Annotated in this window: 32 protein-coding genes and 1 pseudogene (1 of these 33 running past the window's edge); 17 read left to right on the top strand and 16 right to left on the bottom strand. The window is 71.7% G+C overall.

Features of this window, described 5'->3' with window-relative positions; genetic code table 11:
• Positions 1–653, bottom strand: partial view of a response regulator transcription factor gene (locus tag O7617_RS00165; protein ID WP_282260676.1) — the 5' portion only. Its footprint begins 13 nt before the window's first position; only the first 653 of its 666 coding nucleotides appear in the window; the start codon lies at positions 651–653; its stop codon lies beyond the left edge, outside the window.
• Positions 654–787: 134 nt separating this feature from the next.
• On the opposite strand from O7617_RS00165, the gene O7617_RS00160 reads away from it, so the two are divergent.
• Both O7617_RS00160 and O7617_RS00155 read left to right on the top strand, forming a co-directional pair.
• A complete protein-coding gene (locus O7617_RS00160) occupies positions 788–3,424 on the top strand; it encodes a hypothetical protein (protein ID WP_282260675.1) in 2,637 nt (878 codons plus the stop codon).
• Between the two features lie 261 nt (positions 3,425–3,685).
• Positions 3,686–4,174: a sigma-70 family RNA polymerase sigma factor gene (locus O7617_RS00155; protein ID WP_282260674.1), complete on the top strand. Its 489-nt coding sequence runs from the start codon at positions 3,686–3,688 to the stop codon at positions 4,172–4,174.
• Here O7617_RS00155 and O7617_RS00150 read toward each other — a convergent pair.
• The 4 genes from O7617_RS00150 to O7617_RS00135 form a co-directional block, all read right to left on the bottom strand.
• Positions 4,171–4,677, bottom strand: a complete 507-nt coding sequence (locus O7617_RS00150; protein WP_282260673.1) for a hypothetical protein — start codon at positions 4,675–4,677, stop codon at positions 4,171–4,173. The two genes, O7617_RS00155 and O7617_RS00150, sit on opposite strands and share 4 nt — an antisense overlap.
• A gap of 133 nt (positions 4,678–4,810) precedes the next feature.
• Positions 4,811–5,482, bottom strand: a complete 672-nt coding sequence (locus O7617_RS00145; protein WP_282260672.1) for a response regulator transcription factor — start codon at positions 5,480–5,482, stop codon at positions 4,811–4,813.
• Positions 5,479–6,669, bottom strand: a complete 1,191-nt coding sequence (locus O7617_RS00140; RefSeq protein ID WP_282260670.1) for a histidine kinase — start codon at positions 6,667–6,669, stop codon at positions 5,479–5,481. Before O7617_RS00140 ends, O7617_RS00145 begins: the two co-directional genes overlap by 4 nt.
• A 1-nt stretch (position 6,670) precedes the next feature.
• Positions 6,671–7,498, bottom strand: a complete 828-nt coding sequence (locus tag O7617_RS00135) for a hypothetical protein (RefSeq protein ID WP_282260668.1) — start codon at positions 7,496–7,498, stop codon at positions 6,671–6,673.
• A 208-nt stretch (positions 7,499–7,706) separates the two neighbouring features.
• On the opposite strand from O7617_RS00135, the gene O7617_RS00130 reads away from it, so the two are divergent.
• The 3 genes from O7617_RS00130 to O7617_RS00120 all read left to right on the top strand — a co-directional run bounded on the left by O7617_RS00130 (position 7,707) and on the right by O7617_RS00120 (position 18,722).
• Entirely contained in the window at positions 7,707–9,251 is a 1,545-nt protein-coding gene (locus O7617_RS00130; protein ID WP_282260666.1) for a S8 family serine peptidase, read from the top strand.
• 8 nt (positions 9,252–9,259) lie between these two features.
• A complete protein-coding gene (locus tag O7617_RS00125; protein WP_282260665.1) occupies positions 9,260–16,567 on the top strand; it encodes a hypothetical protein in 7,308 nt (2,435 codons plus the stop codon).
• Positions 16,568–16,739: 172 nt separating this feature from the next.
• A complete protein-coding gene (locus O7617_RS00120; protein ID WP_282260664.1) occupies positions 16,740–18,722 on the top strand; it encodes a hypothetical protein in 1,983 nt (660 codons plus the stop codon).
• Between the two features lie 57 nt (positions 18,723–18,779).
• On the opposite strand, the gene O7617_RS00115 is transcribed toward O7617_RS00120, so the two are convergent.
• From O7617_RS00115 to O7617_RS00100, 4 genes are all read right to left on the bottom strand, one after another.
• On the bottom strand, positions 18,780–19,103 hold the full coding sequence (locus O7617_RS00115; RefSeq protein WP_282260662.1) for a WXG100 family type VII secretion target: 324 nt from the start codon (positions 19,101–19,103) through the stop codon (positions 18,780–18,782).
• A gap of 25 nt (positions 19,104–19,128) precedes the next feature.
• Positions 19,129–19,455, bottom strand: coding sequence for a WXG100 family type VII secretion target (locus O7617_RS00110; protein ID WP_282260660.1), 327 nt, complete (start codon positions 19,453–19,455; stop codon positions 19,129–19,131).
• Positions 19,456–19,612: 157 nt separating this feature from the next.
• Positions 19,613–22,012: a hypothetical protein gene (locus tag O7617_RS00105; protein WP_282260658.1), complete on the bottom strand. Its 2,400-nt coding sequence runs from the start codon at positions 22,010–22,012 to the stop codon at positions 19,613–19,615.
• A gap of 2 nt (positions 22,013–22,014) precedes the next feature.
• Positions 22,015–22,674: a hypothetical protein gene (locus tag O7617_RS00100; protein ID WP_282260657.1), complete on the bottom strand. Its 660-nt coding sequence runs from the start codon at positions 22,672–22,674 to the stop codon at positions 22,015–22,017.
• A gap of 56 nt (positions 22,675–22,730) precedes the next feature.
• Here O7617_RS00100 and O7617_RS00095 point away from each other — a divergent pair, with 56 nt between their 5' ends.
• The 9 genes from O7617_RS00095 to O7617_RS00055 all read left to right on the top strand — a co-directional run bounded on the left by O7617_RS00095 (position 22,731) and on the right by O7617_RS00055 (position 49,287).
• Positions 22,731–23,540 (top strand): hypothetical protein, encoded by an 810-nt coding sequence (locus O7617_RS00095; RefSeq protein WP_282260656.1) that lies wholly within the window; start codon positions 22,731–22,733, stop codon positions 23,538–23,540.
• Between the two features lie 3 nt (positions 23,541–23,543).
• On the top strand, positions 23,544–36,773 hold the full coding sequence (locus O7617_RS00090) for a hypothetical protein (RefSeq protein WP_282260655.1): 13,230 nt from the start codon (positions 23,544–23,546) through the stop codon (positions 36,771–36,773).
• Between the two features lie 87 nt (positions 36,774–36,860).
• Positions 36,861–37,184, top strand: a complete 324-nt coding sequence (locus O7617_RS00085; RefSeq protein WP_282260654.1) for a YbaB/EbfC family nucleoid-associated protein — start codon at positions 36,861–36,863, stop codon at positions 37,182–37,184.
• Positions 37,185–37,339: 155 nt separating this feature from the next.
• The gene (locus O7617_RS00080) at positions 37,340–40,084 is read left to right on the top strand and encodes a right-handed parallel beta-helix repeat-containing protein (RefSeq protein WP_282260653.1); all 2,745 of its coding nucleotides are present in this window, start codon (positions 37,340–37,342) and stop codon (positions 40,082–40,084) included.
• Positions 40,081–44,136, top strand: coding sequence for a type VII secretion protein EccCa (gene eccCa, locus O7617_RS00075; RefSeq protein ID WP_282260652.1), 4,056 nt, complete (start codon positions 40,081–40,083; stop codon positions 44,134–44,136). Before O7617_RS00080 ends, eccCa begins: the two co-directional genes overlap by 4 nt.
• Positions 44,133–45,506, top strand: a complete 1,374-nt coding sequence (locus O7617_RS00070) for an EsaB/YukD family protein (RefSeq protein ID WP_282260651.1) — start codon at positions 44,133–44,135, stop codon at positions 45,504–45,506. The genes eccCa and O7617_RS00070 overlap by 4 nt, the downstream gene beginning before the upstream one ends.
• A 114-nt stretch (positions 45,507–45,620) precedes the next feature.
• Positions 45,621–47,267 (top strand): RICIN domain-containing protein, encoded by a 1,647-nt coding sequence (locus O7617_RS00065; protein WP_282260650.1) that lies wholly within the window; start codon positions 45,621–45,623, stop codon positions 47,265–47,267.
• A gap of 26 nt (positions 47,268–47,293) precedes the next feature.
• A complete protein-coding gene (locus O7617_RS00060) occupies positions 47,294–47,959 on the top strand; it encodes a response regulator transcription factor (RefSeq protein ID WP_282260648.1) in 666 nt (221 codons plus the stop codon).
• Between the two features lie 71 nt (positions 47,960–48,030).
• Entirely contained in the window at positions 48,031–49,287 is a 1,257-nt protein-coding gene (locus O7617_RS00055) for a HAMP domain-containing sensor histidine kinase (protein WP_282260647.1), read from the top strand.
• Here O7617_RS00055 and O7617_RS00050 read toward each other — a convergent pair.
• On the bottom strand, positions 49,282–49,743 hold the full coding sequence (locus O7617_RS00050) for a hypothetical protein (protein ID WP_282264937.1): 462 nt from the start codon (positions 49,741–49,743) through the stop codon (positions 49,282–49,284). The genes O7617_RS00055 and O7617_RS00050 overlap by 6 nt on opposite strands.
• A gap of 60 nt (positions 49,744–49,803) precedes the next feature.
• Between O7617_RS00050 and O7617_RS00045 the strand changes: the two genes are divergently transcribed.
• Both O7617_RS00045 and O7617_RS00040 read left to right on the top strand, forming a co-directional pair.
• Complete coding sequence (locus O7617_RS00045) at positions 49,804–50,940, top strand: branched-chain amino acid ABC transporter substrate-binding protein (RefSeq protein WP_282260645.1); 1,137 nt, start codon at positions 49,804–49,806, stop codon at positions 50,938–50,940.
• Positions 50,941–50,975: 35 nt separating this feature from the next.
• Complete coding sequence (locus O7617_RS00040) at positions 50,976–51,656, top strand: hypothetical protein (RefSeq protein ID WP_282260644.1); 681 nt, start codon at positions 50,976–50,978, stop codon at positions 51,654–51,656.
• Positions 51,657–52,000: 344 nt separating this feature from the next.
• Here the strand turns inward: O7617_RS00040 and O7617_RS00035 are convergent, their stop codons facing one another.
• Positions 52,001–52,687: a TMEM175 family protein gene (locus tag O7617_RS00035; RefSeq protein ID WP_282260642.1), complete on the bottom strand. Its 687-nt coding sequence runs from the start codon at positions 52,685–52,687 to the stop codon at positions 52,001–52,003.
• Positions 52,688–53,071: 384 nt separating this feature from the next.
• Here O7617_RS00035 and O7617_RS00030 point away from each other — a divergent pair, with 384 nt between their 5' ends.
• Positions 53,072–53,680 (top strand): CGNR zinc finger domain-containing protein, encoded by a 609-nt coding sequence (locus O7617_RS00030; RefSeq protein ID WP_282260641.1) that lies wholly within the window; start codon positions 53,072–53,074, stop codon positions 53,678–53,680.
• 85 nt (positions 53,681–53,765) lie between these two features.
• Here the strand turns inward: O7617_RS00030 and O7617_RS00025 are convergent, their stop codons facing one another.
• From O7617_RS00025 to O7617_RS00005, 5 genes and pseudogenes are all read right to left on the bottom strand, one after another.
• Positions 53,766–54,218: a DUF3237 domain-containing protein gene (locus O7617_RS00025; RefSeq protein ID WP_282260639.1), complete on the bottom strand. Its 453-nt coding sequence runs from the start codon at positions 54,216–54,218 to the stop codon at positions 53,766–53,768.
• A 180-nt stretch (positions 54,219–54,398) separates the two neighbouring features.
• A complete protein-coding gene (locus tag O7617_RS00020) occupies positions 54,399–55,400 on the bottom strand; it encodes an NAD(P)-dependent alcohol dehydrogenase (RefSeq protein WP_282260637.1) in 1,002 nt (333 codons plus the stop codon).
• The gene (locus tag O7617_RS00015; protein ID WP_282260636.1) at positions 55,397–56,392 is read right to left on the bottom strand and encodes a zinc-dependent alcohol dehydrogenase family protein; all 996 of its coding nucleotides are present in this window, start codon (positions 56,390–56,392) and stop codon (positions 55,397–55,399) included. Before O7617_RS00015 ends, O7617_RS00020 begins: the two co-directional genes overlap by 4 nt.
• A gap of 95 nt (positions 56,393–56,487) precedes the next feature.
• Positions 56,488–57,261 (bottom strand): SDR family oxidoreductase, encoded by a 774-nt coding sequence (locus tag O7617_RS00010; protein ID WP_282260635.1) that lies wholly within the window; start codon positions 57,259–57,261, stop codon positions 56,488–56,490.
• Positions 57,262–57,393: 132 nt separating this feature from the next.
• Positions 57,394–57,671, bottom strand: a pseudogene (locus tag O7617_RS00005) (hypothetical protein); the annotation flags it as partial.

Raw genomic sequence — 57,671 nt, 5'->3', positions numbered from 1 at the left:
TACCGCCGCCGCTGCTCCGGAGCCAGGTGCCCCAGCTCGATGGCGACCCGCGTCAGCTCGGCCTTGTTGCTCACGTTCAGCTTGGCGCGCAGTCGTTTCGCGTACGTGTCGATGGTGGCCGGTGACAGCCCCATCCGTGTCGCGATCTGAGTGTGGGTGAGGCCGAGGGCGATCCAGCGCAGCGTCTCCACCTCACGCGGGGCCAGCCCGCCGTCGTCGCCGTCGGTTGCCCCCGACACCTCGGCCAGGAAACGCTCGGACAGGTCCTGCGCCACCGCCACACCGCCCTCGGCCACCGTACGCAGGGTGTGCGTGACGGAGCGCTGGTCGGAGTGGCGGGTGATCAACCCGCGCGCGCCGGCCCGGATCGCGGCCAGCGCGGTGGGCGGCTGGTCCCACGTGGACGACACGAGCGGCCACCCGATCACGGCCAGCTTGGCGACGATCTCCAGGACCGGGCGGTACGGGCCGGGTGGCAGGTCGATGACGATGACCTGCGCCTCACCCGTCGGCTGGGCCTGGTCCAGTCCCTCCATCGTCGCCACCGAGACGCCGAGCGTCACCCCGGGGCAGTCCCGCACCACCTGCTCCAGGCCGGCCCGTGCCATCGGGTGCTCGCACACGATCGCGACCGTTACCAGACTCTCGTCCACGACGACCTCCCTTGCCCACGACGACGAGCACCCCGGTCGCGGTGTTCAATCCGGTTCCGGATCGATGAGAAGAGGAGGCCTGTTCATCCGTCGAATCAGGTGTGCAGACTGCCAGCGGCCCGACCGGGGCGGGCGTGACGGCCGGACGGCCGCCCGCGCTCGTGGCGAACGCGTCCCGGCCCGCTCACCGGCGGCTGGACGGCCTCTTCGACCTGGAGCTCGTGCCCGGTCCGGACGGTGATCTGCGAACGCTCAGAGGCGCCGAACCGCTGGACGCCGGTGATCTGGCCGAGCTGGTCCGGCGTACCGGAGGGGCGGGGGACGACGTCCGGATCCTGCTGGCCGGCGGCGGCCGGCACCGGGCGATCTTCGACGAGCTGGCCGCCCTGCTCGGCCGGGACGTGCTGATCACCCCGGCCGGGAGCGAACCGAGCTGGTCGGCCGGGCACTCGGCGGAACCCACGTTCGTCGATGCCGTCACCGGCCGCCGGGCGGACTGGCAGGTGGTGCAGCCGCCGTCGATGGCCACCGAGCTGCCCGGCTGGTACGACACGAGCGACGGAACGGTGCGCGAGCGTACGGGCCCGGTCCGCCTGCCGCTCCCGGGCGGCGTCATGCTGGCGTCCCGGGCAGATTTCGTGGCCCGCCGGGCGGCCGCGGCGACGCTGCTCGCCGGGCACGCGGAGCTGACCACCATCGGTGCCGTGGTGCGGTCCGGCGGGTTCGTGATCGGCGACTACACCGGCCGGCACGAGGTGGCCGACGGTCGTCGCCTGGCCGCCGCACTGGCCGAGCTGCCGCTTTACGGCACCGAGGTCCGCATGTGGGTCACCTGGCCGTCGGACCGGACGGAGCAGGGTCGGCTGGACCACAACCTGCGCAGGTTCGCCGAGACGACCGGCGCCATCGTCTGGGCGCCGGCCCCGGACGCCACCACCGAGGTGCTGGACAGCTGCCGTGACCTGAGCGCGACCGGCCGGGACGGCGGCCCGTCGTCCTGGCGCAGTTACGTCCCCTCGCTGGCGGGTCCACCGCGCTTCGTGTCCGATGCCGACGGTCGTCTGTCGCCGGCCGGCGAGGTGCTGACGATCTCCACCGACGGAGTGCCGCTGATCAGCGTGGAGCCCGGCCGGTGGCGCGGGACCACCGATCGGTACGCCGCGCTGAAGCGGCGTGACGGCCTCTTCCCCGTGGACCTGACGGTGGTGCCGGACGGCCGCTGGGCGGTCCAGTACGGCGGCTCGGGGCCGCACGTCGTGGGCCCCCGCGAGTTGCAGGTGGTGCTGCGGTCGGTCGGCTGGCAGGGCGAGGACCTGATGCTGCTGGCCACCTACCCGACGACGGCAGCCGCTCGTCTGCACCACCACGGACGCCGCCTCTCCGAGGAGTTGCGGGCCGAGGTCTGGGTGCTCCCCCCGGAAGCCGACTTCACGGTGACCGGCGGCGCGCCCCAGGCGGTCGACGGCCGAGGGCGCCCGCGTGCCTGGGAGAAGCTGACCTCGGGAGACGACGCCCGGTGGCGTTCGGTAGACGGCATCCTGGTGCCCGCCCCGACCGGCGTCACCCGTCCCGCGCCAGCCGTCACCCGACCCACGCCAACCGTCACCAGGCCCGCGCCGGCCGTCTCCCGGCGAGCGGTGCCGGAGGCCACGGCCGTTCCGCTGCCGCAGGCCGAACCGGATCCGCCTCTCGCCGCCACCAGCCGCGACGACTGGGCGCGGGCGACCGGTCACCGCGCATCGAGCGGCGCGGCGACGCTTCCGGCAAACGGGCATGGCGCACCGAGCGGCGCGGCGACGGATCCGGCGACCGGTGACCGCGCTCCGAGCGGCCCGGCGACGGCTTCGGTAACCGCTGACCGCCAGGAACCCGAAACGTCCAGCCCGCCCCCGCGTCCGCTGCCGCCGGCCGGGGCGACGCCGCGGTTGCACTCCGCGCGCCTGCGTCTCCGGCACGGCATCTACTGGCTCAGCGACCGCCCCCGGGTCAACGCCGACCCGGTCGACCTCTACGTGGTCGCCAGGACCAGCCCGGAGCGGGTCGTCGAGGACGGGCTGCCCACTCCGGACCTGTTCGCGGTCGGCTTGCTGCGTCCACCCGCCGCCGAGTCGCTGCGACCGGGGGAGAGCCTCGTCCGGGTGCGGGTCGACCCGGCAGGTGCCGTGGACCTGTCGTCGATCGACGTCCACGTTCCGCCGACGCTCCAGCTACTGCTCAACGTCCGGGAGTCATACCTGCTGCCCGGGGGACTGCTCGACCGTACCCGGGTGGTGGCGGGCTACCTGCCCGATCCGGACGGCGGTTACCGGCCGGAGACGCCGTTCGACGGCCAACAGCCGTTGCGGTTGCGCTGCTCCGGCGCCCGGCACGGGGTGGAGGGGCTACCGGCCGACGTGCCGCGGTGGCCGCGGGCGGCCGACGGCACCGCGTACGCCCTGATTCCGGGCCCCCGGGTGGCCGCCGACGGCGACACCCTGGCGATCCTGGCGGCCAAGCCGCGGGCGAAGGCCGGGCACCGGCTGCTGCGGCTGCGGGTCCCGAGGCGGCAGGCCATCGACGTACGTGCGGCCGCCGCTCAGCTCGCACAGTTGCAGTCGGTGCGGTCGACGGCGGCGACGCTGGACCAGAAGGGGATCGGGTTGGTTCTGCACAGCCGCGACTTCCACAAGGTGACGGTGCTCCAGACGCTCGCGCCCGGCCGGTCGGGCTGGAAGGTGGTCGAGGGTCTCGGCGGGGTGACGCTCGCCGACTTCCTCGCCCGCGTCGAATGAGAACCGCGTCGAATAAGACCGTGTCTGACCACAGCCGTTCATAACAGTTCAGCGTTACCGCCCGGTATTCGCGCGATCCGGGGCTCGACCTGGGCCCTTCTGGGCCTTTCGGCTCAGGTACCAGGGTCCACGTGATCGTTAGCGTCCTCACCGATCCAGGCGAGGAGGCCACTCATGGTTGGGCACGCATGCGCCACTGTCGACCGGAGGCTCGAAGACGATCCGGCCGAACGATCTGACCGGTCCACTGACGAGCGCCGGATGCGGGAGATTTTTACGGCCAACGTCCGGCCGCTGCGCCGGTTCCTGCTCCGGCAGACCCGCGGGGACGCCGAGGCGGCCGAGGAACTGTTGCAGGAGACCATGCTGCGGGCCTGGCGCAAGATGTCCGAGCTGCCGGACAACGAGATCTCGGTTCGTCGTTGGCTGTTCACGGTGGCCCGCAACCTGGCCATCGACGCCGCCCGGGCTCGGCAGTCACGGCCAGTCGAGGTCTGCGGCGAGGACGTCACCTGGGTGCCGGCTCCCGAGGACACGTTCGACAGCCTTGTCGAACGGGCCGTGTTGCGGGATGTACTGCTCCAGCTCACCCCGGAACACCGGACGGTCCTGGTGGCGCTCTACTACCGGGACGCCTCCGTGGCCGAGGCCGCCGAGGCCATCGGGATCCCCGAGGGCACCGTACGCTCGCGGTCCTTCTACGCGCTGCGCACCGTACGGGAGATCATCGGCGAGAACGTCACCGGTTAGCGGAGTTCCGAGCCGCGCATCGCGGCGGCGGCGGCCGAGGCAGCGACCGGACAGAGCCAGGCCAGTCCGTCACCGACCGCTCGCACCGCGCCCAACAGGTCGACGGGCTCGAAGTGGTTCCACGTCAGGTAGGCCGAGGCCGGGCCGCTCAGGATCGCGCCGAGCCTGCTGATGTCGGTCTCGCCGGTGAGCAGCACGACCCGGGCATGCCGGGCCAACAGCGCCCAGTTGGGCATCCGGTCATCGATCACCACTATCGCCGGACGCAGTCGATCGACCGCGTCGCTGGCGGCGATCTCGGTGCCGGCAACCGCCACCACGGTGAACCCGGCGCAGCGGTCGAGCAGGCGATACAGGACGTCCCGGCCGCTCTGTTCCGGATGCGCGACGAGGACGTCCAGAGGGCGTTTGGCCGGCGCGAGCGGGCCGGCCGGAACGGGAGGGGACGTCGGACCCCGGTCGCGGCGCGGTCCGTCGGCCGGGTCAACCGACGCAAAGGCCATGGTCAATGCATGCCGTTCGGTTTCGGGTGGTGGCGCGCTGCGAACGCATCGGCCGCGGTGGAGGTTTCCGCCGCTGTTTACACGACGGAATTGTGGGCCGCGGGGTTCAACGGCGTCCGGCTTCTGTCGGGAATCAGCGGGCCGGGTTCTCCTGCCCCGACCACCGCAGCACGGCCTCGGTCCGGTTCCGCACTCCGAGCTTGGCGAAGGCATGGTTGAGGTGGTTCTTCACGGTCTTCTCGCTGATCATCAGGCGGCGGCCGATGGCGCCGTTCGAATGCCCCGAGCACAGAAGGTCCAGCACATCCTGCTCCCGGCGGGTGAGCCCGAAGCCCTCGCGCGATCGGCGTAACTGGTCGGCCCGCTCACTCTCCGCTCGTTCGCCGGCCGCCAGCTCGCGCAGCGCCGATATGGTCACCGCCGCGATGGCCGGGGAGAGCCAGCCGTGACCGGCGGCCACCGAGTGCACCGCGCGGAGCAACTCGGGTGGATCGAACTCGCCGTGTACGAGATAGCCGCGGGCGCCGCCGCGCAGCATGCTGGCGATCAGGTGCGGGTCCGAGTCGCTGGTCAGCACCAGCACTGACGAGTGCTCGGCCAGCAGGGCGACGACGCTCAGGCCGTCCGCGATCGGCATCCGGTGATCCAGCAGTGTCACGCTCGGGCGGAGCCGCTGTGCGAGGGTCAGTGCCAAGCGGCCGTCCGAGGCCTCGCCGACCACCCGTACGTCGTCGGCCGTCGCGAGGAACGTCCGGATCGCCATGCGCACGATGGGGTTGTCGTCCACGATCAGCACATCGATCATCGGTCGACCACCTCCGGCTCCATGCGGGAGGCGCTCGGCGTGGTCGCCGTGACGGTGGTGCCGCCACCGGCGGACGCTGTCACCGTGAGTCGGCCGCCGATGGTCCGTGCCCGCTCGGACATGCCGACCACCCCGAAGCTACTGCGCATGGCGAGCTGTGACAGGTCGTGCGGCAGGACGAAGCCGACGCCGTCGTCGTGAACGCTCAGCCGGATCCAGCCGCCCTCTTCGATCAGCTCGACGCGCACCCGGCTCGCCCCCGCGTGCTGGGCGATGTTGCGCAGCGCCTCGGACAGGATCTGGGTCAGCTCGTAGCGGGCCGCCAGCGTCGGCTCGACCCGGGTCAGCTCGAGCGACACCGGCACCCGGCTGGTCGCCGTCCAGTCGGCGCAGACGTTTTGCACGGTGTCCACGAACGGCTGGTCGGGTACGTCCCGACGCAGGGCGGCGAGCAGTTCCCTGGCCTCCCGCTGTGCGGTCTCGGCACCGGTCACCACGGTGGCAGCCAGTTGCTCGGCCAGGTCGGGGTGGCGGCGGAGCGACGACGGCAAGGCGACAGCGGCGAACGAGATCCCGCGCAGCGTCTTGGCCACCGAGTCGTGCAGGTCGCGTGCGAGGCGGGCGCGTTCCGAGGTGGCGGCGGACCGCTGTGCCGCCTGGGCGACCTCGACGGACAGTTCGATGTAGCGGGTCAGGCCGGTGGTCAGCGCGCCGGCGGCCAGGCCGGCGACGATGTCGGCGACCGGGATGGCGATGAGGAAGGGTGCCAGCACCGAGCGGGCGTCCGGCTCGAGGGACCGCGACATCTGGGTGACCATGCCCAGCCCGAGTGCGGCCTGGGCCAGACACAGGAGCAGCCCGTCGACGCCGAGCAGGGCACCGGCGATCATGCAGGTGCCCAGGGCGTAACAGAAGAAGGCCAATCCTGGGCCGCCGACGACCAGTACCGGCAACGTCATGATCACTTCGGCGGTGAGCACTGTCAGCCGGCGGCGCAGGATGTCCGGACGACGGCTGATCACGTAGAGCTGCGCCAGCGTGGCCACGGTGACCAGACCCAACGCGAGAGCCGGACGGTGGGGCTCCCCGACCAGTCGGATGCTGGCCAGGATGGTGGCGATCAGGACGACCAGGCGACCGATCAGCACCGCGCGGATCACCGCTCCGGCGGCGGCGAGTCGGGCCATGTCAGGAGATCGCCACTGCGTCGATGTCGGGGGCGTTGCCGGCGGCGGCATGGAGGCCGATGTCGACCGGACCGGCCGGGAGCGTGGCCCGCACGGTCACGCTACTCGCGGTGCTCCAGCTGGTGCCGCTCACCGTCTGGGTCGGGATGGGCGAGCCGCCGCTGACAGAGATGTCCAGCTTCCGGGAGCCGACCACACCGTAGAAAACCGTCACGTCGTACGTTCCGGCCGTCGGGATCGTGACGCGTAGGTCGACCCGGCCGAGGTACCTGACCCGCGCGCCGCCCCGGCAGGCGGCGCAGGCGGTCACCGACGCGCCCCCACTCAGCGAGCCGGTCTCCGCCTCCACGGTGATGCCGCTGAACCTCTCCGCCGTCCCGCCCGGGGCCGGGTCGGGTCGGCTCGGCCTGGTGGTGGGCGGCCGGGCGGTGGCAGTGGCCACCGTGTCGGACGCCGACGCGGTGCCGCCGCGGTCGTCCGCCGTGCCGGACGGCCCGGGGCTCGGCGCCCGCGCGTTTGGAGACGACGTTGTCGCCGACGGCAGCGCCGCAGGAGGCGGAACCACCGACGGCGCGACCGACGATGGCATCGCCGCCGGCCGATCGGCGTCGGGTGCGGCCGTGGAGAGCAGCGCGGGCATCACGACGGCGGCCACCGCGGTCGTGCCCACCAGCGCCAACAAGCCGAGCCAGTGGCGAAAGCCGAATCGGGTCACCGGATCGGGCGGGCTGCCCAGGAGCCGTCGAACCGGATCGTCGGCGGGCCGCGAGGGAGCGAGGGCGGGCGTGGTGGGCTCGCCGTCGACACCCGGAGCGGAGTTGCTGTGCACCGCTCGGACTCCTTGGGGGCAATGCCGAAGCGCGGACGGCCACACGGTACCCAAGCCGAACAAGGTCCGCAAACAGTACGACCGCCGATATGGGAGCGCTCTCGTGGCTTTCGCTACGCGGCGATCGACTGAGGAGCTGAACGAAACCAGCCCTGGCTTCGTCGTCCACTGCGGAACGACCGAACGGGCCGGTGAAGGGGACACGTACATGACCATCAGGCGCCGGATTCGCTCGGCCGCGACAGTGGCCGGGATCACTGCCGTGGTGGCGGCGTTGGCGGTGTCACCGGCGCACGCCGACGACTCCTTTGTGAAGTACTACACCGTCACCACGTCCTATCAGGGCTCCCCGGAGAATCTCTCCGAGATCGCCACCCGTTTCCTCGGCTCGCAGGCGCGATCGGTCGAGATCTTCAACCTGAACATCGGTCGCGAGCAGGCCGACGGCAAGGTGCTGAGTGACCCCGCCAAGCTGAACCCCGGCTGGCGGATGGTGCTGCCCTGGGACGCGGTAGGTGCCGGCGTCCAGTACGGCGTCCTGCCGACGACGATGCCGACGCCCGCGCCCAGCGGATCATCGAACGGCGGATCCTCCGGTAACCCGAAACCACCGGCGAACCAGGGCCAGGGCGGTAAACCGGCGGTGAGCCCCAGCGCACCACCCCCGGCCACGAAGCCGGCCGGGTCGGGCTGCGCGACCGGCACTCCGGCCGGCAAGGCCCCCGACTGGGCCCGGCAGACGGTGAACGCCTCCACCGCCTGGACCCGTAGCAAGGGTGAGGGCGAGCTGGTGGCCGTGATCGACTCCGGCGTGGACGGCAGCCTGACACCGCTCGCCGGCCACGTGACCGAGGGCGTCGACGTGGTATCCGGCAACGGCCGGGGCGACATCGACTGCCTGGGCACCGGCACCGGGATGGCCGCCATCATCGTGGCCCAACCGGGTGAGGACGGTGCGCTGGGTGGCGTCGCGCCGGACGCCATCGTCATGCCGATCCGGGTGGTGACCACCGCGGCCAACGCGCATGCCGAGGACGAGGCGACAGCGATATCGGTGGCGACCGCGTCCGGTGCCACGGTGATCGCTCTCGGCTCCTACGTCGACACCGCCGACGCCACGGTCGTCGCCGCGATCAAGGAGGCGGTCGACCACGACGTCGTGGTGGTCTGCGCCGCCCCCGCCGAAGGAGTACCGGCCTCAGCCGGGACCACGCTGCCGCCCGAGGGCACGCTGCGGGTGGGCGGCGTCGGTGAGGACGGCCAGCCGATCGCGTCGTACCGGCCCGGGTCGGTGGACGTGCACGCGCCCGGCGGCCGGGTGCGAACGCTCGGGATGACCGGCGACGGCGTGGTGCAGGCCACCGGCACCCAGTACGCCGTGGCCTTCGTTGCGGGTGAGGCGGCGCTGATCCGATCGGCGTACCCGAACCTGCCGGCCGGCGAGGTGACCAAGCGTGTCGCGCAGACCGTGCAGGCCGGGACCGGCGGGGTCAAGATGATGGACCCGGCGGCTGCGGTCACCGCCGCGCTGGTGGCCAGTGACGTCGGCGGCCCCGACCGGGGGTCGTCGGTCACCTCCGGGACCGGGCGGGTCGTCCTGCTGCTGGTCATCGGCCTCGTGCTGCTCGGCGCGCTGGTGCTGATGGTGGTCCGGATGCGCCGGCTGCTGCGCGCCAACACCGCTAGCGCCGACGACGAGAAGACTGCGCCGCCGCCGTGGCCTGTTCCCCAGGAAGCGCCCGCCGCCAAGTGACATAGGCGATGACGGCCCCCGGGCGTGACGGGTGTCCGGACATCAAGGTCATCCCGTTGCCGGCCGGCGGCCTGGTGCTGACCGGTCGGTCGATGACCCAGGTCGAGCACCCGGCCGAGTTGCAGCGGGCGATCGACCTGCCGACGCCGGCCGATGCCCGGCTGGTCGTGCTGCTCGAGGAGGAGCCGTTCTCGCCCCTGGCCCAGCGGTTCCTCGACGGACAGGCGTTCCGGCAGCAGTTGGTCCTGGTGCCGGGCGCGCTGTCGGACGGGCCGGTGGCCGAGTCGCTGGCCACCGACCCGGCGCCCGCTCTGCGATACGCCGAGGTCTTCAGGCTCCAGGCGCAGGTGCCGATCGGCCGGATTCCCGGCCCGCCCGACGGTATACCGGACGGCCGGTTCGTGCCGATCGACGATCAGGGCCGGGAGACCGGCTGGACCGACGCCACCGCGGTACGGGTGCTGCCGGCTGCTCACGTCGCTGCCCGCGAAGCGATCCGGGTGGCGGTGGACATCGCCGGGGGCGCCGAGCCGGATCCCGCCCGCCGGCTGCGCGATCTGCTCGACCGGTTGGCCGGGCGGCCGGTGCCGCAGCCGGCGCTCGCCGCCGCCGTGCACCTGGTCCGGCACGGCCCGCCGGACGGCGTCGACCCTGCCGGGCTGACCGCCACCGCCATGCCGGTCACGACCGAGAGCCTGCTGCGGCTGACCGGGGGAGAACCGGACCCGGTTGCGCCCTCCGATTCCGGGGCGGCGCAGCCCGACCGGGCACACCTGCCCGGCCTGTACGCCGACATGCCGGAGCTGCTCGACGAGGTCGACTCGATCACCGACCTCGACGACCTGGTGCAGGGGCTGACCACGAGCGTCCGCGAGGCCGTCAACCGGCGGATGAATGCCACCTGGCGGCACGCACTGCCGGGTGCGCTGCTGACCGATCCCGATCTCTCCGAGCTCACCACCGCACTGCGGGACGACCCACTGTCGTTCTTCCCGGACGGGCGCAGCTTCGACGTCCGCGACGGCACCCTGCACTGGCACCGCGTCACGATCAGACCGGACCGGGACGACGCGAACGCCGAGCGGGTGCCGCAGGAGGAGGACCACGCCAAGTACGACACCCGACTGGACGCCGCCCTGGGCGAGAGATCGGTCGCCACGGTGGGCGTCAGCGGCTCGATCGGCGCCGGTGCCCTGGTGCCCGGCCGGCTCGGCCCCGGGGGTGGTGTGGCTGTCGAGAGCGTGCTGTCCCGACCCATCGAGTCGATCGAGGCGAGTTCCAAGCTGACCAGTTCGCACAACATCCGCAGCGGCGGCTACTCGCACCTGGTCAGTGCGCCGACCACGTTCCGGGTGTCGGTCACCGACGTCCGCGGACCGGTGACGGCGCCGGACGCCACGCCGGGGACCCCGGTGACGGCCACCGTGCACTACCGCGCGGTCGACGACATCGCCGCCGTCACGCCGGGACAGCAGCAGGAGTTCGAGATCGGCGCCCACCTGACGTCGCTGCTGGTGGAGAAGTTCACGCCGTGGCGCATCCTGCGGGCCGGTTTCGCAGACGAGGTCGCCGACGACGGGACCGGCCTGACCGGCTGGCACGACGTCCAGGAGGAGCTGGTCAACCGGCTCGGCCCCACCAGGACCGTCCGGCCTGGCACGATGGGCGCGAACAACGTCCGCAACCTGCTCGACCGCCGCTCGATCCTGAGCCTGCTGATCCCGTCCCTGGACGGCGGCGCGCACCCACCGACCGTCCGCAGCCGCCACGGCGCCCACGCGCTCAGCCTCGAGCTGACCGCGACCGTACCGGCGGGCATGCCGATCGGTGACATCGAAAAGGCCTCCTTCCGTACGCAGCCGGGCCTGTCCGCGACGCGCAAGGTCACCCACACCAGCCGGGTCGGCGGTGGCGTGTCCGTGGTGCCGCTGCGCTGGGGCCTGATCGGCGGGTACGTCCAGTTCCGCGTCTTCGGCGGCCTGGTCCGGTCCATGGCCGCCTCCGCCTCGTCGAGCAGCCAGTCCCGCTCCGGCACCGAGTTCAAGGACATCCCGGACACACTTGTCGCGCTGCGGTTCGACGTCACGCTGACCCCGGCCCTGCGCGAGCTGCCGATGACCCGGATGGGCTCGACCGGGGCGGTCGGCCCGATCACGCTGCGCCTGGTCGTGCTCGGCCACCTGCCGACGGCCGACCTGCGGCACCTGGACCCGAGGGCGGCCGGCGCCGGAGCCGAGCAGCCGGCCGGCGCTGGCCCGCACGTCCCGCCGTACGCGTTCACCGGCGGCCGGTCGACGACCCGGGGGCTCAGCCAATTCCTCCAGTTCTCCCTGGATGTGCAGGAATTCCTGCGCCGCTTCGAGGGCGGCTTCCTGCCCCGCTTCGAGGAGCCGACCCGGATCCGCCACATGTACAGCAGCCGCGCCGCCCTGGAGCGGCAGCACAACCAGTCCATGCTGGACCGTGTGCTCACCCCGGCAGGTCGGCGGCAGGGCCAGGGGAGCGGCCTGAAGGCCGGCCAGATCATCGAACTGACCCGGACGAAGAAGTGGGGCAGCCGACACATCGTCATCCACGTACGGGAGGGCTACACCGGGACGTTCACCTACCGGGGCGTCGAGAAGGGGGTCGCGGTCCGCTCCGTACGGGTCGACGGCCAACAGTACAAGGTCGATGCGGGACGTCAGGTCCGGATCATCGGCGCGTTCGAGGGCGGCGCGATCCTACGGTTTCTCGGATCGGTGACGGCCGCGCTGTCGCTGGGCGGATCCGCCGAGGGACGGTTCCGGCTCGGCCGGCGGGGCGGGGCGAGTCGCGCCGGGCAGGAGATCCGCCTCCATGGCGGCACCCCGGACTCGGCCGCCTTCGGCAACAACCTCGAACTGACCGCCGACGTTTACGCGTACAGCCGGCATGTGGCCTGGGACAGGCACGCGCGCCTGCGTATCGGCCGGGTCTACCGGCAGCGGTTGCCGCGGCCGTCGACAGGCGTCGCCAGCCGGGTCGTCACCGCCGAGCGGACGGCCGGGCCGAGCGGCCGGCCGATGACCCGCTTCCGGATGGTCGAGACGAAACCGGTGACGGTGCTGTTCGACAGGTCGAGCGTACTCGCCGAGGCGATCGACGCCCCGGCCGTGTTCGAACCGCGGCCGGACCCGCTGGGCGTGCACCGGCGGACACGGTTGCCGCTCGGGACGTTGCGCGACTGGGTGGACGGTCTCCCGCCGGCCGACGCGGGGAGCGGCCCGGTGCGGATCACCGACTGGTTGTCGGTGGAGGCGTTCCCGGCCGGCGCACACCTGATCGACCTCGCCAAGGATGCCCTCCTCGATCTGCAGCGCTACGCGACGGGCCGGGTCTCCCGCACGAAACTGCACGGTTTACGTGGGATCGACGCGGTGCGGGACGGGATGCCGGTCTGGGCCGGACTGATCGGCGAGCTGGGTGACGAGGTCCAGGCCGCGACCGTCCGCGCGATGCTCGGCGGGCACTGGCAGTTCGACAAGTTCACGCCCGGCGACCACGGCGCCGCCACCGACCTGGCCATGGCCGCGTCCCTGTTCAACGCGCACGTGCTCGCCGCGTACGGGACGATCACCACCGAGACGGCCACCGTCAGCTTGGTCGAGCGCGACAGCGTCCGTACCAACGAGCAGCAGCTCGTCGCCCGAGCCGTGGGCGGTGTCAACGTCCGGAAGTCGGGCAGCGTCGAGACGAGCACGAGCGGCGGCGGCACCCTGTTCGCGGGGGCGGTCGAGCGGCTGCTGTGGGCCCGGTCCGCCCAGACCGGCCGTACGGTCTTCAGCGCGATCGAACGCAACCGCAACAACCGCAAGGCCGCTGTGCGTTCGTACCTGGTCAGGTTCGACATGCGGCTGAGCGTGGCCGCCGAGATCACCACCGAGCCGCACCGCTACCGGTGGTGGCCGAGCTCGCTGCGTACCGGTAGCTGGCTGCACCACGTCAAGTGGGCGAGGCGCGACGGCACCGTCCGCAACGCGATCTACCTCCGGCTGCCGGCCAGGATGGCGGACGAGCTCGGTCTCCTGGACCGGCTCGACGGCGACTCCGGCCGGGCCGGCGCCCCGTGGCAGCCGGTGACCCGGGTACGGGTGCGACTGACCGACGGCGTCAGCCTGGGCTCGGGCATCTGGAACCCGCGCGACGCGCCCGACCTGAGCGACCGGGTGGCCCGTGAACTCGCCCGCGTCGCGCGCGACCCCCCACCCGGCACCAGCTGGACCGACGCGCTGACCAGCGCGATCATGTTCTGGGACGCGAACGGCCGGGCGGCCGCCCGCACGTCCCGGGCGCAGGCCCGCGCGCGGCGATCGACGATCAGAGCCGCCCGGACGCTGTCGGAGTCGCTGACCGCCGACGGTCTGCACGACCCCATGCTCAACCGCCGGCGGCTGCGATACCTGACCAGCGCCGAGGGGATCACCCGGCACCTGCCGTCGATGGCCGACGGCGGCGCCGACGTCCTGCACATCGAGCCGAGCCGGCTCACCCAGCACCCGCGGGACGTCCGGCTGATCGCCACGCCGCTCGGACCGCCGCGCCTGGACGGCTTCCTCGCCGACCACGACGACCTGGACGTCAAGTTCGTCACCGGTGAGGAGACGAGCCGCGAGGTCCAGCGGGCGCAGGGTCACTCGATCACGGCGGGCGTGTCCGGAACGGGAATCAGCAACCACCGCGGCGAGAACGTCGCCGGGGGCCTCGGCGACGCGGTCGGGCACAGCAGGCAGGTGGCGAACGCGGCCAGCGCCGGCAGCGAGACCCTGCGCAGCGACCTCAGCTCGGGCCGGGGTGTCAAGGCTCGGCTCACCACGCCCGTCCGGTTCTCGCTTGTCGTCTTCGACAGGGGCGAGCAGATCGGCGATCCGCTGCTGACGGTGGACGACGAGGTCACCCAGGACCGCTGGGCCGGCGACCTGCGTCTGGCCCACGCGCCGGGCACGACCATCGGGGCCCCGGCCCACTACCGGGTCGCGGCACCGGCGCAACTCCCGCCCGGATGGTCGCTCAGCAACGGCTTGCCTCTGCCGGCCCGGTTCGTCGCCGAGGACCTGACCCAGGTCGCGGCCATCCAGGCCACCGTCGGCGCGCTGTTGCAGGGGGAGGCCCGGAGGCTGGCGAAGCCCGGGTACGCCCCCACCCACCTGATCCACGAGAGCATCACGCCGGAGATGCTGCTGCCCGGTGTACCGAAGATGCTCTCGGCGGACGGCCTGGACCTGCCCACCGTGACCAGCACGCAGATCTTCGGCCAGAAGATCGGCATCAACCTCCGGCTGCTGCCGGAGAGCGCCTCGCTGGGCGGCCTCAGCTCGGGCCTGTTCCGCGAACACGCGCGGCAGAACAGCGGCGGTGTCAGCGCGACCACCAACCAGCGGAACCAGGCGTTGCGGACGCCACGGGTGCTGTTCGGTCGGGGCTACGCCGAGGACGCCGGCCAGGGCGTCGGACTGGGCGGCCCGGGCGCGGTGTCCGGTGACGCCCACATCCTCGACGACACGCAGAAGGTCACCGGCGGCCTGCTCGGCAACGTCAAACCGGAGAGCCGCTCGGCCGCTGTCGACTACCTGAGCCGGGTCGTCGTCACCCTCACCCTGCCCCGGCACCTCTGGGACGTCTTCTCCGGCCCGCGCCTGGTGATCAGTCCGGACACCGCCGAGCGGAGCATGGTGCGGCTACGAATGGGCCTGCACGACGCCCGCATCGCCATGCACCTGCCGGTCGCGCCGGACCGCGCCGGCCCCGAGCAGCCGGGCCGCGTCGCCGCCTTCGCGACGGTCGCCGAGCAGGAGGGACGGCTGGCCGCGGCGGCAGACGCGTTCACCTCGGCGGCCGAAGCGTTGGACGACGCCCGCTACAGCGCACAGGCGGCCCGAGACGACCCGACTGCCCGGGCCGCGCACGAGAGTCGGCTCCCCGGCCTGCTGACCGCCTGGGACGATGCCGGCCGGACGTGGTGGGAGCTGGCCCAGGAGCACTGGCGGCTGGTCGACGAGTTCCGGCACGCGTACATCGGGGTCTCGACCGAGGTACCGGAACCGGCCGCTCCCGGCGCGGTGCTGCAACGGATCAGCGAGGCGGCGGTCTCGACGACCACCGTCGTGCCGCCCCCGACCGCCTCGCTGCGCGCGCAGATCATCGACGCGCTGAAGACTCCGGGAGCGGTACGGGACATCGAGGGCGTCCTGGTGATCGGCGACGAGGCCGGATGGGCCGGTCGCGAGGCGGCGCTCCGGGCGATGCTGGCCGCCGCGGAGGCCGGCGACGCCCCGGCGATCCTGGTCAACGGTGACGCGCTGGCCCGTGCCGAACGCGCCGAGCGGGCTGCGGCCGAGCGGGCCGCGCAGGCGCGGGCCGCCCAGCGGGAGAACCTCCCCACTGACGTGTCCACCGGCTCGCCCCTCGGCGGCGAGCTGCGGGCGCTCGGCGCGGCCCTGCGCCGGTACGCCGCCGCCGAGCTGCAACCGGTGGTCTACACGACCGGCGCCGCCGAGGGACTGAGCAGGCTGCTGGAGACCTACCGGGTTGTCACGGTCACCGGCGTGAGCGCCGGGATGGACACCGCCTGGCAGGTCACCGGGCCGCCCGGTGTTGCGCCGGGACCGCTCCTGCCGCTCGGCCCGACGGTGAGCGAGCAGGCCGCCGGCCGCCTCGTCCCACTCGACGTCCCGCCGGTGCCCCCGAAGCTGGCCACGTGGCTTGCCGCGAAGGACTGGCCCGCGGCGTTGGCCTACCTGAGCGAGGAGCTCGTGGATCTGCGCGCGCCGGAGGTACGCGACGCGCTGGACCGGCTCGTGCGCGCCGAACCGGGCAATCGGGAGCTGCGCGCCCATCAGGTCGTGCTGGAGCTGGCGGGCCGGCCCGAGCTGACGGTCGCGCTCGACCATCTGACCCCCAAGGCCGACGTGCGGCAGCGCGGCGAGTCGACCACCCGGCTGCTGCGGTCGATGGTGGACCGGCGGATCACCGTTGCGCAGGCCACGGCTCTCGCCGAGGGACGGCTGGCGCGCGACGGGCCACCGCCGGACCCGGGCGTCGCAGAGGTCGACACCGGCCGGGCGGACGCCATCCTGTTGCGGGCGGTGGGCCTGCTGCTCGATATCGCGCCGGAGCGGGCGGACGACCTGACCGCCGAGAACTATCGGGCGGCGCTGGCGCTCATCGCGGGCTGTGTGATCACGGCTACCGACAAGTGGCTGTGGCTGCTGCGGCTGAAGGATCTGGAGGCGGATCTGCCCGCCGAGATCGTGGCGCTGCTGCGTGTCTTCTCCGATAGGCTGGCCAGCAACTGCTGACCGGCAAACCAGCCCATGCCGAATGATGCCCGGACGGCAACTGGCTGCGGTGAGACCCGCCCTGGGCTCGGACTGTCCACACTCTATTCACCTCGTGTTGGTCTGTCCAGTCCCTACCCGACGTGCCGCTCACCTCCGCTCGCGGGAGCACCTGATGACCATCCAGCTACCCATGGTTGTACTGTCACCCGCCGAACTCTGCGCCGACGGACGGACCGCCCTCGGCCCCGGTGGTCTGCTGATCGGCAGCGCGCCGGTTCTCCCGGGAGATACAGCGGCGACCGCCGCGGCGTACGCGACACCACCGGCGCGCGGGCTGGCGCCGGTAGTGCCGACGGGACAGGCGGTGCTGGACTGGACACGGCTGACCGGCTTCCTCACCCGGCAACCCCGGGCGGCGCTCGACCGTATGGTCATCGCGTTGCCCCACGACCTCGTCGCCGGCCTGACGCTCCACGAACTGACCCGACGTGCCGACCAGCTCCGGCTGCCGACCCAGGCGTGGCTGACCGACCTGGTCGGCGACGCGGTCGACGCGCAGGCATCCGGGCACGGCGTGCAGTACCTGGACGGCCACGGCGATCCGGCCACCGCCGGGAACGCCGTCTCGGTAGTGGTCCACCCGATCGACCCGCTGGTCGACGACCCGTACGCGAGCCTGCCCGAATCCGTCGTGGCGCAGGCGCTGACCAAGCCCTACCCGAGCGCCCGCATCGTCCTGGCCGACGGCGGCGCGCAGATCAACCTTTCTCCGACACTCGTCGCGGCGGCGTTCGCGGAGGTGCTGACCGGTATCCGGGCGCACGCGCTGCCCGTCGGAGACGCCGCCGCGGCTGCGCTCGGGGTGGCGGCCACCGACCGGGTGCCCGGGTACGCCGCCGTGCCCGCCCACCTGTCCGCCCTGACGCCCGAGGCGGTGGCCCTGCTCCTGGCCGACGACCAGCCGTACCTCATCACCCGGCACGCGGGAACCGGCGCGCTGGCCGTTCTCGACCCGGCCACGGCCGCTCCCGGCCGGCCCCCGCTGGGCGCCACGTCCGTCCGCGTCGCGTCGCCGCCCGGCCTAACCGTCGCCGAGGCGATGGTTAGGCTGCGGGGCGAGGTCCCGGGTGGGTGGTCCGTGCTCGGCCGCGACGCGGTGGACGTCCTGGCGGAGTGGACGATCGCCGGCGGGGCCCGGCGCGCGGTCGAGGCGGTCGGTGCCCGGCTCCCCCTCACCGACGATCTGCGGCGGCTGGTCCTCGCCGCGTCCGGGGCCGGTCAGACAGTGCTCGTGCTGCGCCCGGCGGCGCCCGGACGACCGTTGGCCGACGGGGTGGTCGCCGCGGCCGAGAGGCGGATCGACCAGATCGGCTGGGACGGCGTGGTGCCGGCGGTGGTGAACCTTGCCCGGACCACGCCGGCCGCGCTGCTGCCGATCCTGGACCGGGCCGGAGCGTCGCTGTTCCGGCAGGATCCGGGGGCGGCCGGCGGGGACACGTTGTTCCTGGGCATCCCGTGGACCGTCCGCCACCCGGGCGGGACGCACGGCCCGGCAGCCGAGGAGATTACCGGCGAGGCGCTGGAAGCGGCCGGGCGGGGCCGCCGGGCCGCGCTCGCCGCACCGACGGCGGCCGTGGCGAGGCTGCTGTCCCAGCCGCTCAGCGCCGACCTGCGGCCGCTGGTCGCCAGCCCCGGGCCCGAACTGGTCGCCCAGCACGCCGAGGTCGCGGCGCGGGCCGCCCAGGTCGGCGGGTACGCCGGGCACGAAGCCCTCCTCCACCTGGCCGGGCAGGACCGGCTGGACGAGACCGTGAGGTATCTGGCCGCCGCCGATCGGGAGCACGGCGCGCTGCTCGACCCGGTTCTCGGCCTACCTAACACCGCACGGGTGCTGGACGCGTTGCCGCACCTCGCCACGCTGGCCGGCACGGGGCTGGGTGACAAGGTGAGCGACACGGTCACCACGACGCTCGGCCGGCTGATGACCGGGGAGATCACCAGGGAGCAGGCGACGGAGGCCGTCCGGAAGCTGCGCGGCAGGCTCCCCGGGCTCGCCACGAAGGAGCGCCGCCGCTGGATCGACCGGCTCTCCCAGTTGGCCCGGGAACAGCCGAGTCAGTTCGAGAACATCAGCGCGGTGGCCACCGCGGTCCTGGAATGCCCGGACTCGTGACGCTAGCCGCGGGCGGAGACGCCGGCCGGGGGGTGTGGCCGGCGTCTCCGCCCGCGGTCAGCGCCCGCCCGAGGTGGTCCAGGTCTTCACGTTGGCCCACTCGCAGTCCGTGTAGTTGTTCCAGGCCAGGTTCAGCGAGGAGGCGATCTCGCCGCACACGCCGTTCGGCCCGAGCAGGCCGTCGGCGGCCACGTTCCACTCGTGCTGGAGATCCTGGTAGTAGGACTGCGCCGGGCCCTGCCAGTAGTCCTTCAACGGGTCCAGCTTGTTGCGCAGCGCGATGAGCTGACTCTCGATGGTCTCCGCGTAGCTCGCCATCCGGCTGCCGGCGGACTCCAGCTCCGGCGGCACCCGCAGGTTGCTGCCCGTGGGGTCGGTCATGGTGGTCCTCCGTCGGCTCGCTCGGTCAGTTCAGATTCGCCTGGGGAATGGCTTCGTTGACGTCCTTGAACTGCGACTCAACGGTCGCCTCGGTGGTGGTGTAATTGTGGAAGTTGCCCTGCAATCCGTCCGCGATGCCGGTCAGCGAGTCGTTCAGCATCTGGCCGTACCTGTCGAAGTCGTTCATCAGGTTCTGGTACTGCTTCGAGGAAGCACCGAGCCACTGCGCCGCCAGATCGGACACGTAGGAGCGCATGCTGGCCAGCTCACCGCTGACGTCGGTCACCGTCTGCAGGCACGCCTTGTTGCCTTCCTGGAGCATCTGAAAGGTAATACCGATCGGTTGCGCCATCGGTCTCTCCCGCCAAGTCTCGTCCGGGTCCTGGAGGGCGACCCCGGCTACGCCGCCGACTCTCGCATGTCGTTGCCCGCGTCCGACAGTGGCCGCTTCCGGGACACCGGCATCCCTGGACGTGGACGTCGGATCAGCCCGGGCCGGGGGACGGCCGTCACGATGTCGTACGCGTTGGGACGTTCACCGCGGGCCCGGGGCCGAGGTTGAGATAGGACTCCGGCACATCGAATGACTGCACCGGATAGCCGGTCGTCGAGGAACCCTCCACCGGGATCGGCGTCAGGGTGGTGAGCACCGACTTCTCCACGTCGACATAGTTGTTGTACGAGAGCTGCATCCGCCGGACCGCCTCGGACAGCACGCTCGCCACGCTCCGCGACAGATTCATGAAGTCGTCGACGTGCCCGTGGAAGTGGTCGCTGCCCGGGCTGCGCCAGAGGGTGCCGTGGATGGTCAGGAACTGGTTGCCGATCGCCCGCAGGTTCTCGTTGATGATGTCGCGTTGGTCGGACACCTTCTGGATCGCCTCGAGCAGTTCCCGCATCCCGACCTCGTAGGTGAACGTAACGCCGTTCGGGTTGGTCTGGGAGAGCGGGACACCGTCCGGGTTCATGATGACGGTCGTGGTCTCGCCGTCGTGGGTGTAGATCCATTTCGTGTCACCGGCGCCGTTGACGTCGTAGTCGACGTGCACGGTGGTGATCGAGCCGTCCCGATCACGGAGATAGCCGTCGATCGGCCGCCCCTGGGAGTCGAACGTCGTGAACGTCCAGTCGTTGGCCACCTCCTTGTACGGCTTGCCGTCGGCGTCCGCCCAGATCTTCGGGCCGCCGTCGGAGTACGTCCAGATCGATCCGCCCTTACCGTCCGACGTGATGGTGACCGTCTCACCACTGGACGAGTTGGACCCGCTCGTCGGCTTGCCGTCGGTGTAGAAGATCGTCCAGTTGTCCGGCATCTGCTGCTTGACCAGCTCGCCGGACGCCGAGTCGAAGGTGACGCGCGTACCGTCCGGGTAGGTGTAGGTCGCCTGGCCACCGTCGTGCGTGATCTCGGCCGAGGTGGCGGGCCGTCCGTCCTGCGCGGGAATCTCGACGTGCTGCGGGTTGCCGTCGGCGTCGAACCGGCTGTAGACGGTCCCGTCGGGCATCTTCTCGCTGAGGACCGTGCTGCCGTCCGGCCCGTAGGTGACGACCGTCCTGTCGGGGTACGTGTAGATCGTGTTGCCGCCGTCGTAGCTGATGTCCGCCGACGTGGGCGGCTTCCCGTCGATCGGCGGGATCTCGATGTGGTGCGGGTTGCCCTCGGCGTCGAAGCGGGTGAAGACCATCCCGTTCGGCATCCTCTCGCTGAGGATCGTCGTGCCGTCCGGTCCGTAGGTGACAACCGTGTCGTCCGGGTAGGTGTAGATCGTGTTGCCGCCGTCGTACGTGATGTCGGCCGAGGTCGGAGCATTGCCGTTGGCCGCCGGCATCTCCACGTGATGCGGCTTTCCGCCCTCGAACTCGCTGTAGACGGTGCCGTCGGGCAGTTTCTCGCTGAGGACCGTCGTGCCGTCCGCGCCGTAGGTGACGACCGACCCGTCCGCGTACGCGTAGACGGTGTGGCCGTCGACGTAACTGATGTCGGCCGAGGTGGCCGGCCTGCCGTCGGTCGGCGGAATCTCGACGTGCCGCGGCTTGTCGTCCTCGAACTGCGAGTAGACGAGACCGTCCGCCGTCCTCTGCGTGATCAGCTCGTTGGTCGCCTCGTCGTAGGTGAGCACGGTTCCGTCGGCGTAGGTGTAGATGACCGTGCCGTCGCCGTACGCGATGTCGGCCGAGGTGGCCGGCTTTCCTGCGAACGGCGGCACGTCGACGTGCTGTGGCCGGTTACTCGCGTCGAACCTCGTGTAGACGGTGCCGTCCGGCATCGTCTGGCTGACCAACTCGTTGTTGCTGGTCTGGAACTTCAGCACCGTCTTGTCGGCGTAGGTGTAGATCGTGTAGGGGTTGTCGTACGCGATCGAGGCCGACGAGGCCGGGTCGCCGTTTCCGGCCGGGATCTCGATGTGGTGCGGTCGCCCCGCGGCGTCGAACTCGGTGTATTCGCTGCCGTCGGCGGTCTTCTCCTCCCGGATCGTTCCGGCGCTGTCGAAGGTGACAGCGGTTCCGTCGGCGTACGTGTAGACCGTGTCGCCGCCGTGGTAGGCGATGTCGGCGGAGCTGGCCGGGGTGCCGTCCTTCGCGGGAATGTCGACGTGATGGGGTTTGCCGTCGGCGTCGAACCTGGTGTAGACGCTGCCGTCGGCGGTCCGCTCCTCAAGGACCGCGCCACTGCCGTCGTAGGTGACGATCGACCGGTCGGTGTACGTGTAGATGGTGTGGTCACCGTCGTAGGTGATGGCCGCCGACCTCGCCGGCTGACCCGCCGAGCCGGGGATCTCCAGGTGGTGTGCGCGACCGTCGGCGTCGAAGCCGCTGTAGACGGAGCCGTCCGGAGAGGTCTGCCGGAGCACCGATCCGTCGTCGGCGTATTCGACGACCGTGCCGTCCGCGAGGGTCTCGGTGGCCATCGTCAGTCGACGGGGTAACTGGGCGTGGGCGGCTTCAGGACGTCGTCGACGTTCGTGCCGTCCTCGAAGACGACCTTGTCGGCGTGGACGTAGTTCTGGGCCGCGTTGTTGAGCACCGCGGTCATCTGGCCGACCAGTTGGTAGGCGTCGGCGACGGCTCGGACGAGGGCGTTCTGACTGTCCACGACCGCCTGGGTGGATTCCGGGTTCGGGTCCTTGAACTGCGCTTCCCTCTCCGGGTTGTACGGGGCGCCGTAGCTACCCCCCTCCTGACCGTTCGCGGTCGCCGTGTACGGCTTCATCTCCTCCGGATCGGAGACCAGGAATATCCAGCCCGCGGTGTTCAGGATGAGGTCCTTGAAGGCGGGGTAGTCGCCGACCTGTCTGTCCAGCTCGATCATGATGGTCTTTTCCAGATCCTTGATGTCGCTGGGTCGCACCCTGAGGTAGGACGTCGTGGGCACGTCCGGCTCGGGCCCGGAACCGGGCGCCTCGTCGGACAGCTTGATCACGTTGTCGCCGGTCAGCGACAGGGTCATGTCCAGGCTGTCGGGGTCGAAGCCGTCGGCCACCGTCACCGTGGGCAGCTTGAAGTCGCTCTCGGTGAGGTATTCGTCACCGTAGCCCGTCTGGCCGGGGTCCTGGAGGGTCTCGTCCGCCATTCGTCGACTATTACCAACGCCGGCGCGTCCGGCCAACGTCCCGTTTTCCAGGACTCGTGGCGTGCACCGATCCGAGGCTGACGATTGTCCTTGGTGCCGCTGCTACGGTCGGCTGGTACGTAGACTCCGATGCCTGCCGGGAGAGACTCGTGGCCCCAAACCCGCAGGAAGGTGCGCCCGCGAACTACGACGGCGGGCAGGTCATCAGCATGTACCCGATCGATGTCTACGAGGCCACGTTCTACCGCCGGTCGTTCGACGTCGTCGTGCCGGACCACGGCCCGGGCGGCAGCAGGATCAACCTGGGTGTCAACGTCCCGCCCCGCGGGCCGTGGACCGACGGCGACGGCACCCTGCACATCCCCACCGGCGACGACACCGACACGCTCATCAAGAACCCGTTGCGCAACATCGACGCGTCCGGGTCAGGCGACGGGTACTCCTACGGGAGCGTCCCGGCGAAGCTGGACGCCATCGCGGGCGCGTTCGACACGATCGCCCAGATCTGGGACGGGCTCAAGTTGTCGTGGATCGGAGACTCGGCGGATGCGGCCAAGGACCTCCAGGACAAGCTCGACCAGGTCCAGAAGCGCCTCTTCGGGCAGAAAATCCAGCCGCTGGGTGACACGCCCGGCGTCATCGGGCAGATGTCGTCCGTCGCCGCGAGCGCCGCGTCGGTCCTGAGCAGTGTCGAGGAAACGAACACGAGAATGTTCGAGGACTTCGCCAACGCGATCGACTGGAAGCCGCTTCCGCCGGAGGAAGTCGACGACGCCGAGGCCTCGAACGACCAGAAGCCGCCCCCGACGCCGGAACCCCCGAAGAACGAGGACCGCCTGTTCGGTCCGATCATCGAGACCTTCTAGCGGGTGAGCCTGCATCACCCGGATCCGGATCTCCTCGACCAGTTGGCGGACGTCTGGGACAAGAAGGCCGCCGAACTCGAGACCCTTCGGGCCACGTTCGCACCGGGCCAGGACTCGGCCGACGTGCTCGCGTTGGGCAGCCTCAGCGAGGACCCGCTCACGTCCCTCCCCGGTGTCGTGGGTACGCCCGCCACCGAACACCTCGAGTGGAGTGGCGCGGCCCAGAGCGCCGCCGGACGGATGCTTCAGCAGGTCTCCAGGCAGGTCGCCAACACTGCTGAGTTGGCCCGGCGGTGGGCCCGCCGGCTCCGGAGGATGGCCGAGGAGATCCGCGAGAGGCTCGCCGAGGAGGCCAAGAGCTTCCTCGTCCTCCTCCTGTCCACTGTTCTCGGCTTCATCGCCGGAATGATCCTCGGCTTCGTCCTGGCGCCCGTGATCGCGGCGATGGCCGAGGCCATCGTCGCCTCGATCATGGCGGCCCTGGAGATCGCCTCGACTGTCGCGGCCACCCTGCTCACCATCACCTTCGAGTTCACCATCGGCGCCCTGGCCTTCGCGTACCTGCAGTGGAACGTGGATGTGCTGGTCGAGGTGATCGCCTCAGCGGCCACCAACACGCCGTTCACCCTGTCGCAGCACGAGTGGGTGAACATCGTGGTCGCGGCGCTGACCGGTGGGCTGTTCTCGCTGAGCCCGGCCGCCGTCGGCCTCAAGAACATTCCGGTCAAGGGCGACGGCGCGATCAACCCGGGGCAGGTCAAACCGGCCGAGGTGAACCTCAACGACGGGGTCGTCACGCCGGGGCAGATCGATTCGTACAACGGCACCTTCGGCGGCACCGACGAGTTCGGTGCCGCCGCCACCCGGATGATCGGTGGGAACGGTCCGGTCCGGCCCGGCTCGATCGGCCCCAAGACGATCTCGGTGAACGCCGCCGATCTGCGCAACATCCCACTCAACCTGGACGCCGTACCCAGGCCGGGCGCCGGCGTGAAGGTGAGTGAGAGCTCGTCCGTCAAGGGCGACCCGGTCGCCGGCTCACCCGGTACCCGAAATCTGCGCTCCACCCCGGAAGGGACTGCCCTGCCGGACAACGGCGCGCCGCTACCCCTGGCCAGGACGACCCCGGACGGGCAGGGACCACCGAAGAACGTGCCACCCGGCGTCGTCGGCGAGAGCGGTCGGCCGCCAGCCGGGTCGACGAAGCCGGCGGCCCCGCCGGAGCCCCGCGACGCGCCGATCCAGCCAGCCCCCAACCGCGATCCGTCGCAGGCGCCGACCCCGCCCGCGAACTCCGCGCCGCGGACCAGCAACGACGGCGACGTCACACCCACGAACACCCCGAGGAGGCCGGGGAACGAGGACGATGCCCGCCCGATCACCAGCGTCCGCTCCGAGCCCCCGCGCGTGCCGGACAACCTGACGGCCGATCCCAACCCCGGACAACCGCCCATGACCATCCCCAATGGTTCCAGGGACGCCGTCGAGCAGCCACGGGTCAACGAGCCGCACGGCGCTCGCTCGGGCAGCACCGAGTCGCCGACGCCCAGCGCGCCCCGGGGGATCGAGTCCGAGCCACGCGTCGGACAAGAGACGGGTAGGCACACCCCCGATTCGGGCAGCAACCCGCCCGTCAACACCGCGACGACCGTGCCCAGGACCCAGGTGCCGCACGTGCCCGACGGAGACGCCGGGGCCCTCAACCACCACGCACCCCCACCTGGCGCCGCACCGGAGACGTCGGTGTCGTCGCCACGGTCCGGGCACACCGAGGGCGGCTCGACCGGCCATCCGGGCCTGGGGTCGGCGGCGCACGCGGAGGTGCCGCCGGTCGCCGTACCCGTACGCCCCGATGATGTCTCGTCCAACCTTCAGGCGGGTCTGCGTGAGCGGATCAACACGGCACGTGGCATCGACCGTGCCTTCCCCGACCTGGACCGTGACTTCGCCGCGGCGATGCGCGACGTCGGTGGCCAACGCACCGGCCTCGACGACGCCAGAGCCGCCGCGCTGAAGAGCAGCTTCGCCGAACGCGTCTCCGCCCGGTTCGGCGAGGTCATGGACCGCGCGTTCCACGAGGGTCGGCCGCCGACCGCCGCCGAGAGGGCGTCGTGGACCGACGCGTACGGGAAGGCGCTCGACGACCTGCGGACGGACATCCGGGTGCAGGGTGCGATCACCGACGTGGACGCGGCGGTGACCCGGTTGGTCGGCAGGGTCGGTGACGATCCCGTGGGCCCGCCCTCTCCCGGCCGGTTGGACGTGCCGGGGGACGCGCTGCGGTCGTGGACCGCCGACGCGAACGGGTTGGTCCGGCAGGCCGCCCGGACCGGTGACTTCCGGCGGTTGGACGACGACCTCAGGGCGCTGGAGGGCAATTTCGACGGCTACGTGAAGGCCTATGCGGCCGCCGACCGGGCCGCCGAGGCGGCCGGCAAGCGGTTCGACGCGATGCTCCACCAGCGCAACGGGATCCACGCGGACATCGACCGGATCGACGCGGCCCGGGCCGAGTTGGTGGGGGATGCCCGCAACGCCTACCTGGCACGGTGGGGCGCGAAGTCGATGGACCACCGTGCCATGCCGAACCTGGAATCCCTTGACCGCCACGCGGCCAGCTGGCTGCGGGAGCGGGAGGGCACCATCGACGCGCGCCTGACCTACCTGGAGCGAATCCAGGGCAGCAAGCGCGGCCCGATGCAGGACCTGATGACGTCGCTGCGCCGCGACATCGGCGTCGGGCGGTTGGACTGGGCCGCGGAGAGATTCGGCCTGCACCCGGACGGCGTCGGCAAGCATCCGATGCTGGTCCAGGCGGAGAAGATCGCCGACGCCAGCGCCGGCAGCTTCGCCCAGAACGTCCGCCCGCAGTACAGCGTCGCCGTCCGCAGCATCCGGACGTTCGTCGAGCAGGCCCCGGCCCGGATCGAGTTCAGCAATGCGGCGCGCTCACTCCTGGACGACGCCCGCGCCTCGTTCCGCTTCTCGGCCCGTCAGGGCGAGCTCACGGCTGTCGAACGCGGCCTCACCTCCTTCGGCGCGGGCGACCGGGGCGTCGCCGCGGCCGAGGGCAAGCTGGCCGACGCTCTCGATGCGCAGATCACGCGGGTGGGAAAGGCCGGGTACAAACCATCCGCGGTGGACGAGGCGCTGGAGGCGCTGCGTCATCGCGCCGACCTCATCAGCGACGAGGTGCGCCGGGACACGATCGACGAGGCGGCCATGCAGACCGCCGTCAGTAGCGCCCGGAAGCTGATCGACGCGGAGGTCGGCGGCCGGGGCGTCCACCTCGGCCAGGGGACGTTGGACCGGATCACCGGTGAATTCACCGAGGGCGTGGTGCATCGGTTCCGGCAGGAGCACGGAGCGAGCGAAGGGTCGCGCCCCCAGACGCGCCAGCGGCTCTCATCGCACCTGGACCTGGACGCCGCCGCTACGGTGCGCGACGTGGGCGGCCAGCGCGCCGGCGTCGACGACGCCCGTGCCGGGGAACTGCGAGCGTTCGACGACCCGCGTACGGACGCCCGGGTGCAGGGTGCCATCGCCGACGTGGACGCGGCGGTGCGCCGGTTGGCCGGCAGGTTCGGCGACGCTCCCGCCGGTGCGCCTTCCGGGCGGTTGGACGTGCAGGGCGACGCGCTGCGGTCGTGGACCGCTGACGCGAAAGGGTTGGTCCAGCAGGCCGCCCGGACCGGTGACTTCCGGCGGTTGGGCGACGAGCTCAGGACGTTGGAGGACAGTTTCCACGGTTACGTCACGGCGCACGCGGGCGCCGATCGTGCCGCCGACGCGGCCGGTAGGCGGTTCGACGCGATGGTCGAGCAGCGAACCGGAATCCACGCGGACATCGACCGGATCGACGCGGCCCGGGCCGAGTTCATGGGGGATGCCCGCAACGCCTACCTGGCGCGGTGGGGCGCGGACCCGGTGGACCGGCGCGCCATGCCGAACCTGGAGTCCCTCGACCGCCACGCGGCCGGCTGGCTGCGGGATCACGAGGCCTTCATCGGCGCACGCCTGACCGACCTGGAACGGCCCCTGCAGGTGTACCGCGTCGAGCTGGAGACGCCGTCGCTCGACCCGGGGGCCGCGCTGAGCGGTTCGCGCAAGCTCGACGACCTGCTCGGCACCGTGCTGCGTCCGGAGCAGTTCGTGGTCAAGGGTTCCGAGGCCCACCACCTGCCGATCGGCGAGAGCTCGAATTACCGCCTGGACGTGGCCGGAGCCACCGGCCGTGGGGCCGAACCCGATCCGATCCACCGGCCGCCCGCCTACGACGAGACCGACGGCATCCTCGACCTGCCGGTGTACGACGCACAGGGCCGGCCGCCCGCGTACACGGCCCACTTCACCGAGACCACCCCAGCCCGCGATCTGGTCACACCCACGTCGCTGGACACCCCGATGGACGGCGTCGGTAGGGAGATGGCTGCCATCCGGCAGGAACGGCGCGACGGTGTCGCGGCGGAGGTCGAGAGCCTGGAGCGGGTCGGGCGGCCCGAGGTCAAGGGTCCGGACGGGGCCGGGACCGACCCGCTGCCCGCGAAGAACCCGTACGGAAGCCTGCGCGACCGGGCGTGGAACGCGATGGCCAAGCAGGAAGCCGACCTGGACGCCACGCTCGGGGAGAGGCTGCCTCCCGGTGGCGACTCCTTCGCGCCCGCCCGACGGCCGGTGGAGCCGGCGCGGACCGGCCGGGACGTGGCCGAGGACGTGGCCCGCCTCGCACGCAACGATCCGCGGCCGGGCGCCGAGACGGTCGACCAGCACGTCGGGAAGCTCTCCGACGGCGAGTTGGCCCGGGCCAACGAGTGGGTGACCCGAAACCCCGAGTCGCCTGCCCGGGCGGCGATCCAGAAGGAACACGCGGCGCGCTTCGGACCGGACGCGCCCCGCCCGGAGGCGCGTACCCCGGACCCGGCCGGCGCGGTCCGGTCGGAGGACCTGACGCGGATGCGGGCCGACGTCGACGCCAGGGACGCCTCCGCTCAGCGGCTGAACGGGGTGCTCGACCAGATCAACGAGCAGCAGCAGGCCGTACGCGCCGGCATTCACCGGCAGTACGTGGGCGTGAAGGTCGACCCGGGCGAGCCGATGCCGAGCTTCCCCAGCATCCCCGAACGGGCGGCGCAGCTACAACGCCTCGGCGTCGAGGTGACCCCCGAAGGGCTTGCCGCCGACACGCGGGTGGCCAAGGCCGCCGGCAACCTCCGCGACATCACCGCGGAGCGGTCCACCATCGACTCCCTGCGGCGACCGCTGGACCAGGCGATCGACACCGCCCAGAAGCAGGCCCAGGTGCTGGCCGCCAAGCGTTTCGCCCAAGGGGCCGGCGCGCACGACATCGAGAACTACGACCGTGCGGTGCGGGACGCGCTCGATCTGCAGACGTACCGCGAGGAGGGGCTCGCCTCGCTTCGCCCGAGGGAGAACCCGACCCACCGGGATCTGGTTCGCGCGCACCGGGACGAGGCGCCGGCGAGCGCGCCGCCGCCGAGCACGATCGACCCGGAGCACATCGGCGACCAGACGTTGGCGCTGATGAGGGAGCTGCGGGAGGCGGCCCGACGCCTGGACGCGCTGCCGACGCCGCAACCAGCGCGCGGCGGCGAGACGCTGCGCGAGTGGCTGGGCGCGTACGACGCCCTGCACGAGCGGTGGAAGAGCCTTTCGGCCTGGCAGCAGCAGGGATTGGAGGTTCGGGACCGCGCCCTCGCGCAATTCGAGCGCACCGCGATCCTGCAACACGAGCAGGCGCTGCTCGACGCGAGCGAACCGGCGGTGCGAGGCGCGCAGGCGCGCGCGTCGGCCGCTGCCCGGGACGCGAGGAACGGCCTGAACGAGGCGATCCGCGCGGAGCAGCAGGCCGCCGCCGTCGGGCCCGCCAGCGGGACGGCCAGTTCCGTCGAGGCCACCGCGAACCACCGCCCGCGGCCCCGGCCCGAGGTGGCCCGGCCTGAGGTGGCCCGGCCTGAGGTGGCCCGGCCTGAGGTGGCCCGGGAGCAGGCCGCCCGCGCTGAGGTGGCCGAGAAGGGTGAGGGCCCGCTGGTCACGCCGGCCCCGAAGCCCTCGATTCGCCGACCGAGCACACCGCCGGAATCTCCTTCGCCGCCAGAGCGTCCGCCCCCTCCGGCTGGCACCGGGCCCGTCGATGCGGCGGCGGCGCGGGCGTTGGAGGCGCGGTGGGAGGCGCTACGGGCCAAGCCGGCCCAGTCGGAGCCGGCGACGTCGGGGAGTACGCCGGTCGGGCCTGTCGATCCGGTGGCGGTGCGGGCGTTGGAGGCGCGGTGGGAGGCGCTGCGGGCCAAGCCGGCCGAGTCGGAGCCGCCGATTTCGGGGAGTACGCCGGTCGGGCCTGTCGATCCGGTGGCGGTGCGGGCGTTGGAGGCGCGGTGGGAGGCGCTGCGGAACAAGCCGCTGACGCCGGCGGACACCCCGGACGAGACCGTGCCACGCCCGCCGCGACCGACCGTCGAGGACGAGCCGCCGGTGATCCACCCGGCCAGCGAGACCGTACCGCCGGACATCATGCGCTTCAGCGACCCGGAGCGTGTGGAATCCTGGCTGAGCGTCCGTGACCAGTTGATCCGGAGGCTGTTCAACAGGCTCGCGCACGCCTCGGTGGTCGATCGGACGCTGCCCAATCTGGAGTCCTCTTTCGTGCGGGTGTGGCACGACCTGCCCGCGGGCAGTCGGATCACCGAGCGCCAGCTGGTCGAGCAGTTCGAGAGGTTCGGCACAGCCGCGGCCCGTGCGCTGAACGAGACGTTCGCGGACGCGTTCACCGACGTCCGCATCCCCACCGGTGCCGACCGTCAGCGGTGGCAGGAGCGGTACGACGACCTGCTGCGTGACCTCGCCGACGACCTGCGGCAGCAGGTCGGCCGCAACGAGATCGAGGCGGTCGCGAGCGCCGCGTTCGAGCGCTGGCAGGCGGAGGACCCCGAGGCGATCGCGTACCACAACGAGGCGTTGCGGCACTGGACCCGGGACGCCGAGACCCGGCTGGCCTCGTTCCGCAACACCCGCACGTGGGACTACGCGCCGGCCGCGCTGGGCAGCCAGATCGCCCGGCTCGACGTCTACCGCGCCATCCACCGCACCGCGCCGATCGCCGCGGCCCAGGTCGCCGCTCGCTTCGACGAGATGGTGGCCGAGCGTCCCCGGATACAGGCCGACCCGGACCGGGTGGCCCGGTCCCGGGCCGAGGCGGTAGCCGCCGGTCACGACCGGTACGTCCGTTGGTGGACGAAGCGGATGGACGCGGCCGTGGGAGATCTCGAAGGCACCACGACCACGGCGCTGAGCAGTTTCCGGGTGCTCGACGACGCCATCGACGCGCGGCTCGACTACCTCGACGAGACGCAGCTCGTCCTGGATGCGATGTACCGGTTGACCGAGCCGGACGCGTTGCCCCGCTCACCGCTGACTGACGGCCTGAGCCCGGACCAGATGGGCAACGCGGTCCGGATCGTCCAGCGCGAGGCCGAGTCCCTGGTGGACAGCCGGGCCACGCCGTTCGTGGCCAACGTGCCCAGGGTGGACCCCTCACGGTTCCGCGCGGTCAGCCGAGCGGTCATGGAGTTGCGTGATCAGCTGCCGGCGCGGGCCGCATTCGCCGCCCGCGCGGCCCTGCTGACCGAGGAGGCGCTGACGGCTGTCGACGCGGAGGCCGCGAAGGGCGCCGCGGAGGCGGTCCGGCACGGGCTGGATCCGACGGAGGCGCTGTCCCGGGTGTCGGGCGACGTCCGCCGGGAGATCCGCGACCTGGCCCGGGACGCCCGCGAGCGCTTCGCCGGTCGGCAGTACGCCCAGAGCGCGCTGACGGGTGTGCTGGCCGTGCTGGAAGCCCAGCTCGGACGGGCGGTCGGGCGGGTCCATGCCGAGACCGTCCGGGACGCGCTGCTGCGCGCCGGTGACGCGGAGGCGGTGGCCACCCTCAACCAGTACGCGAGCCAGATCGGGTCCCGGTTCGGCCGGCCGGTGCAGGAGCGGATCTACGGCGACTTCGAGCACCGGTACGTGCGCCGGTTCCACGACGCGTTCGGCGACGGCGCCACCGTCGACGTGGCCGCCTGGCTGTCCCGCACGCGGCCCGACGGGTCACCGCGGCGCGCGCTGCCGGACAGCCACCTGCAGAACCGTCTGCTCACCGCGCCCGATGCGGACCCGGTCGAGGTCGAGGCCATCGTGGACGCGTTGGCACTTCCCGGTGAGCGGGGCACGTCGGTGGAGCGTCGCGAGTCGCAGATCGCCATGCTGCCGGAGGAGGAGCGCGCGCACTGGCGGGCACGGCTCGCCGACGGGCGCACCGCCGATGCCGAGCTGGCGGCGCGCGCGGTGGAGGTGGTCACCACCCGGTGGGCCAACGACGCGGCGCTGACCCGGCTGGTGTCCGGCGCTCGACGGCTGTGGAACGAGGCCGGGGCGGCCGGGTCCCGCGTGTCGCCGAGCGCGTTCGGGGACCTGGTCCACCGCTTCTACCACCGGGGCTCCGGTGCCCTGGTCGCGCCGGACCTGCCGTCCGTCACCCATCTGGCCGAGCCGGTCCCCGGGCCGGCCGAGCTGACCGAGGCCGCTCTGCGGCGGCGTCTGGCCCGGCTCGCCGGACAACCCGCCGAGGATCACTCGGACATCGAGGCACGGTGGCGGCGGAAGGCGGAGGAGTGGTTCCGGGACGACGCCAGGACGCTGCCCCACGACCTCCGGGAGAGGTTCTGGGCGGAGTGGCTGACCGCGCGGGACGACGACGAGAAGCGGGCGGAGGTGCGCGAGAGGATGCGCGCCGCGGTCGCGACCGAGCTGAGGGCGGCGGGGGAGCCGCTGCCGAATCCGCGTGAGCCCGGCGTCGACGAGAAACCTGACGCGTTCGCGGAGGCGTACGCGATCGTGCCGCGCGCCGAACGGGACCGCTTCCGTGAGGCGATAGCGCGGGCGGGCACGGTGGAGAAGCTGGACCGGGTGTACGCGGAACTGGACGCCCGCCGCGACGAGCTGGCCGCCGAGGTGGAGGCGGCGCGGGCGAAGGCCGACGCCGACGCGGCCGAGGCCAGGTTGACCGAGCAGGAACGGGACCGGAAGCTCCTCGCCGCGGTGAACGAGCGGCTGACCGATCTCAAGAGGTACGTGCCCAGCCATGGCTACCGGATCCTGCGGGACGACGTGCCGGCCATCCGGTTGGAGCAGGCCCAAGCCTTCGACGACGAGCTGGCCGAGGTGCGCACACCGGAGCAGGAGATCGCGTGGACCGAGCGGGTCGCCGCGGCCGGATACCGCAGGGTGGCCGAGGACGGCATGCCCGTCGACACGTGGCCGACCGTGCCGATGCAGGACAGCGACCTGTCCGACATGGTGTGGGCGTGGGTTCGGGCGGTGACCGACGGGACGGGGGTGCGCCCGGACGAGGTCACCAGGGCGGCCGAAGCCATGATCGGGGCGCTGGACACGCGGGACGGCACCGCCCTGCAGGGCGCGCTCTCCGGCCTGTCGGTGGCGACGATGAATGCCCGGGTGGCGGAGCTGAAGCAGGCTGGTCCGGTGCGGCCGGCCGAGGACCTCACGCCGGCGGAGGACAGCCGCCTCGACGAGACCGGGCCGGAGGACCTCGAGGCCGACGAGTTCGTCGTCCTCCTCGACGGCGACAGCCTGACCGTCCCGGCCCACGACCCGCTGACGCTGCAGCCGCGGTCGGTCGAGGACCTGGTCCAGCGGATGCCGAGCGTTCCCGAGCCTGCCCCGAGCGTGGGTGGTCACCTGCGGCCCGGCCCGTCCCGCGACGAGAGCCAGTTCGACGAGGAGGTCCGCCGGATGGCGGAGGCCGAGGGTCGCACCGGGGCGGTGCGCGGCGGCATCGACGTGGACGCCGAACTCCTGGGCCGCCTCGAACGCCTCCGGGAACCTGCCGCGCCCGCCGAGCAGCCGACGCCCGAGCAGCACCCGACGCCCGCCGATCAGGTCACCGGTCCCGTGCCGACGACGAAGCCCAAGGAGGGCATCGCCGAGGTCGAGGTCATCCAGTCCGACGGCACGGTGGTCCGTCGCACGGTCAGCGCCGCGCCCCCGGCGGTCACCGCCACTGCCGCCCTTCGGGAGCAGCTTGCGGAGCTGGATGAGATCTACGCGCGCACCGAGGCGGCGTACGTCTCCTATCTGGAGCTGGAACGGGACCTGCGGGCCCGGAACGAGGACCTGGACGCGCGCTTCGCGGCCCACCTGACCGTGAGGCCTGAGCTGGCCGCGGGTCTCGACGAGGCGACGATCGCGCGGCTGAAGACCGACATCGCCGACGAGGCCGCGAAACACTTCCTGGCGGTACGCGAGTCGCTGGCCAGCCGGGACGACCAGTTGACCATGGTCGCCGCGTTCATCGCCGCGCGGGTGACGGTCGTGGAACCGATCGCGCCGGCCCCGGTCGCCGCGGAGGTGACGGAGACGTCGCGGGTCGACGAGCTCGCCGGGGAGAGGTTCACGCGGACGGTCGCCGACTTCCGTCGGGCCGACCTGTTCGGGGGTCGCTACCTGAGCGAGGCGGACCAGGCACGGCTGCGTGCGTCGTACCTCGACTTCGCGCGCGCCGCCGCGGGCACGGCGGGGAGCGAGGCCGAGTGGGTGCCCACCTCCGACTGGGCCGCCACCCTGGACACCGCCTCGGCCCGGCTGATCGAGGATCTGAGCGTGGTGTCGAGCGCCAACCGCTGGTTCGATCGGGTCGTCGAGGCGGTCGTCTACGACCACGGCGAGAACGAGCGCGACAACCCTCGCCTGCCGCACCAGCAGTGGTATCGCGACCGCTTCCAGCAGCGGCTGCTCGGCGACTGGACGACGGTGATCCGGGACCAGCGGCCCGGGCGGTCCGCCTCCGGTGTGGCCTACCTGGGCGCATTGAGCGTGGTGTCGACGATGGTCGCCGACGAGGGGCCGGACGGCTGGCCGGAGGCCCTCACCGCGGCCCTGCACTGGATCCGCGTCGAGTTGGACTCCGCGTACCGGATGGGCCAGGTTTTGGCCGGGGCGGCCCAGGACTTTCACCGGATCGCGCTGGACACCGGGGCGGACCTGGCGCACACCGCCGCCGTCGCCGACCTGTTCCGGGCCGACCGACTGCGCGACCACCTCGCCGTCCGGGGTGTGGACCCGGACACCTACGAGGACTGGTTGGCCGGGGAGAAGACCGACACCGACGTGTTCGGCGTCGCACTGGCCCGCCTGTCCACGGTCCGCGAGCAGCACCCGGTGGCGTTCGGCGAGAAGGCCGAGCGGGTCACCGTCGGCTTGCTCACCGAATACCGGAACCGGGTCGCCACCGCGGGCGAGGTGGCACAGCGGATGCCGGACTTCGCCGAACGGTTCGCCGCCGAGGTGACCGCGTCGGCCGCGCGGACCGACCAGGTCCGTGACCGGGTCGACGAGCAGGACCTCGACCGCTTCCGGACGCTCGACGGGCTGCCCCGCAACGAGCTGACCATCTGGCGGGACCGGGTGGTCGCCGACCTGACCGATCTGTATCACCGGGTGTGGAACTACGCCGTGTCCGTCGGCGCCGCCGTCGACTCGGAGCACTGGCAGGCCGCGTCGCGGCGCTGGGACGAGCTGGCCGGGCAGTACTGGACCGGTCTGCGGACCCAGGTGATGCGACAGCGCCAGGCCGGGTGGGTGCGCGCGGCGGTCGAGCGGCTGCGGGCCGAGGGGACGCGGGCGGGCCTACCGGCGGACGGCATCGACACGGCGGTCGCCGACCTCACTGCCGACGCCAGCGCCGCGATCGAGCGGCTGCTGCACTCGGGGCCCTTCGACCCGGCCCGACTCGGACGCTGGGCCGAGCTCGAATCCGACCTGCTCACGGCCGTGCCGAGCTATGTGTCGGTCGCGCGGGCCCGAGCGCAGGTGGCGGAGCGGGCGGCCACGGCGTACCGGGAGACGGCCGGCGTCGACGACCGGCTGGCAGCCGAGGCGGAGATGGCCGCGCTGGAGGTGTTCGACCGGGTGTACCGGCAGTTCCGTTGGGCCGACGCGGACCAGAGGCTGGCGCAGGCCGAGTTCGCCGCGGGCAGGGAGCAGCCGGAGATCATCGCGCAGGTGATCAGGCGAGGTCGGGACGCGACGGAACGTCTCGCCACTCCGCGGCGCGCCGGCAGCACTCCGCTCGACGCGCTGGGCCGGCAGGTCCGGCGACAACTCGACGCGGAGCGCCGGGCGGATCCGGCGGAGGCGGCGGCGCTGCGCCGGGTCGAGGCCGAGATCGAGGCGCTCATCGCCGCCGGGCTGCGCGACAACGAGGCCGCCGTGATCGAACCGGCGCTGGGTGGGCGCGCGGCCGACCGGACCACGGCGCGCGTCGAGGAGATCATGCGCCGTCTCCCGCAGCGCCTGGCCGACGAGCGGCGCCTGGCCGACGCGCTCACCGAGGCCGCCCGCCGGTTCGACGAGCTACCCGGAGCCGAGCGGCTCACCGTCGACGCCCCGCTGCGCGTCCGGTTCCTGAGCGAGGCGGCCGGGAAGATCGCGACGGGCATCGCGTACCTGACCAGCACCGCGCAGAAGGCCGCGGTGGGCGTGGCGATCCGTTCGGCCGCGGCGACCACGTCCGGGACGACGGGCGCCCCGAGCACCACCGCCGGCACCGACGGGATGGGTCTGGTGCCGAGCACCCTGCCGCCGGTCGAGGTCACCCCGATGACACCGCCGCGCCCGGCCGAGCAGCCCGCGACGGTGCAGCCGGAGCCCCGCCCCGACGCGCGACAGCAGTACCGGGACGGCTTCTACGAGCGGGTCGGGTCCACACCGCCGGCTGAGCCGGGCAATCCGTTCGGGTCGGATCTCGCGGGCGAGCGGGCCGAGCTGGAGTGGTCGCTCAACACCCTGGCCGCGTACGGGACCGACTGGCTCGACCAGGGCTTCCGCTTCCTCGACGAAGGGTCGCCCGAGGTTCGCGCGCAGATCCTGGTCGACGCGATCCGCACGGCGCCGGCCGGGGCTCTGGGCGCGATGAGCGGGCTCTTGCGCGGGGTGTCCGCCCACCCGGAGTGGGACATGCCTGTCGCGTACGCCGCCCGCGCCGTCCACCTGGCGCTGACCGGCAGGGCGGAGGCGGGAACCGGGCTCATCCACAGGCACTGGCGTCTCTCGTATCCGCCGCGACAGGTCGTCCGGGAGGCGCTGGTCGCCCGGGTCGCCGGTTCGGACGAGGATCGGGTGGCCCTGAGCGTCATCGGCGTCGCGCTGGTGACCTGCTGACCTACCGCCATCCCCGAATCCGGGACTATCCGATGTCCCGCACGGTGGTGGCACGGTGGCGGCCGGTACCCACGGACAGGAGTTGTCGTGTCGATCAACCAGGAGCAGCTCAACCATCTCCGGCAGCAGGCACTGGCGCTGCAGGCCGAGGTGGCCAACGTGCAGGAGGCGATGAACGCGACCGAGGTGACCGGCGTCGCGGCCGACGGTCAGGTGACCGTGACCATGACCGCGGCCGGCGAGTTCCTCTCCGTCCACCTCGACCCGAACGTGCTCGAGGACAACCCGGCCGACGAGGTCGAAGCCCTCATCCTGGCCGCCCTGCGGGACGCGACCGCCCAGCTGAAGGACCACGCCGCGCAGCGCACCGGTGCGATCTCCTCCGTGCTGGACCGCCTGCGGGCATCCTGACCGCCGTTCAAAGGCCGACGACGCCGATCGCGACCGACGGTTCCGGCGAATTGGGCTGAACGCGATGGACGGCGTCCCCGTCGTGCAGATGGGCACCCCGATACGGGGACCTCGACGGAGGGGAAGCTGGTCGTGCAGAACGGGGTGGGCGCGGAGTGAGCGACACCGGATCCCGGCGTGCCGCAGTGCCCGCGGGTGCCCGGATGGAACGCGTCTCCAACCGGGTGTGGAGCCGCCACCGCACGATCGGCTCGGCGGTACGGGCGGCCCAGGACGGCACCGTGATCGCCATCGCGGCCGGCATCTACCACGAGCACATCGTGATCGACAAATCGTTGACCCTGCTGGCCGACGGCGACGAGGGCACCGTGGAGGTGGTCGCCGGCACCGGCCCGGCGGTGGCCGTACGCGCCGGTGACGCCGCCGTACACGGGCTGACCCTGCGCGGAGCGGGCCCCGACGGGGTGACGGTGGCCGTGCACGGCGGCCGCCTCACGATGCAGTCCGTTGAGATCGTCGACGGCTCCGTCGACGTCCGGGGCGGGGCCGCGGCCCGCCTCCTCGACTGCCGGGTCTCCCGCGCGGTGGGCGCCGCTGTCCGGGCCGCAGGTGGTGCCGAGGTGCAGGCGACCGGGCTGGTGCTGGAGGAGATCCGAGGCGACGCGGTGGTCGTCCAGGACACGGCGCGAGTCGTCCTCGACCGGCTCCGGGTGCAGAAGGTTTCCGGCCGGGGAGTCCTGGCCACCGCGTCTGGCGCGGTCGTCCTGACCGACGCGGACATCGGCTACACCGGAGGCCCGGCGGTGGAGGTGACCGGGTCCGGGCAGGCCCGCCTGGTCGCTGCCACGCTGCACGACGCGGTGGCCGACGGGTTGCGGGTGACCGGCAGCGCCCCGTTCGGGTCGGCCTGGTGGGTCCCGCTGCGGCCGGAGCACGGCGGCGAGGCCCGGACCGGCGAGGAGGGCGCGGTCGGTGGTGTCCGGGCCGAACGGTGCACTGTCACCCGGTCCGGCGGCACCGGCGTCGCGGTCAGCGGCGACGGTCAGGTCGCGCTGATCGGAACCGCGATCGAGCACAGCGGCGCGGCCGGTGTGCTGGCTCTGGAGGACGCCCGGGTGGCCCTGTCCGACACCGGGCTGCGCGCCGGCCGGCAGACCGCGCTGGCGTTGCGCGGTCGGGCCGAGGTACGTGTCAGCGGCGGGGAGCTGGCCGACTCGGCGGGCAACGGGCTGTTCGCCGCGGACGAGACGCGGGTGCTGATGGACGGGGTCGCGGTGAGTCGCTCGGCGTACAGCTCCGTGCACCTGACCGGTGCGGCGGTGGCCGCGCTGCTCGACTGCGCGGTGGCCGAGACACCCGAGTTCGGCGTCCGGGCGTCCGACCGGGCGCTGTTGCGCATGTCCGGCGGCGAGATCTCCGGCGCCGGGTACGGCGGTGTGCAGGTCGACGGCAACGCCGACGCGGTCGTGCGGGCGGTCACTGTCACCGGCTCCGAGGTCGGCGTTCGGGTCGACACCCCGCACCGTCCGCTGCTGGCCGACTGCACGATCCGCGACGTCCGGCGCAGCGGGCTGGAGATCGCCCCGGGCGCCTCGATGATCGCCCGCGGGTGCACAGTCGACGCGGTCGGCGGAACCGGGGTGCTCGTCGACTCGGGCGCCACCCCGATGTTGCAGGACTGCACCCTCACCGGCATCGAGGGCACCGGCGTGGCGATCTGGGAGGGCGCCGCTCCGGAGATCCGCGGGCTGACCATCACCGGTTGCGCCAAGAACGGTGTGTACGCCGCCGAGGGCGCCCACGGCCGCCTGATCGACTGTGACATCGCCAAGACCCGCTACCCGGCCGTGTTCGTCGGAGCCGGCGCGGACCCGGTGATGCACCGGCTGCACGTGCATGACGTCGACGAGGACCTGAACCTGGCCGACGGCGCCAGGGCGACGTTCTCCGGTTGCTGGAGCACGACGGTCGGGCAGGTCAGCATCCCGCAGTCCGACCCGTCGGTCCGGTCGGCGCCGGTCCCCGCGGTGCTCGGCGCCCCGGCTGCCGGGCGCGCGTCGGGCACCGAGGCGACGGTGGCCGAGGCCGACCTGGGGTCGCTGATGGCCCAGCTCAATGACCTGGTCGGGTTGCAGCGGGTCAAGAAGGACGTCAACACGATGGTCAACCTGGTGCAGATCGTGAAGCGCCGACGCGAGGCCGGCCTGGCCCCGCCGCCGTTGTCGCGGCATCTGGTCTTCGCCGGCAACCCGGGCACCGGAAAGACCACAGTGGCCCGCCTCTACGGCCAGCTCCTTGCCTCGCTGGGCATGCTCAGCAAGGGTCACCTGGTCGAGGTCGACCGCGGCACGCTGGTCGGCGAGTACGTCGGCCACACCGCCCCGAAGACGACTGCCGCGTTCCGCCGGGCGCTGGGCGGGGTGCTGTTCATCGACGAGGCGTATTCGCTCGTCCCGCCGGGCATCGGCACCGACTTCGGCCAGGAGGCCATCGCCACGCTGGTTAAGCTCATGGAGGACCACCGCGACGAGGCGGTGGTGATCGTGGCCGGCTATCCGGACCAGATGACGACGTTTATCGCGGCCAACCCCGGCCTGTCGTCGCGCTTCTCCCGCACGCTGACTTTCGACGACTACTCGTCCGAGGAACTGGTGGAGATCGTCGAGAGTCAGGCCCGCCAGTTCCAGTACGAGCTGGACGCCGAGGCACGCGCCGCGCTGATGAGCTTCTTCGACAGCCAGCCCCGCAGCGAGGGCTTCGGCAACGGCCGCTTCGCCCGCAAGGTGTTCCAACTGATGACCGAGCGGCACGCCAGTCGGATCAGCGAGGTGCTGGAGTCCGCCGACGACGACCTGAGCACGCTGCTCGCCGACGACCTGCCCGAGGGGGACCTGCGGTGACCCGGCTCGCGTTCCACCGGCCGGCCCGGATGCTGCTGCCGCAGCTGCCGACCGAGCAGTACACAGTGCCGGTCCCGCCCGAGGTGCCGGAGGAGGGCCCGGACGGCGGCGCCTGGAATCTGGTGCTGCCGCTGCTGTCCAGCGTGGGCATGGCCGCGTACATGGTGACGTTCGGCCGTCCGGCGCTGATCATCATCGGCGTCCTGTTCTTCCTCACCTCGACCGGGGCCGTGATCGCCCTGCGGATGCGCCAGCGCCGCGCCACCGGCAAAGCCACCCGCAAACAGCGCCTCCGCTACCGGGCACACCTGAGCCTGGCGCGCGACCAGGCCCGCGAGGTGTCCGTCGCGCAGCGGCAGGTGGCCGCCGTCGCCAACCCGGAGCCGTCCCGGTTGTTCTCGATCAGCGCAAACCGGCACCGGGTGTGGGAGCGGCGCCGCAGCGACGAGGACTTCCTGCGCGTACGCCTGGGGCGTGGCCTCGTGCGGCTGGCGTCGCCGATGGTGATGGACCCGAAGATGGACCCGATCGCCGACTACGACTGGGAGTCGCTGCGCTCGGCGCGCCGCCTGGTCGAGAGCCTGGGCCGGGTCGAGGGCCAGCCGATGGTGGTCGACCTCGGCAACGCGGGTGTGGTCAGCCTGCTCGGCCCGTCCCTCGACACCGAGAACCTGGCGCGCGTCCTGCTCTGCCAGGTCGCCACTCTGCACGCTCCGGACGACGTGCTGATCGCTGTGGAGACCAGCGGCGAGCGACCGGTCGAGGAGAACAACGACCGCTGGCAGTGGGCCAAGTGGCTACCCCACACGATCGAGCCCAGGGCTCGGGGCACGGCCGGAGTGGTGTCGCTGGTCGCCGCCGACCCGGCCGGGCTGGCGGCCTTCCTGAACGAGACACTGCGCCGCCGCGTCGAGCTGGCCGGCAACCGTCGGACGCTCGGCGACCGTCAGGCCCCGGCCGACCTGCCCCGGCTGGTGGTGGTGTTGACCGGGTTCGCGCCGGTCTCCGAATGGGGCCGCTCCGACATCCTGGCCGCCCTGGTCGCCGCGGCCGGCCCGCAGAGCGGCATCACACTGGTCTTCCTGGTCGAGCGGGAGGCCGACGAGCCGAGCCGCGTCGACCTGCGCATCCGGATCGGCGACGACGGCCGGCTGACGCCGGAGGGCCGCAAGGACCTCGTGGTCGTCCCGGCGGAGCGATGCCTGCCGGACACCGTCACGCCCGGCCTGGCCGAGCTGATCGCGCGGCAACTGGCCCCGCTGCGGCTCTCCGACGAACGCGAGCAGGTGCTTACCCGCACCACGTCGCTCACCGAGATGGTCGTCGGCGGCGACGTGCTGACCGCCGACATCGTCCGACACTGGGTTCCGGCGGGCGACCCGCGGATGCTGCGCTCGCCGATCGGCACCGACGGCGACGGCCAGACCGTGGTGCTGGACCTGAAGGAGTCGGCGCAGGGTGGCTCCGGACCACACGGGTTGATCGTGGGAGCGACGGGCTCGGGCAAGAGCGAACTGTTGCGGACGCTGGCCACCGGTCTGGCCCTGACCCACTCGCCGGAGCTGCTCAGCTTCGTGCTGATCGACTTCAAGGGCGGCGCCGCGTTCGCCCCGCTGGCCGGGTTGCCGCACGTGGGTGGCCTGATCACCAACCTGGCCGACGACGTCGCGATGATCGATCGGGTGCTCGCCGCGCTCATGGGCGAGCAGCAGCGCCGCCAACAGATGCTGCGCGACGCCGGCAACATCGACAGCGTCCGGGAGTACCAGATCCGCCGGGCCAGAGGCGGCACCAAGCCCGACGGCAGCCCGCTCGAACCGCTGCCGTACCTGCTGATCGTGGTGGACGAGTTCGGTGAGCTGCTGTCCGGGCGGCCGGACTTCACCGAGTTGTTCGTGCAGATCGGCCGGGTCGGCCGGTCGCTCGGCATGCACCTGCTGCTGGCCACTCAACGACTCGAGGAGGGCCGGCTGCGCGGGCTGGACTCACACCTGTCGTACCGGATCTGCCTGCGCACCTTCAGCGCCGCCGAGAGCCGCAGCGTGATCGGCACCCCGGACGCGTACAAGCTGCCGCCGGTGCCCGGCTCGGCCTACCTCAAGGTGGACGAGTCCATCTACGTGCGGCTGCGGGTCGCCCACGTCTCCTCCACGTACGTCTCGGCCCAGGAACGCTGGGCGGCGGCCGGCAAGGTCGACGACACTGTGGTGCCGTTCGACATCCGGACGCTCGGGGCCCCGGCCGAGACCGAACCCGAGGAACCACCGACACCCGACGGCGACGGTCCGACCGAACTCGCCGTCGTGGTCGACCGGATGAAGGCGATGGAGCAGGTGCACCAGGTGTGGCTGCCGCCGCTGCCCAAGGCACTGGCGCTCGACCACCTCATCGGCACCTTGTCCGCTCAGCCGGAGCGTGGCTACAGCGCCAAGCACTGGCCGCTGTCCGGCTCTCTGAGCGTTCCGATCGGCCTGGTCGACCTGCCCATTCGGCAGGACCAGGAGACGCTGATGATGGACTTCGGCGGGGCGCACGGCCACCTCGCCGTGGTCGGGGCGCCGCGGACCGGCCGCAGCACGTTGCTGCGCACCCTCATGCTCGCCGCGATGCTCACCCACACCCCCGAGGAGATGCAGTTCTACTGCATCGACTTCGGCGGCGGCACGCTGACGCCGTACGCGAGCGCCCCGCACGTCGGGGCGGTGGCCGGCCGCAACGATCCGGAGCTGGTCAGCCGGGTGGTGGCCGAGATCCGTGGCCTGGTGGTCGAGCGCGAACGTTTGTTCCAGGGACTGGGCGTCGAGTCCATCCAGGACTTCCGCGCCAAGCGCCGCGCCGGTGAACTGCCCGACGGGCTCCGGGCCGCCGACGTCTTCCTGCTCGTCGACAACTGGGGCGCGATGCGCGCCGAACACGAGTGGGCCGACGCGGCGCTGACCGAGATCGCCTCGCGTGGCCTCGGCGCCGGAGTACACCTGGTGCTCACCTCGGGCCGGTGGAACGAGATCCGTCCGGCCCTGCGCGACAGCATCGGGACCCGGCTGGAACTGCGGCTCAACGACCCGAGCGAGTCCGAGGTGGCGCGCCGGGCGGCGGGCCGTCTGCCCGGCGACGTTCCCGGTCGCGGTCTGATGTCGCCCGGCGTCTACTGCCAGTTCGTGTTGCCCCGCCTGGACGGGCGGGACACCGCCGAAGGGCTGCGCGAGGCGCAGGAGGACGTGCTCGGCAAGATCATCGCGGGCTGGTCCGGTCGACCGGCGCCCAAGGTGCGCCGACTGCCGGCCCTGGTGCGGACGCGGCAGCTCGCCGTCGACCGCAAGCAGCCGCCGACCGCCGTGCCGATCGGGGTCGCCGAGCACGACCTCAAGCCGGTGCATCTCGACCTCTCCGGCGAGGACCCGCACTTCCTGGTCTACGGCGACGCCGGCTCCGGCAAGTCGACGTTCCTGCGTACGTATCTCAGCGGTCTGACCAGCCGCCAGTCGGCCTGGGATGCCCGGGTGGTGCTGTTCGACTTCCGGCACTCCCTGCTGGACGCCGTGCCCAAGGAGCACCTCGGCGCGTACGCGGGTGATCCGGCCACCGCCCAGGCGTACGTCGGTCAGGTCGCCGACAAGCTCCGGGAGCGACTGCCCCCACCCGGTGTCACGCCCCAGCAACTCAAGGAGCAGTCCTGGTGGGAGGGACCCCGGTTCTACGTCGTGGTGGACGACTACGACCTGGTCTCGGGTGGCTCCACCGGGTTGATGAGCCCGTTCGCGGCCTTCGTCCCGCAGGCCCGCGAGATCGGCCTGCACATGCTGTTGGCCCGCCGGGTAGCAGGAAGTTCCCGCTCGGTCACCGACCCGGTGTCCAACCGCATCAGGGACATGGGCGGTAACGGTTTGGTCCTCTCGGGCGACCCGCGTGAGGGCGTGATCCTGGGCGACCTGCGCGCGGCGTCGCGCCCACCGGGCCGAGGTGTGCTGGTCAACCGGGGTAAGCCGCACCGGTTGATCCAGGTCGCGGTACCCGACGAGCCCACCGAAGGCGAACAAAAGAGGGACGAATGAGCGAGCAGAGCCGGATCACCGTGGTCGGGACCCGCCGTCGGGTCGACGTCGCCGTGCCCTCGTGGACCCCTGTCGGCGAGTACGCCGGGCGCCTGGCCACCCTGTGCGGCCAGGACCCGAACGACGTGATGCCACCGGTGTGGTCGCTCGCCCCGGCCGGCGCGGCGGCGCTGCCGCTGGACACCTCACTGGCCGACGCGGGCGTGGTGGACGGTCAGGTGCTCTACCTGAGGGACGCCGCCGGGGAGCCGGCCGACTCCCCGGTGGTGGTCGAGGTCGACGAGGTGGTGGCGGAGGAGACCCACCGCCAGCGCGCGACCAAGCTGCACGCCGGGCCGGCCGCGATCGCCGCGGGTCTGCTCTGGTTGGTCGGCACGGCGGCCCTGGTCGCGTGGCACACGGACGGCGGCGCGGCCGGTGCGATAGCCCTGATCGTGGTCGGTCTCCTGCTGATCGGTGGCTCGTGGGGCCTGACCCAGCAGAAGGGCCTGGTCCCGTACGGGCTGCGCCTGACGGTCGCGGCGACAGCGATTCCGGTGATGGCGGCCGGGGGTGTGCTGGCCGGCCGCATCCTGACCACCGACGGCTACCCGTGGGAGAGCGGACTGGTCGCGGCCAATCTGGCCGGCCTGCTCGCCTTCGCCACCCTGGCCGAGGGGGCGTTGCTCATCGTGGAGATCGAACTGGCCCTGGCCCTGGCGACCGCCGTCCTGATCCGTGGCCTGGCCGCCGACCGCCTCGGCGCGGCAGCGGTGACTGCGGTGGTGGCGATGGCCGTGCTGGCGTTGGCCCGCCGACTGGCGGCGTTCGTGGCCGCCTGGGGTGGGCGTCGCCAGGCCATCAGGACCGGCCTCACCGACGCGACCGTCGAACTGGTGGGGGAGTCCCGTCAGGTGCTGGCGGCGGTGCTGGCCGGTCCGGTATTGGCGCTCGCGGTGGCCCTGCCGATCCTGGGAATCGGACCGAATCCCTTCGCGCTCGGACTGCTGGCCGCGGTCTGCCTGGCGTTGCTGGTCCGGGCCCGGCACTGCGCCTTCACCAGCGAGGTGGTCGCGCTCGGCCTGGCCCTCACGATCGGCGGTTTCGCTCTGGTGCTCGGTCTGGTCCGCGTAATCAGCGCGGGTCCTGGCACGGCGTCGGTGATGCTGGTCCTGGTCGGATCGGCGGTGGTGGTGGCCGGGGTGGGTCTGTGCGTCCTGACCCCGCAACCGGACACCATTCCGCCCCGTGGGCCGGGCCGCTTCGGGCCCCGTAAACGCTCCATCGCGGACGTTCTCGGCGCGACCGCGACGATGGCGTTGACCCCGCTGGCGATGGGCGTCTTCGGCGTCTTCGGCAAGCTCCTGACGGTGGGCCGCGACCTCTTCTAGTTTCTGCCCGACCGGCTGAACGCCACCGGGCCCGTGTACGTCGTGCCGAGCGTGATGAGTCGAGGGGATTTCACACGCGCCGCGCGCCTGTTGACCGGTGAGAGGCGTGGCCGCATGGAACTCGCCGCCTTCGCAGTGGCGGTGGTGCTGCTCATCGGGGTCGCCGTCGAGGTGCCGCCCGCGATCGCCGCCGCCGGCCAACTGCCCGGCAAACCGGTGCCCGCCGGCCAGCTACCAACGGTGGTGGCCGCGGCCACGTCCTGCCCCACCCTCACCGCGCCGCGGGTCGCCGGCCAGCTCATGGCCCTCACCGGATTCAGCACCAGCGTCACCGGGCCGGCCATCGCCGGAATGGACGACACTCGCTGGTCGCGGTGGAAGCCGCGGGCGAACGCGCAACGCGACGACACCCGCGACAACATCCTCGCGCTCGCCCACGAGACCTGCGAGATGGTCGGCCAACTGCGCCAGGCCGGCTTCAAGGGCGACCTGTGGGGTCCCGCCATCGCGGCCCAGCGCGGCGGCATCAAGGCGGTGATCGACGCGAAGGGCGTCCCCGCCGCGCAGAAAAAGTTCGTCGACGACGCCACCGGCTACGCCTCCTGGTATGCCGACCAGCGGCAGTTCGACCCCAACGCGCCGAAGGCGGTGCCGTCGCCAACCCGACCGTCGCCCAAACCCGTCTCCATCCCGGCGCGGACCTCGCTGCTGCCGGCCGCTCTGGTCCCGGTGATCAACCGGGCCGGCGGCGTCTGCCCCCAGGTGACCCCGGTGCGGATCGCCGCCCAGTTGCGCGCGGCCTCCAACTTCGACGGCAACCTGCGTACCGAGCAGGGCCAGGGCATCGCCCAGTTCAGCCCGGAGATGTGGACGCAGTACGCCGGACCGAGCGACTCGGTGTGGAATCCGACCGACGCGATCACCGTGCTCGGCTCGGCGATGTGCGACCTGACCAACCAGTTCTCCGGGTTCACCGGCGCGGACCCCTACCGCTTGTCACTGGGCGCCTTCCAGTGGGGGGCGAACACGATCCGGCAGGCGGGGGGCCTGCCTCCCACCTCCGTCGCCCAGTTGGCGGACCTGGTGCCGGCGTACGAGCCGATGTACCGGGAGGTCCTGCAGCTGAACGGTAACCAGGTCAAACCTCCGGTCGCGGCATCGAGCCCGTCGCTGGCCCCGTCGTCGCCCCCCGCGTCCGGCCCGGCCGGCTCCGCAGTCCCGTCCCCACCCCCGTCGGGGCAGCCGGCGCCGCCGCCCTCGGGCGCACCCGCCGCGCCGAAGCAGCTGTACGACCCGGCCAGGACCTACCAGCTCCAGAACGCTTGGGCCGGGGCGATCGTAGAAATACCCGGCACGGACGTGGCCGCGACGAAGTCCGGCACCCGGGTGCAGTTGTGGGCCAACACGCACGGCAAGGACCAGTACTGGCGGATCGCCCCCGCTCCGGTCAGCGGGTACGTGACCATCACCAACAACTTCCTGCACAAGTCGCTGGCGGTGGAGAAGGGTTCCTTGTCCAACCAGGCCTATCTGGTGGTCGCGGACAAGAAGCCCGACAACCCAAACCACCAGTGGAAGTTGTCGGACGCCGGCAACGGCAAGGTGTGGATCACCAACCGCCACTCCGGCAAGGTGCTGGACCTGTCCGGCGACGACAAGAAGCCACCGATGGCGGGCAGCACCTGGAACGGTTACCTGGTCTGGCAGTGGGACCTGGACAAGACGGACGAGGACCAGAAGTGGCTGCTTTTGGCGTCCTGACCCGCGGGTCGGCGGTGCGGTGAGCGATGCGGGTGCTGATCGTTGAGGACGACGCGCAGGTGCGTGCGGCGGTCGCCGCCGCCCTGCGCTCGGCCGGCCTCGCTGTCGACGAGGCCGCCGACTGGCGGCACGCGGACGTCAACCTGAGCGTCAATGCCTACGACTGCGTTGTCCTCGACCGGATTCTGACCGACGGCGACTCGGCCGGGCCGCTGCACGACCGGCGGCGCCGGGGGCTGACCGTCCCGGTGCTCATGCTCACCGCGTTGGACGACCCGCACGACCGGGTGGACGGCTTCGAGGCGGGCGCCGACGACTACGTGTCCAAGCCGTTCTTCACCAATGAGCTGATCCAGCGGGTCCGGGCGCTGTGCCGGCGTGGCGGTGTGATCCACCCTGCGGTGCTCCGCGTCGACGACATCGAGATGGATGTCGCCCGCCGCGAGGTGCGTCGGGCCGGCGTCCTGCAGATCCTCACGCCCAAGGAGTTCGCGGTGCTGGAGATGCTGATGGTCCACGACCCGTCCGTGGTCAGCCGTACCGACCTGATCGAGCACTGCTGGGACGAGGCGGCCGATCCGGCGTCCAACGTGGTCGACGTGATCATCGCGCAACTGCGGCGCAAGCTCGGTGAGCCCACGGTGATCGTCACCGTGCGGGGCGCCGGCTACCGCCTGCTGTCCGCCCGGTGACTCCCCGGCTGCCGGCGGCCGTCCGGCGGCGAAGGCCGTCCAGCGCCGGATCCAGCCGCCGGCCGGTCCCCTTGCAGACCGCCGCTCGGCTGGTCCGGCTGCGGGTATGGCTGACGGTGCTGCTGCTGGTGCTCAACGTGGCCGGGCTCGCCGGCATGGGCGCGGTCGCCCTGGTCATCGACGGCAGGCAGCGCGCCCAGGTGGAGACCGCCGAGATGCAACGGACGGCCAGTACGGCGGTCGCCCTGCTCACCTACGAGTCGGGCGTGCTGCGTCTGCACAACCTCTTCACCGACCCGGCCGGGCAGGGCTCCACCGGCGTCTTTGTCTATGAGGGCATGCGCACCGACGTGACGCTGGTCTTCGCCCACCCGGCCGGGCTGCCGATCATCGCGTCCCATCACCTGCTCGCCCCGGCCCGCGAGGTGTGGCGGACCGGCGCCGGACGGACGCTCCAGGTGCCGGACGTGGACACCGATTCGGTACGCCTGCTGGCCGTTCCGTTCCGCCACGCTGTCACGCGGGCCGTCGCCGGCACCGTGGTGGTGGTCGGCGACCCGCGGCCGGGGAAGCGAGCCCATCGCAATCTGGCCGCGTGGCTCCTGGTCGGCGGATTGGTCTTCATGCTCGTCGCCGGGTTCGGTGGCCATCTGCTGGCCCGCCGCGGCACCCGGCCGGCGGCCGAGGCACTCACCCAACAGGAGCGCTTCCTGGCCGACGCCGCCCACGAGCTGCGCACACCGCTGACCGTGATCCGGGCGACCGCCGAGGCCGCGCTGACCGACCCGGAGCGCAAGAAACCCCCGGACGCCCTGCGTCAAGTGCTGGGCTCGGCGGAGCGACTCTCGGCCGCGGTAGACGTGCTGCTCACCCGCGCCCGCCTGGTGGCCGGGCTGCGGGACCTGCAACGCCAGCCGTTCCGCCTGGACCAGTTGGCCGAGGAGGTGGTCGCCGAGCTGGTCACTCCGCCGCACAGCGCTGCCATCGACACCACTGTCGCCATCACTGACGGCGATCCCACGCTGATCCGGATCGCCCTGCAGAACCTGGTGAGCAACGCCCTGCGGCACGGCCGCATCGGCGCCGAACCCTGCGCCCTCAGCCTCACCGTACGCCCGGGCGAGGTGCGGATCACCGATCGAGGTCCCGGGATCGCCGACAGCGCACCGGCCCGTTTCACCACCGGGGCAGCCGACGGGATCGGCCTCGGCCTGAGCATCGCCGCCTGGGTCGGCCTGGAACACGGTGGTCACCTCCGGCTGGAGGCCGTGCCCACTGGCGGCACGCTGGCGGTGCTCACCCTTCCTCGGCAGAGCGGGAACCTATGACGAGCCGTCCGGTCGTACGAGCCACCACCGCCCGTCGCGCCCCCGTCCGTTCGTCTCGCCCGGCGTGCGGTCACCCGCGTACTCGTAGAGGGGCCACCCGCCCAGCGTGAGCTGAATCCGGCCGTCTGGTCGCCGGTACGTCCCGATCAACTGCCTGTTGATCCCCTCCAACCGCAGATCAGGCGCCCAGGACACCGGCGGCCACTGATCGGCGCACGGGCCCGTGCAGGCGGATCGGGGCGGCGAGGAGTCGTCGTCGGACGATCGGTAGAGAGCGTATCCGCGGCCGTCGATGACGATGTCGCCCTCGGTCCGCGAGGTGATCGCGAAGAGACCGGTGACCCGTGGGGTGGCCGAGGGCGCCATCGCGACGGGGGGCGGCGCTGGGGTTGCGCAACCGGCCAGGACCAGCGTCGTGGCCACGACGACGGCAAGCGGAGTGCGGGCCGGGAACATCACGAAAACATCATCCTTCTCCGTCCACCATGTCTCACAACATCATGTACGGGAGGTGCCATGAGTCGCGCGGCCGCACTGACAGCCCTGGCTCTCATCCTGCTGGTGGCCGCCTGCGGCGAGCGGGCAGACGCCTCCACTGTCGAGGTGTCACGCTGCGAGGCCCGGATAGCAGTCTTCGGCCCACTCTCCGGCGCCGCGGCCAACCTCGGCCGCAACATCGAGCACGGCGTGCGGCTGGCTCTCAACCAGTACAACGCGGCTCATCCCGCCTGCACAGTGGAACTTGCCGCCTTCGACACCCTGGCCGATCCGAAGCGGGCGCCCGCCGCCGCCCAGGAAGTCGTGTCCGACCCCCGCATCCTCGGTGTGGTCGGCCCGGCCTTCTCCGGCGAATCCGAGGCGGCCGTACCCCTGCTCGATCAGGCCAAGATCGCTAGCATCACCCCGTCGGCGACGGAAGCCAGCCTCAGCACGCGGGGCTGGACCACCTTCCACCGCCTGATCGGCAACGACGCCGAGCAGGGTCCGGCCGCCGGCCGGTACATCGCCGGGGTGCTCCGGGCGAGCAAGGTGTTCGTCATCGACGACACCGGAGCGTACGGGCACGGCCTGGCGAGCGAGGTCATGGGCGTCCTCGGCGAGCGGGTCGTCGAATCCGGCACCGTTCTGCCAGCCCAGGAGGACCTCACCGCCGTGGTCACCCGGATCCGGGCGGCCGACCCGGACGTGATCTTCTTCGGCGGCTACTACGACGAGGCCGGGCGGCTCCTCCGCCAGGTACGGGCGGCCGGCGTGACCGCCCCCTTCGTCGCCGGTGACGGCGTCAAAGACGAGGGCTTCCTCCACACGGCGGGCCAGCGGGCCGCCCAGGACGCGATCATCACCTGCCCGTGCCGGCCGCCGGAGACGTTGCCGGCCACGTTCATCCAGCAGTACCAGGCCGAATTCGGCGGGCTGGAACCGGGCACCAACAGCGCCGAGGCGTACGACGCCGCCACCGTCTTCCTCAACGGCATCGGCTCGAACCACCTGAGCCGGTCCTCGATGGCCGCGTACGTGTCGGCCTACGACCAGCCCGGCATCACCACCAGGATCGCATTCACCCCGTCCGGTGAGTTGACCGCCTCGTCGATCACCGTCTGGGCCTACCGGGTCCGCGACACCCAGATTCTGGGCGAACGCCCCATTCCCTGACCACTTCCTTCAGTACTCACGAAGGGAACGCCGGCATGACGATCGCCATCGCGCCGCCCCGCCGCTCCTGGCTCGTCGGCCAGCCGCTACGCACCGACGACGCAACCCGCCGCGCGGGTGGAACCGGCGTCCTGCCCGCACTGGCCCAGGTCACCGCGGGCCGGCACCCCCTCGCCGAGGCGACGCTCGCCTGGCAGTGCCTGCGACCACGCGGCGGCGAGGCCGCCGAGATAACCCGGGCGGCGGTACGCGGTGGGAGCACGCCGACCTACCTGCCAATCGCCTACACCGGTGACGACCTGGTGGCCGGCCGCCTGGTCCGCGTCCTGAACGGCCTCACCTGGGCGGTGGTGGCCGGTCGGCCCGGCGACTGCTGGGTGGGCGTCCCGCGCGGCGACTACCATCGCGTTCAGCGGGCGCTGGGCGGCACGTGGCGCCGCTATCGCAAGGACTTCACCGAACACACGACGACTGTCACCGACCCGTCGGCCGCCGCCGCGCTGTGGCGTATGGCCTTCCTCCTGCACGGCCGTCCCACCGCCACCAACGCCTTCTATCTCCCCATGCCCGTCCCGGAAGCCGCCGACATGCTGCGCCGGGCAGCCCAGATCCTGCTCGCCACCGCCGATACGGACCCCTGCGCACGAGGCCGCCGCTCCGTCGTCATCACCAACTCCGCCGACGTCCGCCGTCTACTCACCATCGCGATCGCCTAGCGGCGGCGGCCGCCCCGAGCCATCGCCTATCTGCACCTGCAATGCGGACGCAGTGACGGCGGAATCGACAGGTCTTCGACGGAGTGCCGGTGCCGACCCGTCGCCGTGTCCTCGGGCGCGGGAACGACAACATCGCGATCCACGAGGCGCACATTCTGCTCGACGTCAGCAACGTCCGCTTCGTGGCCTGATGCTCCTACCTCCCTTGATCTTGCGGTTGGATGCCAGTAGGGGATCAGGGACTGGCGGATGCATTCACTAGCCGTCTTGCCGGCGACCACTGCGCGGGAACGAGAGCAACCACAGCGCTTGTCGGAGCGCCGAGGGCTGTCGACCCGTACCCGTCAGGGGTCATCGTCGTCGAGAGGGATTGGTTCGAGTGCAGGCAGGGGCAACCAAAAGACCGGGATCGTCAGGGCGAAGATTGCCAGCCCCAGTACGGGGATGACCGCGCCTGCGGCAGCGCCGAGGAGGGTCAGCAGTGGACCCGCGAGAAGACGCCTGCTCACGATCCGTCCTGCTGACTCGCTGACTCGTCGGTGCAGTACTCGCGGTGCGCGCAGAGCGTATTGCCAGATCGCGCTGAAGAAGATGGTGCCGAGTGCGAACGGGCCACCGAAGAACAGCAAGGCGAGCGGCTCGCCCTGCCCATCGCGAAATGCCGCGGCGAGTACAGACGCCGCGAACGGCACGAACGCCACAGTCATCAGAAGCACAGTGTTGAGCAGTAGCAGACCTCGGTCAGCTGCGACGATTTGGTCGAACAGGACGTGGTGGTTGACCCAGATCGAGGCGACTAGGAGGAAGCTCAGCGCGTACGCCACGAACGAGGGCCACAGTTCGGCGAGAGCCCGTCCCAGGTGGGCCGTGTCCTCCGGTGGCTGGATTTCCAGCACCAGCAGTGTGATGGAGATGGCGAAGACACCGTCGCTGAAAGTGACGGTTCGCCCGGGGTTTCTGCGGGCGCTCTCCTGAAGTGCTGCCTCGTCCGCCGGCTGCCCCCGTCGCCGGAAGTACCACCTGCCTGACATCAGTGGATCCCGACGACCGCTGGCCTGTCGTCATCCGACCGTGTCGTGCGGCTCAACGACGGTGCCCGGCCGACTACGGTGTGACGTCGCCGTCGATCAGCACCGCCGGACGCTGCTGTCACCGCAGGGCACGACGCCATGGGTTCGAGCCTAGAGGGCTGATAGAGAAGATTAATCGTGTTCGAGCAGGCCACTATTCGTTTGGGTTGTTTCCGGCGTTGTTGGTACATCGCGGTTGCGGCCTGTGCTGGGCGTCGGCAGGGAGAAGGCCGGAAGCGCGCCTTCCGGACCGTTGTCGCCCGCGTTCGCCGGAGTGCGTAATAACGTAATCGTAGATGTAACGGCTATGTCGCCAGTAGCCGAATCCCGCAATACGATGGGCGGATGAGCTCGACCGCCACGACCCGTCACGGCCTTACGCCAGCGCCGACTGGCTTCAACGTCGTACAGAACTTCATCAACACCGACGGCGGCGGCCAGCCTGACCTTCTCGCTGACGTCGCCACCGCTGAGCAGTGGTTCACCGCCGAGCTGGCCGATTGGTCCGCCACCGCCGGAGTTGCGGCGCCTACCGTCTCTTTCGGGGAGCGGGACCGGCAGCGGCTGGTCGAGCTGCGCGCGCAGCTACGCCAGACCCTGCACCACCGTGGCTCGCCCAGCGACGCGCCGTCCGGCTGGCTCGTCGGTTCAGGCGTCTCGGCTGGCCTGCGGCAGCGCTGCGACGGCACCGTTGTGGCGAGCCCCCAGGGCGCGGGATGGAAGCTTGTCGCCTCACTATTGCTGATCGAGTCGCTCGCCGCCCAGACGTCGAGTCTGTGGCCGCGGCTCAAGGTGTGCCGTAACGAGGCGTGCGGCTCCGCGTTCTACGACCGCTCACGCAACAACAGCGGAGTCTGGCACGACGTGCTGGTCTGCGGCAACGCCATCAACCTGCGGACCTCACGGGCCCGCCGCCGCGCCGCAGCGGCGGCGCCGCCAGACCCTGGCGAGTGACTGGGCAACACTTGTTCTCGACGTCGAGGACGTAGCTTCGCGTTACCGCGAGTGGGGCGGCCCGCGCTGCCCCACGTATTCCGTGTCAGAGGACCTGGTGCACGACGTACTCGATGGTCGGGCCTTCCTGGATCCGGCCCTCGGCTAGGAACAGCGCGCGGTTGACCCAGCTGTAGCGGGGGTCGCCGCTTTCGATGGCCAGTCCGAGTCGGAGGTAGGCGTCGTCGAAGTCGGTTGGAGCGCCGCCACTGATGGCCGCCCGGGTGGCGTCGTTCATCTCGATCAGGCCGGTGCCGTGCAGGTACAGGTCGGCTCCGTCGTCGGTGTGCACCGTGTGTCGTACGTCCGGCCGGGCGTAGCCGTCGCCGGTGACCAGGAGCCAGTCGCCGCCGCCGGAATTGAGCCGCCCGGAGATTCGCGCTCCGACGACGGTGCCCCCGGAGGAGCCAATCACCTGACGAAGGCCCAACGGGGTGTGGCCGATCACGATCGGCGGAGTCACCGCGACGGTCATCCGGAAGATCTCTTCGAGTTTCATCTGTTACTCCGTTTCGGTGGGACGCGGTGCTCGCGGTCCTGGCGTGACGTACCGGATGCTCGGCGCGGACAGGAGGGTGTCCCGACGAACGATCCGGGGGTCGGCCGGGTTGTCGCTGGTGGCGGCCTGAACCCGAGAGGATCGAAGGCAGCCGGTCTGATGGCCCTCTTTCGAGCCGGATCAGAAGGTGATGGCGACCTTGCCGAGGTGGGCGCCGGAGGAGAGGTAGTCGGTGGCCTCGGCCAGGTCGTCGAGGGCGAAGGTGCGGTCGATGATGGGACGTGTGCCGGTGGCATCGATGGCGCGGATCATTTGCTGCTGCTGGGTGCGGCTTCCGACGACCAGGCCGTGCAGCCGGACCTGCTTGAGGTTGAGGGTGCCGGTGGGCACGTCGCCGGAGACGCCGGCCAGGATGCCGATCAGTGAGATCAGCCCGCCGATCCGGGCGGCGTCGATGGACTGCGGGAGGGTGGCCGCGCCGCCCAGTTCCACGACGACGTCGACGCCGCCGCCAGTAAGGTCAAAGACGTGCCGGCCCCAGTCGGGCACGCTGCGGTAGTTGACGGTGTGGTCGGCGCCCAACTGCCTGGCGCGTCGCAGCTTGGCGTCGGAGGAGGACGTCACGATCGCGGTCGCGCCGAGCATCTTGGCGAACTGCAACGCGAAGACAGCGACCCCGCCGGTGCCCATGATCAACACCTGGTTGCCTGGTGTGACCGCGGCGTCGCTCACCAGGGCCCGCCAGGCGGTCAACCCGGCGACGGTGAGCGTCGCCGCCTCGGGGTGGCTGTAGCCCCGGGGCGCCTTGACGAACTGAGCGGCGGGCGCCACCACGATCTCGCGGGCGTAGCCGGCGAGGCCGAGGCCCGGGGTGCGGCTGAAGGTGTCGACGGTCGGCCGGCCGTCGTTCCAGAACGGGAAGAAACTCGCCACCACGTGGTCGCCGGTCACCAGCTCGTCCACCCCTGGGCCGACCGCTTCCACGACGCCCGCCCCGTCGGCGAGCGGGATGTGCCCGACCGGGGTGGTGGCGCTGCGGATGGCCAGGCTGTCGTGGAAGTTCAGGGTGCTGCCGTGCAGGCGTACCCTGATCTCGCCGAACTGCGGCTGGCCCGGGTCGGGCAGCTCGACCACCTCCAGGGGCTTGTCCGTTCCCGGACGTTGCACCACCACGGCCTTCATCGCGTCACCAACACGTCGTTGGTGAAGACGATCTTTCCGTGGCGGCCGGTGGACCGCGCGTGCGCGATCGCCTCAGCGTGCTCATCGAGGCGGTAGGTGGCCTCGATGCGCGTCGACAGCACCCGGTCGGCGATCAGGTCGATGATCTCTGCGTAGACCTGTTCGATCTCGGCGCGCGGGGCGGAGTCGAGCCAATTGTTCAGCCAGAACCCGTGTACGTGCAGGTTCTTGAAGTTGAGGTACATCGGGTGCACGGCGATCGGTTGTCCGCTCATCGCCGCGAAGCTGACGATGTCCGCCTCGCGCGCCAGGAACGGCGCCAGCTCCGCGACGAGCGGACCGCCGACCCCGTCGAGCAGCAGAGAGACCTTCTCGTCACCGAGCGCCTCGCCGACCCCGGCGGTGAGGGCGTCGTCGCTGACCACCACCGCGTCGGCGCCGGCGTCGAGCAGCGGGTCCGCGACCCCGGGCCGACGCACGATGTTCAGCGTCCGCAGGCCGGCACGGCGGGCGAGCGCGATGATGAAGGCGCCGAGACCGGAGTTCGCCGCGGTCTGGGCCACCCAGGCGCCGGGCCTCAGGTTGCCGTAGCGCAGTAGCAGGTGGGCGGTGGCCGCGTTGATCCCCACCGTGGCCAGTTGCACCGGGTCGATGTCGCGACCGACCCGCACCACGAACCGTTCGGCAATCACAATTTCCTGCTGCCAGGTGCCCGGCTGCCCCGACGGCAGGACCAGCACCCGATCGCCCTGCTCGACCGCCGTCACGCCGTCGCCGACGTCGATGACCCGGCCGACGCCCTCGGAGCCGGCCGGCGATGGCAGCGCCGGCCGGAACGGGTATCGACCGTCGGTCAGCATGAAGTCCGAGGGGTTCAGCGGTGCCGCTTCGATGGCCACCCGGACCTCGCCGGCACGCGCCGGGGTGGGTTCGGCCTCGACCAGGCGCAGCGAGTCCGGAACGCCGTACTCGCTGAACTGGATAGATTTCATTGCTCGTCTCCTGATGAATGATCAGTGCCCAGTGACGCAGCCGTAGCTGTTTTGACTGCGATGACTCCGTGGTTGTGACGTGACCGAGAACCTCGTCAGGCGGGTCGTGCCTGACCGGTGGACGCACTGGTGCCTCCGTCGACGGGCAGGATCACCCCGTTGACGTATCGGGCCGAGTCAGAGGCGAGGAAGAGCACCACCGGGGAGATGTCGTCGGGCTCCGCGATGCGCCCGAGCGCGACCCTCGCCTCGAACTGCCGTAGCAGTGTGTCGTTACCGGTCACGCCCGCGACCGGCTCGGTGTTGGTGAGCGACGGCGCCACGGCGTTGACCCGCACACCTTTGGCGCCCCAGTCCAGGGCGAGCGCCTGCACGAACAGCGAGACCGCGCCCTTCGAGGCGTTGTAGATGGGCGAACCCCAGTCCCCGCGCAGGCCCGACACGCTGGAGGTGGCGACGAAACTTCCGCCCGTCTTGGCCAGCTCGGGCAGTGCCGCCTGCGCCAGGTGGAAGAAGCCGTCGATGTTCGTGCGGCGCAGCTGCTCCCAGTCGGACGGGGCAACGTCGGTGATGTCGCCGGGGATGTAGCTCGCCGCGTTGCTCACGACCACGTCGAGGCGCCCGTACCGGTTGACCATATCGGCGATCAACGCGCGCACCGCGTCGCCGTCGCCGATGTCCAGGGTGCTCGCGCTCGCCTTGGCGCCGATCTCCGTGACTGCCGCGTCCAGACGCGACGTGGTCCGGCCCGCGATGACGACGTCCGCGCCGGCCGCGGCGAAGTCCTTGGCGACCTGCAGACCAATGCCGCTGCCGCCGCCGGTGACCAGAACCACCTTGCCGGTGAAATCGAAGGTGACGTTTGACATGGCTACCTCTTTCGTAGGGGTGTTGAGAATGCGGTCCAGGAGAAGGGCCGCCGGTGGTTGCTTTCGGCGGCAGGGGTCCACGAGCCGTCGTGTTCTTTCATGTGAGCGAGGTGCGGTGTGCGGCTGGTTCGCTCACCGGTCCGGCAGGAGGTGATCGTCGGCGGACTGGAGTCGATGCTGACGGCGCAGCTCGCCGAGCAGATCGATGAGGTCACGAACGTCCTGCGGGCGGGTGCGCCACGACGACACCGAGATCCGCAGAACCCGCCGGCCACGCCACACGCCCCCGCCGAACCACGTACGCCCGGATTCCTGCGCGGCGCTGATGACGCGGACCGTCTCGGCGTCAGTTGCGCCCGAAGCGATGATCTGGTTCAGGACGACCCGGTTGTGCACCGTGTAACCGGCCT

Origin of the sequence: Micromonospora sp. WMMD1155 (assembly GCF_029581275.1) — a bacterium.
Classification (GTDB): Bacteria; Actinomycetota; Actinomycetes; order Mycobacteriales; family Micromonosporaceae; genus Micromonospora.
Note: the sequence above shows the minus strand (reverse complement) of the source record. Positions and strands in the feature narration are given on the sequence as shown.

Excerpts from the sequence above, each read along its gene's own strand:
- O7617_RS00155 (WP_282260674.1), top strand. The coding sequence starts at position 3,686 with ATGCGGGAGATTTTTACGGCCAACGTCCGGCCGCTGCGCCGGTTCCTG.
- O7617_RS00150 (WP_282260673.1), bottom strand. The coding sequence starts at position 4,677 with ATGGCCTTTGCGTCGGTTGACCCGGCCGACGGACCGCGCCGCGACCGG.
- O7617_RS00145 (WP_282260672.1), bottom strand. The coding sequence starts at position 5,482 with ATGATCGATGTGCTGATCGTGGACGACAACCCCATCGTGCGCATGGCG.
- O7617_RS00140 (WP_282260670.1), bottom strand. The coding sequence starts at position 6,669 with ATGGCCCGACTCGCCGCCGCCGGAGCGGTGATCCGCGCGGTGCTGATC.
- O7617_RS00130 (WP_282260666.1), top strand. The coding sequence starts at position 7,707 with ATGACCATCAGGCGCCGGATTCGCTCGGCCGCGACAGTGGCCGGGATC.
- O7617_RS00125 (WP_282260665.1), top strand. The coding sequence starts at position 9,260 with ATGACGGCCCCCGGGCGTGACGGGTGTCCGGACATCAAGGTCATCCCG.
- O7617_RS00120 (WP_282260664.1), top strand. The coding sequence starts at position 16,740 with ATGGTTGTACTGTCACCCGCCGAACTCTGCGCCGACGGACGGACCGCC.
- O7617_RS00115 (WP_282260662.1), bottom strand. The coding sequence starts at position 19,103 with ATGACCGACCCCACGGGCAGCAACCTGCGGGTGCCGCCGGAGCTGGAG.
- O7617_RS00110 (WP_282260660.1), bottom strand. The coding sequence starts at position 19,455 with ATGGCGCAACCGATCGGTATTACCTTTCAGATGCTCCAGGAAGGCAAC.
- O7617_RS00105 (WP_282260658.1), bottom strand. The coding sequence starts at position 22,012 with ATGGCCACCGAGACCCTCGCGGACGGCACGGTCGTCGAATACGCCGAC.
- O7617_RS00100 (WP_282260657.1), bottom strand. The coding sequence starts at position 22,674 with ATGGCGGACGAGACCCTCCAGGACCCCGGCCAGACGGGCTACGGTGAC.
- O7617_RS00070 (WP_282260651.1), top strand. The coding sequence starts at position 44,133 with ATGAGCGAGCAGAGCCGGATCACCGTGGTCGGGACCCGCCGTCGGGTC.
- O7617_RS00065 (WP_282260650.1), top strand. The coding sequence starts at position 45,621 with ATGGAACTCGCCGCCTTCGCAGTGGCGGTGGTGCTGCTCATCGGGGTC.
- O7617_RS00060 (WP_282260648.1), top strand. The coding sequence starts at position 47,294 with ATGCGGGTGCTGATCGTTGAGGACGACGCGCAGGTGCGTGCGGCGGTC.
- O7617_RS00050 (WP_282264937.1), bottom strand. The coding sequence starts at position 49,743 with ATGTTCCCGGCCCGCACTCCGCTTGCCGTCGTCGTGGCCACGACGCTG.
- O7617_RS00045 (WP_282260645.1), top strand. The coding sequence starts at position 49,804 with ATGAGTCGCGCGGCCGCACTGACAGCCCTGGCTCTCATCCTGCTGGTG.
- O7617_RS00040 (WP_282260644.1), top strand. The coding sequence starts at position 50,976 with ATGACGATCGCCATCGCGCCGCCCCGCCGCTCCTGGCTCGTCGGCCAG.
- O7617_RS00035 (WP_282260642.1), bottom strand. The coding sequence starts at position 52,687 with ATGTCAGGCAGGTGGTACTTCCGGCGACGGGGGCAGCCGGCGGACGAG.
- O7617_RS00030 (WP_282260641.1), top strand. The coding sequence starts at position 53,072 with ATGAGCTCGACCGCCACGACCCGTCACGGCCTTACGCCAGCGCCGACT.
- O7617_RS00025 (WP_282260639.1), bottom strand. The coding sequence starts at position 54,218 with ATGAAACTCGAAGAGATCTTCCGGATGACCGTCGCGGTGACTCCGCCG.
- O7617_RS00020 (WP_282260637.1), bottom strand. The coding sequence starts at position 55,400 with ATGAAGGCCGTGGTGGTGCAACGTCCGGGAACGGACAAGCCCCTGGAG.
- O7617_RS00015 (WP_282260636.1), bottom strand. The coding sequence starts at position 56,392 with ATGAAATCTATCCAGTTCAGCGAGTACGGCGTTCCGGACTCGCTGCGC.
- O7617_RS00010 (WP_282260635.1), bottom strand. The coding sequence starts at position 57,261 with ATGTCAAACGTCACCTTCGATTTCACCGGCAAGGTGGTTCTGGTCACC.